Annotated in this window: 44 protein-coding genes, 2 tRNA genes and 1 riboswitch (2 of these 47 running past the window's edge); of the genes, 23 read left to right on the top strand and 23 right to left on the bottom strand. The window is 69.9% G+C overall.

The features are described 5' to 3' along the window. Window positions 1-1,166, top strand: the 3' portion of a protein-coding gene (locus ACFVKT_RS02325) for an NADP-dependent isocitrate dehydrogenase (RefSeq protein ID WP_385726664.1). The gene continues 1,054 nt to the left of window position 1, outside the view; the window shows 1,166 of its 2,220 coding nt (coding positions 1,055-2,220); its start codon lies off the left edge, out of view; it ends in the stop codon at window positions 1,164-1,166. Window positions 1,167-1,380: 214 nt separating this feature from the next. Here the strand turns inward: ACFVKT_RS02325 and ACFVKT_RS02320 are convergent. The 5 genes from ACFVKT_RS02320 to ACFVKT_RS02300 all read right to left on the bottom strand — a co-directional run bounded on the left by ACFVKT_RS02320 (window position 1,381) and on the right by ACFVKT_RS02300 (window position 6,486). Further along, window positions 1,381-1,454 (bottom strand) — tRNA-Pro (locus ACFVKT_RS02320). Window positions 1,455-1,628: 174 nt separating this feature from the next. Further along, window positions 1,629-2,396, bottom strand: coding sequence for an NPP1 family protein (locus ACFVKT_RS02315; RefSeq protein WP_385726662.1), 768 nt, complete (start codon window positions 2,394-2,396; stop codon window positions 1,629-1,631). 391 nt (window positions 2,397-2,787) lie between these two features. After that, complete coding sequence (locus ACFVKT_RS02310; protein WP_385726660.1) at window positions 2,788-3,870, bottom strand: maleylacetate reductase; 1,083 nt, start codon at window positions 3,868-3,870, stop codon at window positions 2,788-2,790. Then, window positions 3,867-4,730 (bottom strand): intradiol ring-cleavage dioxygenase, encoded by an 864-nt coding sequence (locus ACFVKT_RS02305; protein WP_385726658.1) that lies wholly within the window; start codon window positions 4,728-4,730, stop codon window positions 3,867-3,869. Before ACFVKT_RS02305 ends, ACFVKT_RS02310 begins: the two co-directional genes overlap by 4 nt. Window positions 4,731-4,749: 19 nt before the next feature. Continuing rightward, window positions 4,750-6,486, bottom strand: coding sequence for an FAD-dependent oxidoreductase (locus ACFVKT_RS02300; protein ID WP_385726656.1), 1,737 nt, complete (start codon window positions 6,484-6,486; stop codon window positions 4,750-4,752). A gap of 330 nt (window positions 6,487-6,816) precedes the next feature. On the opposite strand from ACFVKT_RS02300, the gene ACFVKT_RS02295 reads away from it, so the two are divergent. Next, window positions 6,817-8,058 (top strand): glycoside hydrolase family 71/99-like protein, encoded by a 1,242-nt coding sequence (locus tag ACFVKT_RS02295; RefSeq protein ID WP_385726654.1) that lies wholly within the window; start codon window positions 6,817-6,819, stop codon window positions 8,056-8,058. A 9-nt stretch (window positions 8,059-8,067) separates the two neighbouring features. On the opposite strand, the gene ACFVKT_RS02290 is transcribed toward ACFVKT_RS02295, so the two are convergent. From ACFVKT_RS02290 to ACFVKT_RS02265, 6 genes are all read right to left on the bottom strand, one after another. Then, window positions 8,068-10,269: an ROK family protein gene (locus tag ACFVKT_RS02290; protein WP_385726652.1), complete on the bottom strand. Its 2,202-nt coding sequence runs from the start codon at window positions 10,267-10,269 to the stop codon at window positions 8,068-8,070. Beyond that, window positions 10,262-13,282, bottom strand: coding sequence for an alpha-mannosidase (locus tag ACFVKT_RS02285; RefSeq protein ID WP_385726650.1), 3,021 nt, complete (start codon window positions 13,280-13,282; stop codon window positions 10,262-10,264). The genes ACFVKT_RS02290 and ACFVKT_RS02285 overlap by 8 nt, the downstream gene beginning before the upstream one ends. 220 nt (window positions 13,283-13,502) lie before the next feature. Further along, window positions 13,503-14,582 (bottom strand): Gfo/Idh/MocA family protein, encoded by a 1,080-nt coding sequence (locus ACFVKT_RS02280; RefSeq protein WP_385726648.1) that lies wholly within the window; start codon window positions 14,580-14,582, stop codon window positions 13,503-13,505. Next, window positions 14,567-15,253 (bottom strand): ThuA domain-containing protein, encoded by a 687-nt coding sequence (locus ACFVKT_RS02275; RefSeq protein ID WP_385726646.1) that lies wholly within the window; start codon window positions 15,251-15,253, stop codon window positions 14,567-14,569. Before ACFVKT_RS02275 ends, ACFVKT_RS02280 begins: the two co-directional genes overlap by 16 nt. Window positions 15,254-15,306: 53 nt before the next feature. Beyond that, window positions 15,307-16,602: an enolase C-terminal domain-like protein gene (locus ACFVKT_RS02270; protein ID WP_385726644.1), complete on the bottom strand. Its 1,296-nt coding sequence runs from the start codon at window positions 16,600-16,602 to the stop codon at window positions 15,307-15,309. 246 nt (window positions 16,603-16,848) lie between these two features. Beyond that, complete coding sequence (locus tag ACFVKT_RS02265) at window positions 16,849-17,634, bottom strand: IclR family transcriptional regulator (RefSeq protein ID WP_385726642.1); 786 nt, start codon at window positions 17,632-17,634, stop codon at window positions 16,849-16,851. A 163-nt stretch (window positions 17,635-17,797) separates the two neighbouring features. Between ACFVKT_RS02265 and ACFVKT_RS02260 the strand changes: the two genes are divergently transcribed. Genes ACFVKT_RS02260 through ACFVKT_RS02240 form a run of 5 tightly spaced genes read left to right on the top strand, consistent with a single transcriptional unit; the run spans window position 17,798 to window position 22,997 of the window. After that, window positions 17,798-19,186, top strand: coding sequence for an ABC transporter substrate-binding protein (locus tag ACFVKT_RS02260; protein ID WP_385726640.1), 1,389 nt, complete (start codon window positions 17,798-17,800; stop codon window positions 19,184-19,186). Beyond that, the gene (locus tag ACFVKT_RS02255; RefSeq protein WP_385726638.1) at window positions 19,183-20,175 is read left to right on the top strand and encodes a carbohydrate ABC transporter permease; all 993 of its coding nucleotides are present in this window, start codon (window positions 19,183-19,185) and stop codon (window positions 20,173-20,175) included. The genes ACFVKT_RS02260 and ACFVKT_RS02255 overlap by 4 nt, the downstream gene beginning before the upstream one ends. Continuing rightward, entirely contained in the window at window positions 20,172-21,041 is an 870-nt protein-coding gene (locus ACFVKT_RS02250; RefSeq protein WP_385726636.1) for a carbohydrate ABC transporter permease, read from the top strand. Before ACFVKT_RS02255 ends, ACFVKT_RS02250 begins: the two co-directional genes overlap by 4 nt. Further along, the gene (locus tag ACFVKT_RS02245; RefSeq protein WP_385726634.1) at window positions 21,041-21,889 is read left to right on the top strand and encodes an NAD-dependent epimerase/dehydratase family protein; all 849 of its coding nucleotides are present in this window, start codon (window positions 21,041-21,043) and stop codon (window positions 21,887-21,889) included. Before ACFVKT_RS02250 ends, ACFVKT_RS02245 begins: the two co-directional genes overlap by 1 nt. 1 nt (window position 21,890) lies before the next feature. After that, window positions 21,891-22,997, top strand: coding sequence for a glycoside hydrolase family 99 protein (locus tag ACFVKT_RS02240; RefSeq protein ID WP_385726632.1), 1,107 nt, complete (start codon window positions 21,891-21,893; stop codon window positions 22,995-22,997). Between the two features lie 33 nt (window positions 22,998-23,030). Here the strand turns inward: ACFVKT_RS02240 and ACFVKT_RS02235 are convergent, their stop codons facing one another. Then, window positions 23,031-24,083 carry a right-handed parallel beta-helix repeat-containing protein gene (locus tag ACFVKT_RS02235; protein ID WP_385726630.1) on the bottom strand — a complete coding sequence of 351 codons (1,053 nt, stop codon included), beginning with the start codon at window positions 24,081-24,083 and terminating at the stop codon, window positions 23,031-23,033. Window positions 24,084-24,352: 269 nt separating this feature from the next. Then, on the bottom strand, window positions 24,353-24,835 hold the full coding sequence (locus tag ACFVKT_RS02230; RefSeq protein WP_385726628.1) for a MarR family winged helix-turn-helix transcriptional regulator: 483 nt from the start codon (window positions 24,833-24,835) through the stop codon (window positions 24,353-24,355). A 284-nt stretch (window positions 24,836-25,119) separates the two neighbouring features. On the opposite strand from ACFVKT_RS02230, the gene ACFVKT_RS02225 reads away from it, so the two are divergent. Then, window positions 25,120-26,337 (top strand): cytochrome P450, encoded by a 1,218-nt coding sequence (locus ACFVKT_RS02225; RefSeq protein ID WP_385726626.1) that lies wholly within the window; start codon window positions 25,120-25,122, stop codon window positions 26,335-26,337. A 69-nt stretch (window positions 26,338-26,406) separates the two neighbouring features. Here the strand turns inward: ACFVKT_RS02225 and ACFVKT_RS02220 are convergent, their stop codons facing one another. The 3 genes from ACFVKT_RS02220 to ACFVKT_RS02210 form a co-directional block, all read right to left on the bottom strand. Beyond that, window positions 26,407-30,699, bottom strand: a complete 4,293-nt coding sequence (locus ACFVKT_RS02220; RefSeq protein ID WP_385726624.1) for a discoidin domain-containing protein — start codon at window positions 30,697-30,699, stop codon at window positions 26,407-26,409. A 239-nt stretch (window positions 30,700-30,938) separates the two neighbouring features. Next, a complete protein-coding gene (locus tag ACFVKT_RS02215) occupies window positions 30,939-33,152 on the bottom strand; it encodes an MMPL family transporter (RefSeq protein WP_385726622.1) in 2,214 nt (737 codons plus the stop codon). Window positions 33,153-33,311: 159 nt separating this feature from the next. Beyond that, a complete protein-coding gene (locus tag ACFVKT_RS02210) occupies window positions 33,312-34,919 on the bottom strand; it encodes an MFS transporter (RefSeq protein WP_385726620.1) in 1,608 nt (535 codons plus the stop codon). A gap of 379 nt (window positions 34,920-35,298) precedes the next feature. Here ACFVKT_RS02210 and ACFVKT_RS02205 point away from each other — a divergent pair, with 379 nt between their 5' ends. Next, a complete protein-coding gene (locus ACFVKT_RS02205; protein WP_385726619.1) occupies window positions 35,299-36,033 on the top strand; it encodes a DUF2993 domain-containing protein in 735 nt (244 codons plus the stop codon). Window positions 36,034-36,281: 248 nt separating this feature from the next. Beyond that, entirely contained in the window at window positions 36,282-36,956 is a 675-nt protein-coding gene (locus tag ACFVKT_RS02200) for a TetR/AcrR family transcriptional regulator (protein ID WP_385726617.1), read from the top strand. Between the two features lie 126 nt (window positions 36,957-37,082). On the opposite strand, the gene ACFVKT_RS02195 is transcribed toward ACFVKT_RS02200, so the two are convergent. Next, a complete protein-coding gene (locus ACFVKT_RS02195) occupies window positions 37,083-37,547 on the bottom strand; it encodes a hypothetical protein (RefSeq protein WP_385726615.1) in 465 nt (154 codons plus the stop codon). A 127-nt stretch (window positions 37,548-37,674) separates the two neighbouring features. On the opposite strand from ACFVKT_RS02195, the gene ACFVKT_RS02190 reads away from it, so the two are divergent. From ACFVKT_RS02190 to meaB, 4 genes are all read left to right on the top strand, one after another. Further along, a complete protein-coding gene (locus tag ACFVKT_RS02190; protein WP_385726613.1) occupies window positions 37,675-39,000 on the top strand; it encodes a lanthionine synthetase LanC family protein in 1,326 nt (441 codons plus the stop codon). 173 nt (window positions 39,001-39,173) lie between these two features. Further along, a complete protein-coding gene (locus ACFVKT_RS02185) occupies window positions 39,174-40,982 on the top strand; it encodes a methylmalonyl-CoA mutase family protein (RefSeq protein WP_385726611.1) in 1,809 nt (602 codons plus the stop codon). Continuing rightward, the gene (scpA, locus tag ACFVKT_RS02180) at window positions 40,982-43,144 is read left to right on the top strand and encodes a methylmalonyl-CoA mutase (protein WP_385726609.1); all 2,163 of its coding nucleotides are present in this window, start codon (window positions 40,982-40,984) and stop codon (window positions 43,142-43,144) included. Before ACFVKT_RS02185 ends, scpA begins: the two co-directional genes overlap by 1 nt. After that, entirely contained in the window at window positions 43,141-44,121 is a 981-nt protein-coding gene (meaB, locus tag ACFVKT_RS02175) for a methylmalonyl Co-A mutase-associated GTPase MeaB (RefSeq protein ID WP_385726607.1), read from the top strand. The genes scpA and meaB overlap by 4 nt, the downstream gene beginning before the upstream one ends. 303 nt (window positions 44,122-44,424) lie before the next feature. On the opposite strand, the gene ACFVKT_RS02170 is transcribed toward meaB, so the two are convergent. From ACFVKT_RS02170 to ACFVKT_RS02160, 3 genes are all read right to left on the bottom strand, one after another. Beyond that, window positions 44,425-45,183: a CbtA family protein gene (locus ACFVKT_RS02170; RefSeq protein ID WP_385726605.1), complete on the bottom strand. Its 759-nt coding sequence runs from the start codon at window positions 45,181-45,183 to the stop codon at window positions 44,425-44,427. A gap of 20 nt (window positions 45,184-45,203) precedes the next feature. Continuing rightward, window positions 45,204-45,425, bottom strand: coding sequence for a CbtB-domain containing protein (locus tag ACFVKT_RS02165; RefSeq protein WP_385726603.1), 222 nt, complete (start codon window positions 45,423-45,425; stop codon window positions 45,204-45,206). A 35-nt stretch (window positions 45,426-45,460) separates the two neighbouring features. Further along, window positions 45,461-45,602: riboswitch (cobalamin riboswitch) on the bottom strand. 315 nt (window positions 45,603-45,917) lie between these two features. Next, the gene (locus ACFVKT_RS02160) at window positions 45,918-46,163 is read right to left on the bottom strand and encodes a hypothetical protein (protein ID WP_385726601.1); all 246 of its coding nucleotides are present in this window, start codon (window positions 46,161-46,163) and stop codon (window positions 45,918-45,920) included. Window positions 46,164-46,337: 174 nt separating this feature from the next. On the opposite strand from ACFVKT_RS02160, the gene ACFVKT_RS02155 reads away from it, so the two are divergent. Continuing rightward, entirely contained in the window at window positions 46,338-47,336 is a 999-nt protein-coding gene (locus ACFVKT_RS02155; RefSeq protein WP_385726599.1) for an NAD(P)H-dependent glycerol-3-phosphate dehydrogenase, read from the top strand. A gap of 86 nt (window positions 47,337-47,422) precedes the next feature. Here ACFVKT_RS02155 and ACFVKT_RS02150 read toward each other — a convergent pair. Then, window positions 47,423-47,496, bottom strand: a tRNA-Pro gene (locus tag ACFVKT_RS02150). A 100-nt stretch (window positions 47,497-47,596) separates the two neighbouring features. On the opposite strand from ACFVKT_RS02150, the gene ACFVKT_RS02145 reads away from it, so the two are divergent. The 3 genes from ACFVKT_RS02145 (at window position 47,597) to ACFVKT_RS02135 (ending at window position 51,119) form a co-directional block, all read left to right on the top strand. Next, entirely contained in the window at window positions 47,597-48,121 is a 525-nt protein-coding gene (locus ACFVKT_RS02145; protein WP_385726597.1) for a DUF309 domain-containing protein, read from the top strand. Between the two features lie 57 nt (window positions 48,122-48,178). Continuing rightward, entirely contained in the window at window positions 48,179-48,949 is a 771-nt protein-coding gene (cobF, locus tag ACFVKT_RS02140; protein WP_385726596.1) for a precorrin-6A synthase (deacetylating), read from the top strand. 82 nt (window positions 48,950-49,031) lie between these two features. Further along, window positions 49,032-51,119: an MDR family MFS transporter gene (locus ACFVKT_RS02135; protein WP_385728099.1), complete on the top strand. Its 2,088-nt coding sequence runs from the start codon at window positions 49,032-49,034 to the stop codon at window positions 51,117-51,119. Between the two features lie 8 nt (window positions 51,120-51,127). Here the strand turns inward: ACFVKT_RS02135 and ACFVKT_RS02130 are convergent, their stop codons facing one another. Together ACFVKT_RS02130 and ACFVKT_RS02125 are read right to left on the bottom strand one after the other, a co-directional pair. Then, window positions 51,128-51,874, bottom strand: a complete 747-nt coding sequence (locus ACFVKT_RS02130; RefSeq protein WP_385726594.1) for a cobalt-precorrin-6A reductase — start codon at window positions 51,872-51,874, stop codon at window positions 51,128-51,130. Between the two features lie 74 nt (window positions 51,875-51,948). Further along, window positions 51,949-52,911, bottom strand: coding sequence for an amidohydrolase family protein (locus ACFVKT_RS02125; RefSeq protein WP_385726592.1), 963 nt, complete (start codon window positions 52,909-52,911; stop codon window positions 51,949-51,951). 158 nt (window positions 52,912-53,069) lie between these two features. Here ACFVKT_RS02125 and ACFVKT_RS02120 point away from each other — a divergent pair, with 158 nt between their 5' ends. The 5 genes in view from ACFVKT_RS02120 to ACFVKT_RS02100 are tightly spaced (at most 48 nt apart) and all read left to right on the top strand, a layout consistent with a single transcriptional unit that may run on beyond the window. Further along, a complete protein-coding gene (locus ACFVKT_RS02120; RefSeq protein ID WP_385726590.1) occupies window positions 53,070-53,849 on the top strand; it encodes an MBL fold metallo-hydrolase in 780 nt (259 codons plus the stop codon). A gap of 28 nt (window positions 53,850-53,877) precedes the next feature. Further along, window positions 53,878-55,005, top strand: coding sequence for an NAD(P)-dependent alcohol dehydrogenase (locus tag ACFVKT_RS02115; protein WP_385726588.1), 1,128 nt, complete (start codon window positions 53,878-53,880; stop codon window positions 55,003-55,005). Between the two features lie 48 nt (window positions 55,006-55,053). Then, a complete protein-coding gene (locus ACFVKT_RS02110; RefSeq protein ID WP_385726586.1) occupies window positions 55,054-55,605 on the top strand; it encodes a VOC family protein in 552 nt (183 codons plus the stop codon). Continuing rightward, window positions 55,602-57,281 carry an FAD-dependent monooxygenase gene (locus ACFVKT_RS02105; RefSeq protein WP_385726584.1) on the top strand — a complete coding sequence of 560 codons (1,680 nt, stop codon included), beginning with the start codon at window positions 55,602-55,604 and terminating at the stop codon, window positions 57,279-57,281. The genes ACFVKT_RS02110 and ACFVKT_RS02105 overlap by 4 nt, the downstream gene beginning before the upstream one ends. A 15-nt stretch (window positions 57,282-57,296) precedes the next feature. After that, window positions 57,297-57,671, top strand: partial view of a fumarylacetoacetate hydrolase family protein gene (locus ACFVKT_RS02100; protein ID WP_385726582.1) — the 5' portion only. 486 nt of this gene lie beyond the right edge of the window; 375 of the gene's 861 nt are visible here — the first part of the coding sequence; the start codon lies at window positions 57,297-57,299; its stop codon lies beyond the right edge, outside the window.

The following is a 57,671-nucleotide window of genomic DNA, read 5'->3' as shown; positions in this document are numbered from 1 at the left end:
CGGCCATGATCCGTACCTCCGGCCACATGTGGGGCCCGGACGGCCAGGAGCAGGACACGCTCGCGGTCCTGCCGGACAGCAGCTACTCCGGCGTCTACCAGGTCGTCCTCGACGACTGCCGCGCCAACGGCGCCTTCGACCCGGCGACGATGGGCACCGTGCCGAACGTCGGTCTGATGGCGCAGAAGGCTGAGGAGTACGGCAGCCACGACAAGACCTTCGAGATCGCGACCACCGGTACGGTCCGCCTCGTCGACGAGGCCGGGAACGTCGTCCTGGAGCAGGCCGTCTCCGCCGGCGACATCTTCCGCGCCTGCCAGACCAAGGACGCCCCGATCAAGGACTGGGTGAAGCTGGCCGTCACCCGCGCCCGCGCCACCGGTGACCCGACGGTGTTCTGGCTGGACGAGACCCGCGCGCACGACGCGGTGATCATCGAGAAGGTCAAGCGCTACCTTCCGGAGCACGACACCGAGGGCCTGGACATCCGCATCCTGTCCCCCCGGGAGGCGACCAAGCTCTCCGTGGAGCGCATCCGCCGCGGTGAGAACACGATCTCCGTCACCGGCAACGTACTCCGTGACTACCTGACCGACCTGTTCCCGATCCTGGAGCTGGGCACCAGCGCCAAGATGCTCTCGATCGTCCCGCTGATGGCGGGCGGCGGCCTCTTCGAGACGGGCGCCGGCGGCTCCGCGCCGAAGCACGTGCAGCAGCTCGTCAAGGAGAACTACCTGCGCTGGGACAGCCTGGGCGAGTTCCTCGCGCTGGCGTCCAGCTTCGAGCACCTCGCGACGACCACGGGCAACGCGCGCGCCCAGGTCCTCGCCGACACCCTCGACCGTGCGACGGCGACCTTCCTCAACGAGGACAAGTCGCCGACCCGCCGCGTCGGCGGTATCGACAACCGCGGCAGCCACTTCTTCCTGTCCCTGTACTGGGCGCAGGAACTGGCGCAGCAGACCGACGACGCCGACCTCGCCAAGGCCTTCGGCGCGCTCGCCGAGACGCTGAGCGTGCAGGAGCAGACGATCGTCGACGAGCTGAACGCGGTCCAGGGCTCCCCCGCCGACATCGGCGGCTACTACCAGCCCGACCCCGCCAAGGCGGCCAAGATCATGCGCCCGTCGGCCACCTGGAACGACGCGCTCGCGACCCTCGCCTGACGCACCGTCCGCGGACCCCGGTCCGCGACCTGAGCCGCCCCGGCCGGATCCTTCCGGCCGGGGCGGTCTCGTTCCGACCCGTATGGGCCACATTCCGAATCAAGGGGACTTCCTCCACGCGAGTGCGTGACCCGGTGGTCGGCCGTCGCCGCCTGAGCTCCGGCATACGAAAAGGGCCCCCACAGGCTCTCGCCCGTGAAGACCCTTCGCACCGTCGGGACGACAGGATTTGAACCTGCGACCCCTTGACCCCCAGTCAAGTGCGCTACCAAGCTGCGCCACGTCCCGGTGCGTTCCACCGGAGTCACCCCCGTGTTCACGCAGGTAAACCCTACCGCACGCGAGTGGCCGCACTCGCACGGGCGGTCACCGTCCCGTCGCGCAGCGGAGGGTGAGGGTGAGGGTTACGTGGCTGAGGCCGGGGAGCGATGACGCGCTGGGCGCTCCCCGGAGTTCAGTTCATCAGGCGTTGGGGTCGAACGCGATCCCGTCGGGCTTCGCCAGATCGAGGTGGTAGTTGAAGTTGCCGTCCTTGAGGCCGAAGACGGCGCTGCCGAAGTTGTACGCGTTCAGCTTGTCGCGCAGACCGGCGGGGTAGCCGTCCCAGCCGACCAGGCGGGGGAACTGCCAGGTGTGCTGGTGGTTCTCCGGCGGCTCGTCGGCGGAGTTCGCGGGGCGGAAGCAGTGCGTGCTGACTCCGTCCTTGTGGTAGACGATCTTGGGGTGCGTTCCGTCCCAGCGGATCGCGTCACTGCTGTAGGTGTTGAAGTCGCCGTGGGCGGAGGTGGAGACGTACTTGGCAACGTTGTCCTGGACCCACACCACGACGTGTTCCCAGTCGTTGCGATGCCCGCCGAGGCTGCTGCCGGCCACCGCCTGGTCCTTCTCGAAGTAGAGGGCGTACATGATCGCGCACCAGCCGTTGTTGCACTTCTCCCGCGAGTACCCGTTGGTGTTGTCCAGGTCCCATGAGTCCCGGCATGAGCCGTTGAGCGCCCCGGTCGGGTTGAGGCCGGGGTTGATGGTCCCGTCGGGACCGATGGCGGGCGTCGGGTAGCAGCCGTCCGTGTCGTAGTCATAGGCCGGCTGGAACGTCTGCTCCAGCCCGTTCGCGTTCGCCGGCAGGGCCGACGGCGGGTCGGCGAGGGCGATGCCCGGAAAGGCAACGACCAGCGCTACGGCGCTGCCGAAGATGAGGGAGACCTGGCCGATGCGCGACTTTGCTTTCACTGCGTCCTCCTGATCGACCGCGGTGTGGGGGCAGTTCGTGGCGGTCGTATTGGCATGCCCAGGTCATCCTTCCCGGGCACGGCCGAAACCGCCAGAGTCAGGAGGTGTCCGAGTGATGAAAGGTCAACCAATCCTCGCCGACCAATCAGGTCAACCAATCAAGTCGACCAATCAATTGGGAGAGGAACCGGGGTCGGCGGGACAGGCGGGTGGGGTGCCATTCCCCAACTCCCCGTGCCCTGGCATTAGTTGAAGACCCGTCGTCGCCCGTGCCGAGGACGGGCCGTGCCGAGGACGGGCCGTGTCGAGGGATGCTCACCGGCTCACGCCGCGCATCGCCAGCGAGCCCTCCGCGTGCCGCGCCGGGACAGGCGCTCCCCTGGCGCCGCCCCTAGACGGTGTCGCCCTGCGGCTCCCAGCCCTCGTAGGCCGCGGTCAGCAGGCCCAGTACACCGCTCGCGGTGACCTCGCGGGGGTTGGGATAAGCCGTCGTCGTGGCCTGCGCGGCGGCGACCGTCAAGTCGGCCTCCTTCAGGCCGAGTTCTGCGAGCGAGCGGGGCGCGCCGAGCCTTCCGGCCAGGTCGTGCAGGGCGCGGGGGACGTCGTCGGTGCCCAGGGCGCGGGACAAGGCCGCGATCGCGTCGGGGGCGGCGGGCGCGTTGTACGCGAGGACGTACGGCAGGACCACCGTGTGGGTCTCGGCGTGCGGCAGGCCGAAGGTGCCGCCGAGCACATGGCACAGCTTGTGGTGCAGGCCCATGGTGGTGGCGCCGAGGCAGGCCCCGCAGAGCCAGGCGCCGTAGAGGGCGCGGCCGCGCGCGTCGAGGTCGCCGGGGGCCGCGGCCACCTGGGGAAGGGCCCCGGCCATCGCCCGTACGCCCCCCTCCGCCATGAGGGAGACGAGGGGCGAGGCGTCCGGCGCGTACAGGGCTTCGGCGGCGTGCGCGAGGGCGTTTACGCCGCTGGTGACGGTGAGGGGGACGGGGAGCCCGAGGGTGAGTTCGGGGTCGTAGACGACGGTTCGGGGCTGGACCACCGGGTCGCGTCCGGTGCGCTTGGCGCCGTTCTCGGTGAGGCCCCAGACGGGGGTCATCTCGGAGCCGGAGTAGGTGGAGGGCACGGCGACCAGCGGCAGTCCGGTGCGCAGCGCGATCGCCTTGCCGAGGCCGATCGACGAGCCGCCGCCGACCGCGACACAGCCGTCGGCGCCCAGGGCCCGCGCCACCTCGACCGCCCGGTCGGCGACCTCCACGGGTACGTGCATACGGGCCTCCGCGTGCAGCCCCGCGCAGGAGTCGCCCAGCGCGTCGGCGACCACCCGCGCGACCTCCGAGCCCCGGCTCCCGCAGACCACGAGCACCCTGTGCAGTCCGAGCCGGGCCACCTCGCCCGGTGTCGCGGAGACCGCCGCGCCGGGCCGGAAGACGACCCGCCCGGGCCGGCTCTCGTAGGAGAAGTCGAGCGCGGTGGTCATACCGCCTCCAGTACGAGGTCGAAGTGTGCGTACCGGAAGGGGTTCGGGACGCCGAACTCCCGTGCCAGGGACGGGTCGTCGGTCTCGGCGAAGTCCTGGACCAGGCTCTTCTTGACGGCGAACACCGCGTCGGAGTCGAGGTACGCGCTGCCCGCCACGAACATGTGCGTGGTGACCGGGGCGTGGCCCGCGGCCGAGGCGATGAAGTGGATGTGGGCGGGGCGGTAGGGATGGCGGTCGGTCGCTTTCAGGAGCTCGCCGACCGGGCCGTCCGTCGGGATCGGGTACGGGCTCGGCACGCAGGTGCGGAACCAGAAACGGCCCTCGGTATCCGCCGTGAACAGCCCCCGCCCGTTGCCCGCGGGCTGGACGTCCGGCCGCTGCACGTCGTAGAAGCCCTCGGGATCGGCCTGCCAGACGTCCAGGACGGCGCCGGGCAGCGGGGTGCCGTCCGCCGAGAGCACCCGGCCGCTGACCACGCACTGCTCGCCGTTGCCCACCAGGTCGATGTTCGCGCCGAGATCGCGGACCGGCGACTCGGTCATGTGGAAGGGGCCGAGGACGGTCGACTCGGTGGCACCCGGATCGCGATGGCCGTTGATGGTCTCCACGAGCATCGAGACGCCGAGCACGTCCGACAGGAGGATGAACTCCTGCCGGGTGTCCGTGCACATCTGCCCGGTCGCGGTCAGGAAGGCGATGGCCCGCTCCCATTCCTCCATCGTCGGCTCCGTCTCACGGACGAAGTCGTGGAGGTGGCGGGTGAGCGCGGTCAGCAGCTCACACAGCCGGGGGTCGGCGGTCCGCTGAAAGCTGTCAACGACCTCGCTGGTGAGATCGGTCGTGCGGTCGGTGTTCATTCCACTCCCCTGAGTCCCGTCAGGCATGTCCGAGGATCCGTCGCAGCGCCGCCGACAGCAACTCCTCGGCGGCGTCGGAGGCCGCCGGGTACCGGAAGGCGACAAACCCGTCAGGCCGTACGAGCAGGGCGCCGGCGTCGGAGATCTCGCTCAGCCTCGCCCAGTCCCCGTACGGGTCCTCGTACTCCTGCCCGGGCCCGATGACGACGGTGGCGACCGCCACGTCGAGCGCTCCGGCCGCGCGCACCCAGCCCTCGCCGCCGATGCCCGTGACCAGCGTGAAGCAGCCCCGGCCGACCGTGTCGAGGGTGGACAGGGTGCGGGTCCCGGAGGTGATCCAGGCGTGCGGGAGCTTGGCGCCGGGGCGGGAGGAGGGCTGGTGGTACAGCTCCGGGTCGCGCGCGAAGCCGGGATCCGGCGAGCCGTCGGGGACGATCGCGTCGGAGGCGTACCGCTGGTTGAGGTCGACGCCGTGCGCGTTGAACTCGTACACCTTGAAGGCGATCGCCTCGCGCAGCGCCTGCCGCTGCTTGGCGGCCGCCTCCGTCGCGTCCTTGCGGGCGGCGATGTTGGCCCAGAGCTGTTCGGGGGTCTGCGGGGAGAGCCCGTCGAGGGCCTCGAAGATGGGGGCGGTCTCGCCGATGGACTTGTTGGCGCGGGTGACGATCTGTCTGCCGACGGGGGCGCGCTCGGTGGTGTACGTGTCGAGCAGCTTCGGGGCCGCTGTGCCGTCGAGGACCAGCTTGAGCTTCCAGGCCAGGTTGTAGGCGTCCTGGATGGAGGTGTTGGAGCCGAGTCCGTTGGACGGCGGGTGGCGGTGGGTGGCGTCTCCGGCGCAGAAGACGCGGCCGTTGGAGTACGTCTCGGCGTACATCTCGTTTACCGTCCACGCCGAGGACGACTTGATGGTCACCGGGATGTCGTCGTCGCCCACGAGCTGCCGGACGACCGACTCCGCGTACTCGGTGGTCAGGTCGGGAGCGCCCGCCGTGACGTCGTACCCCCAGACGATCATCCACTCGTTCCAGGGGCGGACGTTGCGCACCAGGCCCGCGCCGATGCCGCCGACGGTGGCACCGGGGGCCAGCACCCAGTAGAGGGTGGAGGGCCGGTGCGCGGTGTACTTGGCCAGATCGGCGTCGAAGACGATGTTGATGCTGCCCGCGACACCCATCTGGCCGCCCATCGGCAGGCCCGCGTCCTCGGCGACTTTGGAGCGGCCGCCGTCGGCGCCGATCAGGTACTTGGCGCGGATCTTGTACGTGTCTGCGCGCAGCCGGTCGCGGAGGGTGGCCGTCACGCCGTCGGCGTCCTGGGTGTGCGAGAGGTACTCGGTCTCGAAGCGCAGGGAGGTGCCGCGCGCGACCGCCGCGTCGACCAGCACCGGTTCCATGAGGTGCTGCGGCATGTCGCACATACGGGTGGGGCTGGCGAGTTCGTGGGCGGCCTGGACGAGCGGGTCGTTGCCCCAGGAGCGGACCCGGCCCAGTTCCTCGCCGGCCAGGCTCGTGCAGAAGGTCGTGTTGCCCATCAGGTGCTGCGGGGTGGCCTGCGCGATGACGTCCTGCTCGACGCCGAGGTCGCGGAGCACCTCCATCGTGCGCTGGTTGGTGATGTGCGCACGGGGGGTGTCGGAGAGGCGGGCGTAGCGGGTCGCGACGATGTTCGGTACGCCGTACGTGCTCAGGGCCAGCGCGGCCGAGGCGCCCGCGGGGCCGCTCCCGATGATGAGTACTTCGGTCTCGACGGTCTGCACGGGAAGGCTCCTGAGGGTGTGGACGGGCACCTGCCACTCTTGATCATGCGGTGTGGGGTGGCGGTTCGGGTGCCTCATTACGAGACATTCACGCTGCCTGGGGCAACGGCCCGGCGGTCCGGGTGACGGTCGGGCACCGGCGTACATCATGGTTCGTAGCCGATTAACCCGTTCTGAGGTCGCCTCACAATTCGGTGGAATCGGAAGTCGGAAAATAAGAGGCCTGACGAATCAATTGCCGGGCCCCCTCGATACATTCACTTCCCGCTGCTTGTGACGGAGCGCGGAATTCCCCTACTTTCGGAGAACCCCCACAAGGAGGAATTCTCCGTGAGCATCACAAGAAGAACCCTTCTCGGCACCGCGCTCGCCGCCACGGCGGGAGTCGGCACAGGCGCATTCCAGCAGGCGGTCGCCGCACCGGCCGCGAGCCCGCCGGGCGATGTCGTCGGCAAGATATCCGTCGGTTATCAGGGCTGGTTCGCCTGTAAAGGCGACGGTGCCCCGATCGACGGCTGGTGGCACTGGAGCCAGGACATGAGCCGTGCGCCGTCGTTGTCCAACACCACCATCAAGTCCTGGCCGGACATGCGCGAGTACAGCCGCGGATTCGCCACCGACTATCCGAACCTGACGAGCGGCGCGGCCGCGACCCTGTTCACCTCGTGGGACCAGCAGACGGTCGACACACACTTCCGGTGGATGCGCGAGAACGCGATCGACACCGCCGCACTGCAGCGGTTCAACCCCTTCGGCTCGGAGGGTCCGACGCGGGACGCGATGGCGCAGAAGGTGCGGCAGGCGGCGGAGGCCAACGGCCGCAAGTTCTACATCATGTACGACGTCACGAGCTGGACGTCCATGCAGTCCCAGATCAAGGAGGACTGGACGTCGAAAATGCAGGCGCATACGGCGTCGGGTTCCTACGCACGGCAGAACGGAAAGCCGGTCGTGTGTATTTGGGGCTTCGGCTTCAACGACTCGGGGCGCCCCTTCGAGCCCGCTCCCTGCCTGGACGTCGTCAACTGGTTCAAGGCGCAGGGCTGTTACGTCATCGGAGGCGTGCCAACGCACTGGCGTACCGGCACCGAGGACTCACGCGCCGGATTCTCGGACGTGTATCACGCGTTCAACATGATCTCGCCGTGGATGGTGGGCCGGATCTCCAGCGCCGCCCAGTCCGACCAGTTCTTCACCAGCGTCAACACACCCGATCAGGCGGACTGCGACGCCCATGGCATCGACTACCAGCCGTGCGTGATGCCGGGTGACCTCCAGGAACGCCATCGTGCCCATGGCGACTTCATGTGGCGGCAGTTCTACAACATGGTCCGCGTCGGCGCGCAGGGCATCTACATCTCGATGTACGACGAGTTCAACGAGGGCAACCAGATCGCCAAGACCGCCGAGACCGGAGACTCCGTACCCGCAGGTTCGGGCATCTGGGCCCTGGACGAGGACGGCACCCGCTGCTCCTCCGACTACTACCTGCGGCTGACGGGCGACGGCGGCCGCATGCTGAAGGAGGAGATCGCCCTGACGACCACACGGCCCACCCCACCGACCCTGTGAGGGGGAGCCTCAGACGCGGTTCCGGCCCCGCAGGCGGGGAGTGAACGCGGCATGGAACAGCGTGGAGGCCGCTCCCACCGCCGCGGCCTCCGCGCTGAGCACGGAGCGTTCCACCTCGACGCGGCGCAGTCGGCGCGCGGTGGGGAACTCGTTGACCGTACGGCTGATCTCGTCGAGGTAGAACTCCGCGACGTCGTCGGTGAAGAACGGGCCGCCGAGCACGATCAGGTCGATGTCGAGCAGGTCGACGAGCCCGAGGGCGCCGCCGCCGACCGCCCGTGCCACCTCCCGTACCGCGCTGACCGCGGCGGGGTCGCCGGCGGCCGCCGCCCGCCCCACGGCTCGGTAGGCTGCCGTACTCCCGCCGCCGCCCGGCACCCGCAGACCGAGCCGGGCGGCGAAGTCCGGTACGGAGACCGGGGGGTTGCACTCGGGCAGCAGCTCCGGACGGCCGTCGGCCGCGATCCGCCCGAGGGCGATCGCGCACAGTTGCCCGAACTCGCCCGCGTTGGCGCTCACTCCTCGGTAGAGGTCGCCGTTGAGGTACAGCCCGGAGCCGACGCCCGTGCCCAGATACAGGTAGGCGAAGTCCCGGGCCCTGCGGTCACGTCCGATCCAGCGCTCCCCCGCCGCCGCCGCGAGCGAGTCCTTCTCGATGAGCACCCGGCACGGGAAGTGGTCCTTGAGGAGGTACAGCAGCGGCAGGTCGTCCCAGGCCGTCATGAGCGGCGGGTTGAGTACGGTCCCGGAGGCAATGTCCACCGGTCCCGGCACGGCCACGCCCACACCGAGCAGGCCGTCCTCGCGTACGGCACCCTGTGCCTTCTCCAGGGCTTCGTGGCCCAGCGCGACGACCTGGGCGACGAACTCGCCGGGATCGATGTCGGCGCTGACCGGCCTCGTACAGGTACAGACGATCGCGCCGTCGAGGTCGATGACGACGGCGGTGAGCAGTTCGGGGTCGATGTGCAGGCCGAGGGCGTGCGCGGCGGTGCCGCAGAGCCGGACCGGGGTGCGCGGTTTTCCGGAGGTGGCGCGCCGCTGGGCGTCCTCGACCAGGACACCGCGGTCCAGGAGCGAGCGGGCGATCCGGGAGACCGACTGCTGGGTGAGACCGGTGCGGTGGGCTATCTCGCCGCGGGTGATGCTGCCGGAGAGGCGTACGGACTCGATGACCACGCACTCGTTGAAGGAGCCCAGGTCGATCTGGTTGACGCCGCTGAACGAGGCCGGGTGGGAGGGGAGTTCGCCCCGATGGGGTGCGCGCAGGTGCTCGGCGACGTTCTCGCGCAACCAGTGGACGGGTTCCGTGGACGGCCGGTGCGTGGTCCGTTGCAGGGCGGCGACGAGGTCGAGGTACACGCGCCGCGAGGACTCGGGGTGACTGGTGCTGTCGAGCGCGATCATGGCGCGCAGGAAGCCGCGCCAGGTGGTTCTGGCCGGGAGGTCGTGGAAGGTGACGGGCGAGTGGGTCCGGCGGTGCTCCTGGGCGGGCCGGGCGCCTCCGCTCTCCCACAGCACGATGGCGTGCAGCGCGATGTCCCGGTGGTGCTCGGCCGCGGCGGTCAAGTACGCGAGCAACGTGCTGTCACCGTCGGCGTCCGTCCCGGAACCGGTCGCGGCGCGGAGCGTGGACAAGGCCCGTTCCACGCCCTCCAGGACGTCCTCGCCGATCACCGTCGCGGCCGGGGCGGCCCGCGGTGCCTGGGACCGGGTGCCCGCGAGCAGGACGGCGCGCGCCTGATCGACGTACAGGCCCATGACCCAGATGTCGGCCCCGGGCAGGGGTGGCCGGGTCGGCACGTACGGGGCGGGTGACTCGTCGGGCGGGAGCTGCCAGCGGCGGCGGATGGAGGCCACCGTCGCGTGGGAGAGGCCGAGTTCGCGGGCGATGGCCCGGCTGGCGCCGCTGCCGCCGGGGGCCAGCAGCGCGCGGGTGATGACCTCGGCCTCGTCGACCGTCGCGGGCCTGCCGGTGCGCGGGCGCTGGCGCAGGCCGGGCAGTCCCGCGCTGTGCCAGCGGTGGCGCCAGCTCCCGACGGTCTGCCGTGACACGCCGAGGCGGCGCGCGATGTCGGCGTCGCGGAGCCCTTCGGAGGCGAGCAGGACGACATGGGCGCGGGTGGCTAGCGGGCCCTCGCTGCCGGCCCAACCGCGCAGCACGGCAAGGGTTTCGGGCGCGAGGCCCACGTCGGGATGTGGCTCAGGCACCGCTGCTGTCCTCCTGGCGTTGCCCGGCCCGCCGGAGCCGCAGCGTGCGGATCTGGAACGGTCGCAGGGTGAGCGGGACACGGCCGTGCCGATGGGGGTGGGGTGTGGGGTGTTCCTCCAGGAGGTCGGTGTCGTGGACCGCCTCGACGGGGAAGTCCGCGCAGAGCACGGCGTGGGTCCGTCCGCCGCGTGCTTCGTAGAGCCGTACGACGACGTCGCCGCTGCGGTCGTCGGCCAGTTTCACCGTCTCCACGACGACGTCGGGGTGGTCGACGTGGACGAGCGGCGGCTGCGGGCCGATGGCCGGGCCCGGGCGGAGCGGGAGGTTGACGGCGTATCCCTCGGTGATGGCGTCGCCGAGGGTGGCGCCGGGGCGCAGGGTGTGCCGGAAGCGGTGGAGGCCTCGGTCGGCGTGCGGGTCGGGGCCGTTCGGGGCGTGCAGCAGCGTGTGCCGTACGACAGTGGTGGTGCCGCCGTCTTCGCGGGTGTGCCGGGCGACGTCGTGGCCGTAGGTGGAGTCGGTGGCCAGGGCCACGCCCCAGCGGTGCTCGCCGACGTGGATCCAGCGGTGGGCGGCGAACTCCGCGGAACTCCCGTCGGCGTTCTCGTGCGTGGGTCGGGCGACGTGCCCGAACTGCACGTCGGCATGGCCGAGTTCGGCGTGCACGTCGAGCGGCCAGGCCAGTTTGAGGACGGTGTCACGCTCGCGCCAGTCGACCTCGGTGTCGATTGTCAGGGTGTGGCTTCCGGCGGTCAGGGTCAGGTCCTGGACGAACGTCGAGCGTCCCGTGCCGCGTCGGATGCGAACCCTCGCCAACAGGGGCCCGCACGCCAGCAGTTCGACCTGGCCGGCGCCGAGCAGGTCCCGACTTTCTTCGCCGCGCAGGAGTTGGAGGAGGTTGCCCGCGCCGTCGGAAGCGAGGGCGTCCCGTCCGGTGGCCAGGTCGACGGCTGAGCGGACCAGCCCCGCCGTGTCCACGCGCACCCTCAACAGGCCGTTGTCCAGGATGTGTTGGCCGTCGACCGTGGTGTGCGCGGTCACGCGTGCGGTGCCGTCGAGAGGAAGGCCGGTGGGTCCGGCGCCGAGTGCGGGCGCGTCGGCGAGTACGGCGAGGCGCCCGTCGGGCAGGACCTGAGCCGTGTCGGACGTCTGGACGGTCCCTGCCGCGAGGGTGACGACCTCGCGGCGGGGGTGCGGCGCGGCGTTCCAGACACCGGCGCCGTCGGGTTCACCGACCGCGCGCCGCACCAGGCGGGTGAGCCGGCGGTGCAGATCGCGGTGCTCGTGTTCGGCGTCCTCGTGGACCCAGGCGATGGAGCTGCCCGACAGGATGCTCCGGCTCTGCTGGAGCAGCAAGCGCCGCCACAGGGCGTCGAGTTCGTCGTACGGGTAGGGGACGCCGTGGCGCACGGCGGCGGTCGCCGACCACAGTTCCGCCTCGTGCAGCAGGACTTCGCTGCGGCGGTTGCCGTGCTTGGTGCGGGCCTGGCCGGTGTACGTGCCCTGTAGCGGGGCGAGGTCGAGTCCGCCCCGCCGGACCGGCGGATGCGGGTACTCCTCCCGCGCCTCACGGAAGAACTGCGCGGGGTGGCGCAGGGCGACGCGCGGTGACCCGTCCAGGTCGGCGAGCCTGCGGGCGCGCTCCAGGGTGTCGCGGCCGGGTCCCTCGGCGGCACGGCCGAGGGGCAGCAGGGAGCGGGTGTCGGGGCCGCTTTCGGTGACGTCGGTCACGGCGTCGGCGAGCGCCGCGATGTCGGGCGCGAGGTGGGTGAACAGCGTGGTGCCGTCGATGCCCTCCCAGCGGAAGGTCGCCGGGTGGTCGGCGGCAGGGCGCCTCGCGAGGAGCCAGCGCGCGCCCGCGAGGGTGGCGATCTGCGGCAAGGCGGCCGAGGCGCCCCTCGCTCCGGGCAGCCAGGCACCTTCGCTGTCCGCGCCGAGTTCGTCGCGGAAGAAGCGGCGGCCGAGGACGAACTGGCGCACCAGGGCCTCGCCGCCCGCCAGTTCGACGTCCGGCTCGACCCAGGTGCCGCCCACGGGGACCCAGTTGCCGTCGGCGACGGCCTTGCGCAGCCGCTCGAAGACGTGCGGCTGCTGGTCCCGCATCCAGGCGTAGTGCTGGGCCGAGGAGGCCCCGACGACGAGTTCCGGGTACTCCTCGGCGAGGGTGACCAGCGTGCTGAAGGTGCGGGCACAGCCGCGGACCGTCTCGCGCAGCGGCCAGGTGCCCCCGGAGTCGAGAAGGGCGTACCCGACGCCCGCTGACGTGTGCGCGGATGCGGGAGCGCGCTCTGCGAGTGCCGGCGCGAGAACTCGGCGTGCTGCCGCGGCGGTTCGGGCGACGGCGTCGGGGTCGACGGCGTCGACCGCCTGCTCCAGGGCGATCCGTATCTCGTGGCGGCGCGGGAGTTCGGCGGGCAGGGCGCGCATGAGGCCGTCGAGGGTCTCCATGTCGTGCAGCAGGTGCCATACGTCGTCGTCGCGTACGGCGAGATCGGCGCGCCGGAACCGGTACAGGGGCGCGTCGCCCGCGGTGACCGGGTCGCCATAGCGGACTCCGCTGCCGGTGGCCGCGTCGATGAGCGGGTTGGCGGCGGCTTCGAGGAGGAGGCGAACCGTTTCGCCGCCACGGGCGGAGGCCGTGACAGGGACGGCGCCGGTGTGCGTGTGCAGGCCGTGCAGCGGGATGCCGTGTTCGTCATGGACGAGGGCTTCGGCCTGACAGCCACCGGCGGGGCCGAGGTCGATGAGGGCTTCGACGCGGCGGCCCGCCCAGCGCGCCGGGATGTTCGCGCCGACGCGGAACCAGGTCGTCGACCACGGGCTGCCCCAGGGCTCCCCCACCGTGAACGGCGTGTAGTCGGCGCGCAGCGCGACGCCCACGGGCACCGGCTCTCCGGGGATGTGCCAGGCGCCGATGTCCATGGGCAGCCGCTGCGGATACAACGCGGGGCGGAGCCGTTCGCTGAGGAATGCGGCTATGCGCTCTTCGCCGGACTTTCTCCGGTCATGCATCGGAAGCCCTTCCTGTCCAGCCAGTAACCGCCATGTAAAACCATGTGTGTTATCAAGTCAACGCCTCTCACTCGTTCCTTCTTCTTGCAGATCGCAAGGTAACCAGGGGGAATTGTCAGGGGAATTCAGCTCCACGAAAGGACGTTCGCGTCAATTAATTGGGCTGACATTCCGAGCGCGTGTGAAGGCGGCAGGAGGGCCTGCCGCCTTCAGTCGGAAGCTACTGATCCACGCGCTCGGGCCGCTCGCACGTGGTGTTCACCGGCAGGGACCTGCCGCCCTGGGCGGCATCCAGCAGAGTGAGCATCACGTCCAGTACGTGGTGGGCGAGTTCGGCCGACGCGCGATGCGGACGCCCCGCGGCGATCGCCTCGGCCAGGTCGCCAAGTCCCGTACCACGCCCGGCTGTCGGGTATCCGGCCGAGACGGGCAGAGGTTCCCAGCCGCTGCCGCGGTGGAGTTCGACGAGCCCGTCGAAACCGTTGGGGTCGGGGACGGAGAGCGAGCCCTCGGTGCCGTGGACCTCTATCCGCGGCAGCCGGGCGGCGCGGACGTCGAAGCTCATGACGAGGGTGGACAGGGCGCCGCCGGCGTGTTCCAGGATGCCGGTGATGTGCGTGTCGACCTCCACCGGGAAACGTGTTCCGGCCCGGGGACCGCTGCCGATCTCGCGTTCGGCGCGTGGCCTGGACGCTGCGCCGGTGACGCGTACGACGGGGCCGAGCAGGTGCACGAGCGCCGAGAGGTAATAGGGGCCCATGTCGAGAAGGGGTCCGCCGCCCGGCCGGTAGTAGAACTCAGGGTCGGGGTGCCAGGGTTCGGGCCCCGCCGAGGCCATGAACGCCGTCGCGGAAACCGGCCTGCCGATGAGTCCGTCGTCGACGGCCTTGCGGGCGGTCTGGGTGCCGGTGCCGAGGACGGTGTCCGGCGCGCAGCCCACCCTCAGTCCGCCGGCCCGGGCGGCGGCGAGCACCGACTCGGCCTCCTCGCGGGTCGCCGCCAGGGGTTTCTCGCCGTAGACGTGCTTGCCCAGCGACAGCGCGACGAGGGCGACTCCCGCGTGGGCCGCGGGGATCGTGAGGTTGAGGACGGCGTCCACGTCGTCCCCGGTCACGAGGTCTACGACGGAAGCGGCGACCCGTACGTCGCCGGATGCCCGGGAGGCCGCCTCCTTCGCCCGGTCGAGGTCGAGGTCGGTGACGGCGGTGAGCCGTAGGGAGTCGAGGCGGGCCAGCGTCTCCAGGTAGGCCCCGCTGATCTTGCCCGCGCCGACCATGCCGATCCTCAGCGGCTCGCCCACAACAGTCCCCTCTCGGTGAGCGCCCGCACCTCGGGCACGTCGAAGTCGTCCGGCTTGTGTCCGACGGTGGACACGAACACCCGGCCCGCGCCCCAGTTCCTGGTCCACACGGCGGGCATGACAACGGCTCGGTCCCGCTCCTCGTCGGGCTCGAACGTCGTCGTCGCCAGTACGTGGATCAGCGGGTCGGTGGACACCCAGTACTGCTCGGTGTGGACGCGGAAGTCACTCAGACCCTGAATGACGGGGTGGTCGGCGCGCTCGGGCACCAGGTGCACGTTGTGGTCGTGGAAGCCGGGCGGATGCATCAGGAACTGCCCACCGGTCAGAAGCTGGTAGCCGACGTCCGCGCGGAAGGAGTCGACGATGCCACCGTGCCAGCCCGCGAGGCCGGTACCCGCGCGCACGGCGGCGACGAGTCCGTCGCTCTGCTCACGCGTGATCTCGCCCATGGTCCAGCACTGCACGATCAGGTCGGTGGCCGCGAGGAGGTCCGCGTCCTCGTAAACGTCGAGCGACTCGGAGGTCTCGACGGTGTAGCCCTGGTCCTTGAGGAACGGCAGGAACAGGTCGGTGATGGTGATCGGCTGATGGCCCTCCCAGCCGCCCCGGACGACGAGTGCTCGTCGCGGGGCCTTGCTCGCGGGTACCCGTCGCGGTACGTCGCTCACGGCCGTCCCTCGCGGTGCGTCGTCGGTCACGGGTATTCGTCGCAGTGCGTCTGTCACGGTCGTTGTACGCTCCCGTCGGTGTTGCGCAGCAGGGCCCAGCGGTCGTGTTCCAGCGGTTCCGGCACGGGATGGCGGCGGGCCGCCACCTCGTTGAAGTCGACGCCGTGGCCAGGGACTTCGGGCGGCACGAGGAAACCGTCGCGTGCGACGACCGTACCGGGGAAGACCTCGGCGACAGCGGGTCCGAAAGTCGCCGCCTCCTGCACTCCGAAGGCGTGGCTGGAGACGTCGAGGGCGAGGGTCGCCGCCTGGGCGACGGGACTGACGTCGGCAGGGCCGTGCGGGGCGAGCCGTACGCCGCGCAGCTCGCACAGCGCGGCGAGCTTGCGGGCGGGGGTGAGTCCGCCGAGCGTCGGGACGCGCAGCCTGGCGAAGTCGATGTCGGGGCCGCCGAGGAGCGCGGTGAACTGGGCGCTGTCGCTGAAGAGTTCACCGACCGCGAGCGGCACCGGGGACGCCGCGTGCAGGCGCGCGAAGTGCCCGGAGTCCTCGGGTGCGAGGAGGTCCTCGACGAAGTAGAGACCCGCGTCCTCGACGCGCCGGAGGAAGTCCCGCGCCTGGCGTGGATCGAGCCTCTCGTGCACGTCGTGCAGCAACTCGACGTCGTCACCGACGAGTTCACGCACCCGGGTGAGGATCTTCGGGACGGTCCGCACATACGCGGCCGAGTCCCAGGGGACGCGCCGGGCCCGTACGGCGGCCGGGTCGCCGGCCGCTCCTCCGGTGCCGTAGGTGTCCGCGCCAGGTACGGCGGCCTGGACACGGACGTGCCGGTACCCGCGCTCCCGGGCCGCGGCCACCCGGTCGGCGATCTCCCGTTCGTCGGCGCCGTCGACATGCGTGTAGGCCTCGGCACCGGTGCGCACCCGGCCGCCGAACAGCGAGTACAGGGGTGCCCCGAGCCGCTTGGCCTTGAGGTCCCACAGGGCTACGTCGACACCGCCGAGGGCGTTCCCGGTGACCGAACCGCCGCGCCAATAGGCGCTGTTGAGGAGCAGTCGGTGGATGTCCTCGATGTCGTCGGGGTCCCGTCCGAGGAGCAGCGGGGCGAGGTACTCGTCGAGGACCGTGCGGACGGCGAGGGTGCGCTGCGGGTCGCTGGCGCAGCCGAGGCCGTAGAGCCCCGGCTCGTTGGTCTCGACGCGCACCACGAGGTGGGGGCAGCCGTGCGGGGCGGTCAGGAACGTGCGGACGGCAGTGATGCGGATCTTCGCGCCGCGTTCCTCGACCCAGGGGGCCGGAGCGAGCACGGGAGCAAGGACGGGCGTGCGGGCATCAGGCTGAGCCATGCAAACTCCCGCGTACGGATAGCAGAATGACGTACTGCCATCCGAACGTACGAAGCGCCCCATGGGTTTGTCAACGGCCCTGCCAAATATGGCATCGGGGTGGCCTGAACGCCATCCCCCGGGGGCGTAAAGGACCTCTCAGCACTGCCCGAGAATCTCTCAGCACTGCCCGAGGATCTCTCGGCGCGCCGCCCAGGGACCTCTCGGCGCCGCCCGAGAAACCTGTCAGCGCCGCCCAAGAACCTGTCAGCGCTGCCCGATCCGCTTCAGCAGAGTCCGCAGGGAGTGCGCCGCCTCGGTCACGGCCTGCGCCACCTCCTCCATGCGTTCGTCGTCCATCCTGCTGCGGGGAGCCGAGCAGCTGATCGCGTCGCCGCCGTCCGGGGCGACCCCGAGCGCGACGGCCACGCAGCGGATGTCCACCGCGTTCTCGCCGTCGTCCACGGCCCAGCCGCGCAGCCGGGTCTGGGCGAGCTGTCCGAGCAGGGCGTCCGGGTCGACGACCGTGTCCGGGGTCAGCCGCTCCAGGGGCCAGTCGAGCCGGCGCTGCACCTCGGCCGGGTCGTACTGACAGAGCACCGCCTTGCCCAGCGCGGTGGCGTGCGCGGGGAGTCTGCGCCCCACCGCCGAGTACATCCGCAGGGCGTGCCGGGACTCGCGTTTGGCCAGGTACACGATGTTCGTGCCGTCGAGTCTGCCGAGGTGGACGGCCTCCCCCGTCTCCTCGGCGAGGGCGTCAAGGACGGGCCCCGCGAGGCTCGTGACGTCGTCGCCCTCCAGGTAGGCGGTGCCTGTCAGGAGGGCTTTGAGACCGAGGCTGTAGCGGGTGCCGGAGGCGTCGACGTCCACCCAGCGGCGCGCCTCCATCGTGCGCAGGATCGCGTGCAGGCTGCTCTTCGGCACCGACATGGCGCTCGCCATCTCGGCGAGCGAGAGCCTGGCGCCGTCCTGCCCCAGGAGTTCGAGCACTTCGAGTACCCGAGCGGCGGACTTGACCTCTTCGACCTTGCGCCCGCGCGCTGTCGCTGTCACCGATTCCACTGGCCCTCCGCCTCCCCGCCCCGGCGCCCCTCGGCTGACCGGTTCAACACCTCATCGCAGCATGCGTCTTGACGCTATATCACAACGACTCTAAGTTCAGTCACTCCAACGCCATTCGGCCTTCTGAACGGTAGACCACCCTAGGTAGGGGCCCATGCGGATACCTGTTGCACGAAAAGCCCGGCTTGTCGCGGCGGCCGTGGCCACGGCGCTCTCGCTCACCTCCCTCACGGCCTGCGGCGGCTCCTCCGGCTCGGGGGACTCGAACTCGCTGGAGATGTGGACGTTCAAGCAGTCCCATGTGAGCGCGCTGCGCACCGCCGCCAAGGAGTTCGAGAAGGAGACCGGCATCTCGGTCAGCGTCGAGGCCTACACCCCCGACGACGCGTACACGACCAAGGTCCAGAGCGCGGCGAAGACCGGTGACCTGCCGGATGTGCTCGAAGTGCACTCGGACGGGGAGGACCGGGTCCTGGGCGCCGCCGGGATCGTGTCGGACCTCAAGGACGACTTCAAGGGCGACTGGTCCGGGCGTATACAGCAGGCCGTCCAGGAGTCCGGGCTCGTCACCGAGCAGCGGTACCAGAACTCGGTGAACAAGGAGGCCAAGGACCACGGCATCGAGAAGGGCGCCCGCTACAGCGTGCCCCTCACCGTCGGCACCTTCGGCATCGTCTACGCCAACAAGAAGATGCTCGCCGAGGCCGGCATCACCAAGGTCCCGGCGAACTGGGAGGAGTTCCTCGCCGCGCTCGATGCGACCAAGGCCAAGGACTCGAAGAACGGCGGACTCTCGCTGGGCCTCAAGGTGCAGGCCACCGGCCTGACCTGGGTTCTCCAGCCGCTGGCGTACGCCCAGTTGGGGCGGGATGCCTACGAGAACCTGTGGGCGAAGGACACCGGCGGCGACTTCGCTTCACCGAACGGCGTCGAAGTCCTGTCGATGTACGACGAGTTGACCCCGTACTGGATGCCCGGCTCCCAGACCCTGACGATCGATCAGGCGGACCAGGCGTTCGCGCAGGGCAAGGCCGCCTTCGACGTGGGCGGTACGTTCACGCTCGCGTTCCTCAAGCAGAACGGCATGAACCCCGACGACGTGTTCGCCTTCGGTCTGCCCGCCCCCGCGGACGGCGCCGTGCCCGACCGCGCCCTCGGCCCGCTCGCCCTGACGAGCCTCAGCGTGACCTCGACGAGCAAGCAGCCCGAGAACGCGAAGAAGTGGATGGAGTTCCTCTCCCAGCAGGAGGTCGCGACGCAGTTCGCCAAGGACTCCCTGGACCTGCCCGCCACCGAACTCGGCGCGGAGTCCGCCAAGATCCTCGGCCCCACGCTCAGTGCGATGGTCGACAGCTTCAAGGGCACGCCCGAGACGACGTACGACCCCACGCGCAACGACGCGTACCTCCCCATCGGGTACGAGCAGGACGACGCCGGCGCGATCCTCGCCGACCTGACACCGCTCAAGCAGACCTCGGTCCAGGAGACCGGTCAGAAGCTCAGGAGCCTCAACCAGTCGTACTGGAAAGCGGCAGGCCAGTGACCACAGCTCCCCGGCAGACCGCGCCGAAGACGGTGGAGCGCGCGGGGAACCGCCCGGTGAAGACCGCGGCCACTCCCCCGGCGCCCCGCCGTTGGCGCGGGTACGAAGCCGTCTCCGGGTATCTGTTCGTCGCCCCGGCGGTAGTGCTCTTCGCGGTGATGGGCCTGTACACGGTGGGCTACGGCTTCGCGCTGTCCTTCGCCACCTGGAACGGCTTCGCACCGAACTGGACCTGGGTAGGCCTCGACAACTACGCCGACCTGCTGTGGCGTGACCCGGTCTACGCTCCCAGGGTGCGGCACGCCGCGCTCAACACCCTCTGGGTGATGCTCGCCGCGCCGGCCCTGACGGTCCTGGTGTCGTTTCCGCTGGCCGTGCTGCTCAACCAGGTCAGGCGGTTCCAGTCCGTGCTGCGGTCCGTGTACTTCCTGCCGTACGTCACCAGCGGCATCGCCGTCTTCTTCGCCTGGCAGTACATCCTGCAACCGGACGGCGCGGTCAACTCCCTGCTCGGCAGCGTCGGTCTGGGTTCGCTGGAGCAGCCGCAGGGCTGGCTGGGCAATCCGTCCACCGCGATGGCGACGATGGTCGTCGTGACGGTCTGGGGTGCGGTCCCGGTCGCGATGCTCCTGTATCTCACCGGACTTCAGGGCATCGACCGCAGCGTCCTGGAGGCGGCCCAGCTGGACGGCGCGGGTTGGTGGCGTACCAACCTGTCGGTGGTCTGGCCGCTGGTGCGTCCCATCACGGCGATCGTGGTGCTGCTGAACCTGCGCGAGTCCTTGCAGGGCTTCCAGACCTTTCTGGTCATGACCAACGGCGGACCGGGTGACCACACGAACGTCCTCGGCCTGGAGGCGTACCGCCTGGCGTTCCTCAAGAACCTCTCGCCCACGCTCGGCCTGGCCAGCGCGCTCGGCTGGATCCTGTTCGCCGCCGCCCTCGTCCTGGCCCTGATCAACCTTCGAGCACTGCGGAGCAAGACATGACGACGATCGCTCCGGCCCGTTCCGGTGCCCGTACACCGGGCGGCGCCCGCAAGGTCGTGGCCCGCACGGTCGTGGGCGTGCTGCTCGCCGCGTACGGCCTGGTCAGTGTCTATCCCTTCCTGTGGATGGTGTCGGCCGCCTTCAAGGACCAGATCGAGGTCGTACGCGGCGGTCATCTCATCCCCGACAACCCCACGTTCCAGACGCTCACCGACACCTGGAACGAGCTGCACTTCTTCGACTTCTTCCTGAACAGCCTGCTGGTGACCGGGTACACGGTGGTCCTCACGCTGGTGGTCTACGCGGCCGCGGGATACGCGTTCGCCGTCCTTCGCTTTCCCGGGCGCGGGCTCCTGCAGAAGCTCTTCATCTCCCTGCTGTTCGTGCCGGGGATCACGGTGATGCTGCCGATCGTGCTCCTGGAGAACAAGCTGGGCATCCTCGGCACGCACTGGGGACTCGTCCTGCCGTTCGTCAACGGCGGTGCCCCGCTGTCGATCCTGCTCATGACCGGCGCGTTCCTCGCGGTGCCCGGGGAACTGCGGGACTCGGCCCGGGTGGACGGCGCGAGCGAGCTGCGGATCTTCACCAGGGTGTATCTGCCGCTCTCCCAACCCGCCCTGATCACGGTGGCGTTGCTCACCGCCATCCCGACCTGGAACGAGTTCCTGCTCACCCGGGTGTCCCTGAACGATCCGTCGACGTACACGCTTCCGCTCGGTCTGCAGACGCTGTCCGCGGAGAACGTGCCGCACTACAACAACCTGATGGCGGGCGCCCTGATCGTCGTCATCCCGGTGATCCTGCTCTTCCTCAGCCTCCAGCGGTACTTCGTCAACGGCCTTGTCGGGGCGGTGAAAGGCTGATGCGCGTCCTGGTCACCGGCGCCGCGGGCCACATCGGACAGCACGTCCTGGCCAAGCTGTTCGCGGCCTCGTACGACGTCGTGGCCACCGACATCCTGCCGTTCGAGGCGCCCTCGGCCGAGCGTGTGCACATCGGTGACCTCCAGGATCCCGACCTGGTACGCAAGGCGGTCGACGGGGTGGAGGCGGTCGTCCACCTGGGGGCGATACCGCACCCCAACATGGACGATGCCAGTGCCCTGTTCGCCACCAACTGCCTGACCGCGCACCGCGTTCTGGACGAGGCGGGCCGCGCGGGCGTCCGCCGGATCGTGGCCGCCTCCAGCATGGCGGCCGTCGGGCTCGCCTGGTCGCCCGTCCCGGTCTCGCCCCTCTACGTGCCGCTGGACGAGGAACACCCCTCGCTCATCCGCGACCCCTACGGCCTGTCGAAAGCCGTACTGGAGGAGACCGCCCGCAGCACGCACCGCCGCTGGGGCACGGACATCGTCTGTCTGCGCTTCCCGTTCACCGGCAGTGGGGAGCGGCTGCGCGACCAGCTCGCCGGTGTCGCGGCGGACCCGGGAGCCCACCGTCACGACCTGTGGGGCTGGCTGCACACCAGGGACGCGGCGGCCGTGGTGCACCAGGCGCTACAGACGGACTTCACGGGATGCCACGTACTCAACGTCGCCGCCGCCGACACCTCCTCGCCCCTTCCCTCGGCGGAGTTGATGGACCGCTACCACCCGGGCGTGCCGACCTTCTCGTCACTGCCCGGCCGCACCTCCCTGTTCGACACGACGGCCTGCACCGAACTGCTCGGGTTCGTCCCGCGGTACGGCCGGCCCGGCAACCAAGGAGAGTGACATGAACGTTCCCCGGTACTCCGGATCCCTGTCCCGAAGAGGGTTACTCGCGGGCGGAGCGGCCGTCGGCGCCGCCGCGCTCACCGCCGGTACGGCATCCACCGCCTCGGCCTCCGCACGGCCCAAGGGCCTCTCCGCGAACGCGCACATCTTCTACTACCCGTGGTACGGGTCCCCGAAGGTGAACGGCGAGTGGCGGCACTGGCAGCAGGGCGAGCTGACCCCGCCCGACAACATCAGCGCCAACTACTACCCGGCGCTCGGCCCCTACGACTCCGGCGACCTGCGCGGGGTGGTCGCCCGGCACATGCGCTGGCTGCGGCGGGCCGGCATCGGCGTACTGGTCAGCAGCTGGTGGGGGCAGGGCAGTTACGAGGACCGGATGGCGCCCGTCGTCCTGGAGGCGGCCGCCGCCGAGGGGATCCAGGTGGCCTGGCACATCGAGCCGTACCAGGGCCGGGACGCCACCTCGGTCGTCGCGGACATCCGCTATCTGACCGGCCTCTACGGCGACCACCCCGCCTTCCACCGCGCCGAAGCGTACGGCGACCGGTGCGCGTACTACGTGTTCAACAGCCTGCTCACCGTCGACTGGTCGGCGCTGCACGAGGTCGACGACATCGCGATCGTCATGGCGCAGACCTGGGACCTCTCCCGCATCGGCGACTTCGGCGGCGTCTACACCTACGACGCCATCGCGACCGCCAACCGCCCCGACTGGACCGCGGTCGCCGCGTTCTGCGCCGAGCGCGGCATACCGTGGGCGCCGTCGCTCGGCCCCGGCTACCTGGACGACCGGGCGGTCCCCGGCAACACGAGCCCGACCCTGGACCGCGCCGACGGCCGCACCTACGACCTGGAATGGGAGTACGCGCTGGAGAGCGGCCACGGTGACGCCCCGCCGGACTGGGTGAGCATCACCTCGTTCAACGAGTGGCACGAGGGTACGCAGATCGAACCGGCGACGGCGCGTACGCCGGGCACCCTCGACTACCTCTCCTACGAGGGTGCGTACGGGCGGCGCGGTGCACGCGCCGAGACGGCGTACCTGGACCGCACCGCCCAGTGGGTGGCCCGCTTCGAGGCCGCGCTGGCCGCCGGGCGCTGACGCCGGGCCACCGGCACGGCGGCAGGGGCGGTGTCACCCGGTGACGGTGATGTTCGTCAGGCCCCTGCCGCCGCTGGAGGTGTTGGAGGACGCGACGGTGTTCTTGGTGGCGCAGCCGCTGTTGTCGGTGACGTTGATGCCGTAACCGGGCGCGGAGCCGAGGGTGAACTTGTTGCTGGTGAACTTGTTGCCGCAGCCGTAGGGGTCGTAGACGTTGTGGACCTGGAAACCGTCCGTGTACGGGGTGGAGACGGTGTTCGCGTCGATGACGTAGTTGTCGCCCTTGACGTCGATCGTGGAGTCGCCGGAGTTCTGGTTCTTCTCGCCGGTTCCGTCGAGGGTGTTGCCGCGGATCGTGCCGCCCTTGGTGCCTTCCTTGATGTCTATGCCTTCGGCGGCGACATTGGGGCCGATCTTGTTGTTGAGGACCTGGACGTAGTCGGAGGCGTCGACGCCGGTGGGGCCGGCGTACTGGTCCCAGTTGCTGTTCGCGGAGCCGATGTAGACGCCTTCGCCGTACGAGGGCTGGGTGGTGCCGATGTCGTGGATGTTGGAGTTCTGGATGATCCCGTGGTCGCTGCCCGAGCGGAAGTGGACGGCTTCGTAGCCGATGTCGTGGACGTGCACATCGGTGAGGGTGGCGTGCGGGGAGGCGTCCAGCACGATGCCCTTGACGGAGTCGTCGACGGTGATGCCGGTGACCTTCCAGTAGGGCGCGGAGCTGAGCCACAGGCCGTAGCCGTTGCCGCCGTTGGACTTCAGCACGGCCTTGCTGCTTCCGGTCAGCGTGATCGCGGAGGTCGAGGTGCCGTCGGCGGTGGCCTTGAACTGCCCTTCGTACACGCCGTCGGCGAGCTGAATGGTGTCGCCCGCCTTGGCGTCGGCGAGCGCCGCGGTGAGCTGCGAGGCGGTGGAGACACTGACCGTGCGGACGGCTGCGGCGGCCGAGGCGGACCCCGGCAGCGTCACGAAGGCGAGCCCGCCCACTGCCGCGGCCGCCACCGCGGAGACGGTCAGAACACGGCGGGTACGCCGCCTGTGGCTGCCGGTGGGGTGGGAAAAGGGTTCCGCACGGGACTCTCGCATGGGGACGACTCCGGGGACGTGGGGGGCAGGGCCATGGGGGACCAACTGGAGCCGGCGATTAGGAAACGTTCCTAACTTCGGCCGGGCAACAGGGTGTTTGCCATGGTGAACCCGTGTCAAGGTCCTGGGGAGAGATCTTTGCTACGACTTCAGCGTCATGTATACGGTCGCCGGCGCCACTTCCACGCCGTCCGTACGGTCAGCGGCGCCACGGAAGGCGCTCTCGGGCAACCGGCGTTCGAGTCCGGCGGCCTTTCAGCGGTCGCAGATCAAGGCTGGCGATAGGCATCGACGATCCGGTCGATGACAGCTGCCGTGGTGCGCACGTCGCTCGCCGAGAAGCCGTTCAGCGCCTCGGCGAGCCACTGTCTGCCCGTCGCCTCGGTGCGAGCCACCGCTTCTCGGCCATCCTTGGTGGGAGCGACCCGGCGTGCTCGCTGGTCGCCGGGTTCGCGGGTGGTCTCCACCAGTCCCAGCTCCTCCAGCCGGCGGACCTCCCTGGTGACGTGCGGGGCTTTCACCATCAGCGCCTCCGCGAGTTCCCTCAGCAGCAGAGGTGACGGTGCCGCCGAGAGCACCCGGAGCACCGCGAGCGAGGCGCGGTCGACGGTGACGCCCGCCTCGCGACGCAGCCGCGCGTGGGTCTGATTGCCGCTCATGGCGTAGGACAGCGCGGACAGGGCCTGCTGCAGACTGCCTACCGCCGTGCGGTCGGAGGGTTCGGAGAGATCAGAGGGTTCGGGGAGTTCCACCCACCGATGATGCAGCACGCACCGCCGCACCCATGGCCAGAAACGTGCCCTCAACATGGAGTTCGTGGTTGTCCGCCGTCCAACGGAGCACTAGCCTCCACATGTGTCCACTTACTTAAGGTAAGTAATGGCGAAGTCGTGGTGGCGCCCTCCTCCGAGGAGTTGAGACATGTGGATCGCCCTGGACACCGACACATGCTGCGCGGCCGGCCGGCGCGCACCCGCGATGACGCTCTCCTGACACCGATCCGACCGCGCATACCCCCCACTCCGGAAGGACAGCGATGACCGAGACCCCCACCGCACCGCCCGCCTACACCGCGACGCGCGCGCCCGGTTGCCCCTTCGACCCTCCCCCCGAGCGCGCCCGGCTGCTCAAGGAAGCGCCGGTGTCCCGCGTCACCCTGTGGAACGGACAGACCGCCTGGCTGGTGACCCGCCACGCGGACCAGGTCGCGTTGCTGCGCGACGAGCGGATCAGTGCGGACAGCACACGGTCCGGCTTCCCCAGCAGCAGCGCCGGCTTCCAGGCGCAGAACGCCCAGAGCCGGACGTTCATCTCCATGGACGATCCCGAGCACAGCGAGCAACGGCGCCGGTTCACGGCTGACTTCACCGTCAAGCGCACCGAGTCGCTGCGGCCGCGCATCGAGGAAATCATCACGGGCCTGCTGGACGCCATGGAGAAGGCCGGTCCGCCGGCCGATCTGGTCACCGCGTTCGCGCTGCCGATCCCGTCGCTGGTGATCTGCGAGCAGCTCGGTGTCCCATACGAGGACCACGAGTTCTTCCAGCGCACCAGTGCCGTCCTGGTCGACACCCGGAGCACCCCGGAGGCCGCTGTCGCCGCCTCGGGTGAACTGCTCGACTACCTGGGCCACCTGGTCGAGGCGAAGGCCGAGCACCCCACCGACGATCTGCTCAGCCGCATGGCCACTCGGTACCTGCGGACAGGTGTCAGCACGGTCGAGGAGTGCGCCAAGCAGGCCAGGCTGTTGCTGGTGGCGGGCCATGAGACGACGGCCAACATGATCGCGCTGGGCACCGCCACACTCCTCCAGCACCCCGATCAGCTGGCCGCGGTGCGTGACGGAAGTCCGGCCCGGGTGGCGGGGGCGGTGGAGGAACTGCTGCGGTACCTGACCGTCGTGCATCTGGGACGGCGCCGTGTCGCGCTGACGGACATCGGGCTCGACGGGCAGACCATCCGTGCCGGTGAGGGCGTGATCTGCGCCTCCGACGTCGGCAACCGGGATCCCGAGGTCTTCGAGGACCCCGACCGGCTGGATGTGGACAGGCCGGGGGCCCGTCGCCATCTCGCCTTCGGTTCCGGGACCCACCAGTGCCTCGGCCAGAACCTCGCCCGGCTGGAACTGCAACTCGCCTACCCCGCGCTGCTGCAGCGCTTCCCCGGACTGCGCGTCGACCGGCCGCTGGAGGAGATTCCCTTCCGTGCCGACATGGCCGTCTACGGCGTCCACGAACTGCCCGTCGCCTGGTGAACGGCCCGGGTGGCGGGGCTCGGAAGCCCCGCCACCCGGTCATGCCAGGCCCTCGGCGTACCGAGTGCGCTACGGCAACAGGTTGATCTTGAACGTGGACGTCGTGTTCTTCACGTCCAGCGCGTTGTCGCTCAACTTCAGGTTGTGGAAGGTGACTTCACCGACAGCGGGCCCTTGGCCGGCCTCCGGCAACTCGTTGGCCCACAGGCCGAACCCGGACTTCGCGTCGTAGGCGTCGCCGCTCTTGTGCGCGCCGGAGATCGTCACGTCCGTGAGGATGGTGTCCTTGATCGGGAACTGGGGCTGTCCTCCCACGTAGTTGGTCTGGAACATGATGCCGCTGTACGTCGGATCGACGATGTCGACGTTGTTGACGCGGATCCCCTGGAAGACCTTCGAGGCGGAGAACATCCAGATGCCGGGGAAGGTCTGCGCTCCCCAGAAATGCCCGCCCGCGCGGACGATCGAGATGTTCTCCAGGGTCGTCGGTTCCGTGCCGAAGCCGTTCATCGGATACCCGAAGTCCAGCGAACTGACGGTGATCCCGGAGTAGACCAGGGTGTCGGCGATGTGGATGTTGCGGAAGGTGTTGTTGAAGCCGCCGTAGACGGCGATGCCCGCCGCGCGCCACGTCAGGATGGTCGTGAGGTTCTCGTAGAGGTTGTTCTTCTCGTCGGCCCCGCCCGCGTCGATCGCGGAGAACAGCGCGAAGCTGTCGTCGCCGGTGGCCCTCGCCTCGTTGTTGACGACGTGGTTGTCCGTGCTGCCGTTGGTCATGTTGACACCGTCGGCGAACATGTCGCGGATCCGCGAGTTCTTGATGGTGATGTTGTCGGTGTTGGCGCCCCAGTAGAGGCACACCATGTGCTCGTTCCAGATGTTGTCGATGGTGATGTCGGAGACGTTGGAGAAGTCGAACACCTTGCCCGGACCGTCGATACGGGAGGTGTAATTGCCGAAGTACGCGAAGTTCGCGAACGACGACCCCTTCGCCGTCCCGTCGGCCCGGAAGCCGATGTCGGTGTTCTCCTGCGAGGACGGCGCCCGGAAGCGCGTGAACCAGGGCCCGGCGCCGACGACCTTGACCGCCTTGCCGTACACCTGGAACTTGCTCGACGTCTCGTAGTCACCGGCCGGCAGATAGACACCGACGAGCGTGCCCGTGGTGTCCATGCGCACCTTGTCGAGCGCGTTCTGCACGTCCTGGTGGGCGAATCCGGTCGGCACGACGTACGTCGCCGGGTCCGGGTTGGGGGTCGCCGACACCTGCTCCAGGCTCACGAAGTCGATCGCGTACGTGGAGGAGTTGGCGGCGTCCTTCTGGAGCCGGATCTTGCTGCCGGCCGGGACGGTCTGGCCGAGCAGGAGGTTCGCCTCGTCGTAGATGTGCCGGGGCGAGCCCGAGCTCGGCGAGTTGCCGGGGCCGGCCTCCGCGCCGTACAGCCAGGCGTACTTGGACGTCAGGTCGATGGCCTTGAGGAACGTGCCGTTGACGTAGACGTTCAGCGTGGAGTTGGTGCCGCCGCCACCCGCGGAGTCCGGGATGGAGAAGCGGGTCACCAGGGAGTTGGTGCTCGCCTTGGTGGTCCATTCCACGTAGTTGCCGGTGCTGTTGAGCGTGACGGCCTTGCGGCCCGAGGCCTCGCCGGCGATGTCGCCGACGGTGCGGTTGGGTCCGACGGTCTGGGCGCCGCCGCCCACGGTGCCGTCCTCGGCCTCGTAGTTGTCGAACGGCATGCTGGCGCCGCGGCCGACGAACAGCGACTGGCTGCTGGTGTTGTTGGCGCGCTTGACCTCCAATTCGTTGGCGTCGGGGTCGATCACCGTCTTCACGGTGAACTTGCCGTTGCCCGCGGTCCAGGTGCCCAGGTTCACCGGGGCGGCCGTGGCGCCCGCCGCGATCGCGCCGCTGTAGGCGCCGGTGAGGGTCTTGACCGTCGCGCCGGAGGCGTCGAGCACGGTGAGCGTGATGCCGTGACTGCCCGCTGCGGTGGCCACCGTGCCCTGGTTCTTCAGGGTGGCGGAGAAGGTGACCGTGTCGCCCTCGCCGGGTGAGCTCGGCGACCAGCTGACGGGTGAGGCCACCAGGTCGGAGCTGGACACCGGCTTGACGACCAGGGCGGTGGGGCTGGTGTAGGAGTTGTTGGCCTCGTTCTGTTCGATGACCTTGTTGTCCGGGTCGGCGGTCGCGCTGACCTGGTAGGTGCCGGCCTCGCGAGCGCCGATGTCGGCGGTGACCGTCGCCGAAGCGCCCACTGCGAGCGCGCCGACGGCTGCGGTGCCGACCTTGGTGCCGCCCAGCTGGAACTGGACGTCGGTGGCTGCCGACGCTTCCGTGCCCGCGTTGCGCACGGTCGCCGTCAGCTTCACGGCGTCGGACTCGACGGGACTGGCCGGGGCCGCGGTGATGCCGGTGACCTGGAGGTCCGGGTTCGGAGCGGGAGTACCGAGGACCTGGAACTCGGCGACCTGCCCGGCGGGCGCCCCCGAGTTGGCGGTGAACACCAGCTGGACGTCCGCGATGCGGCCCGTGACAGGGATCCGCACCGTGTTGGCGGTCGCCGGGTTGAACGTGTAGTCCTGCGCGGCGACCAGGCTCGTGAACGCGGTGGCGTTCTGCTCCCGGCCGAGCACCTGGATCCGCTGGGTCCGGGTGGCCCACGCGGCGTCCGGACTCAGCTTCAGGACAACGGTGTTGACGTCGGCGTTCGCACCGAGCTTCACGGTCAGGCTGTTCGGGTAGCCCGCACCGCCCTCCCAGTACGTGCTGGTCTTGTCGTCGTTGGCGTTCGTCGCGACGAACGTGTACACGGAGGACGACGCCGTGATCTCCTTGCCCACGGCGAGGTTCGCGTCATCGGTCGTGGAGCCGTTACGGGTGACGGTGTTGCTGTTGGCGGACTGGTTGCCCGCCGCGTCCTTCGCCCGCACGTAGTACGTCACCGTGGCCGACACGGGCTGGGTGTCCGTGTACGTCAGGACGGTGCCGGCGACGCTCTGGCGCAGCGTGCCGTTGGCGTAGACGTCGTAGCCGGTGACCGCCACGTTGTCGGTGGACGCCTGCCAGGTGAGCTTGACCTGACCGCTGGTGGCCTCGGTGAAGGCCAGACTCGCGGGTGCGGTCGGGGCCTGGGTGTCGCCCGAATCCCCGGTGCGGGTCACGGTGTTGCTGTTCGCGGACTGGTTGCCCGCCGCGTCCTTGGCCCGCACGTAATAGGCGACTGTCGCCGAGGCCGGCTGGGTGTCGGTGTAGGTGGTCGCGGCACCGTCCACCGAGGCGCGCAGCACGCCGTTGGCGTAGATGTCGTAGCCGGTGACGCCGACGTTGTCGGTGGCTGCCGTCCACGTCAGCCTGATCTGCCCGGTGGCGGGCTGGGTGTAGGCCAGCGCGGTGGGTGCGGTGGGCGCCTGGGTGTCACCGGTGGTCGGCCCGTACACCTCCAACTCCGCCAGCTGGCCCGCCGGTTGACCGGTGTTGGCGCTGACGAGAACCCGGACGTAGCGCGTGGTGGTGGCGTTGAAGCTCAGGGTCTGCGACTGGTCGTTCGCCGCGTTGAAGGCGAGCGCCTGCGAGGCGGTGAGGTCGCTGAAGTCCGAACCGGTGGTGCTGCCCTGGAGCTTGAGGGTCTGGGTGCGTGCACCCCAGTTGGTCGGCAGCCGCAGCGTCACACGGTCGACACGTACGGATGCGCCGAGGTCGACCTGGATCCACTGCGGGAGGGCGTTGTTGCTGCTCTCCCAGTAGCTGGCCCGGTTGCCGTCACCCGCGTTCGCCGCGATGTACGTCTGGGTGGAGCTGCTCGCGGTGAACTGCTTGCCGGCGGCCAGGTTCCCGGAGGAGTCGGTCGCGCCGTGGACCTCGAGTTCGGAGAGCTGGGCGGCGGCCCAGCCGGTGTTCGCGGTGATGTTGACGCGCACGAAGCGGGTCTGGGTGGCCGGGAAGGAGATGGTCACCGTGTTGGCCGCGCTCGGCGTGAAGGCGTACGACGCCGAGGTCTTGATGGTCTCGAAGCTGGTGCCGTCGGCGCTGCCCTGCACGGCGAGCGTCTGGTTGCGGCTCTCCCAGGAGCCGGGGAGCTTCAGGACCACCTCGTCCACGCGGACACTGGTGCCGAGGTCCGTCTGTGCCCACTGGGGGAAGCTCGATCCCGAACTCTCCCAGTACGTGGCGGCGTTGCCGTCCGTGAGGTTGGCGGCGCCGTAGCCGGAATTGGAGCTGCTCGCGGTGGCGGTCTTGCCTGCGGCGAGGTTGGGGCCGCCGGCCGCGGTCGCGGTCGTGGTCAGCGCCGGGAGCCCTATGAGGGCCAGCGCGGTGGTCAGCAGAGCGGCCAGCAGGCGGCCTCTCCAACGATGTCTGGTCATGGTTCCCCTGCCCTTGAGCGGTGTCGTCACGTGGGACGCGGAAGACTCACAAGAGAGCGAGAATCGAGTTTTTGCGTTCAGTTATTGCAGATTTGCATGGTGATGTTGTTGAGTCCACAGTCTGTGCAGAGATAGTTGCTCGCTGCTGTTGAGAAGGGCACAGCAGAGCCGCGACAGACACTGTCTGTCGCGGCTGGTGCTGCTCTCGGCGTCGTCGCCGAACCCGAGGGGAGGTGGCGCTAGAGCCGGGCCGTCCGCTCGTCCGAGGGCCGGCCGGGGCCCTGCTCCTCGAACTCGTGCTGGAGGCGGTCCCCTTCGATGTCGAGGTCGGGGATGTAGGTGGCGAACCACTTCGGGTGGTACCAGATCTTCGCGCCGATGATCGCCATGACGGCGGGCACCAGGATGAGCCGGACCACGAACGCGTCGAGGAGCACGCCGACGGCGAAGCTGAAGCCGATGGCCTTGACGGTCGGGTCGTCGGTGAACATGAAGGCCACGAAGATGCTGAACATGATCAGCGCGGCGGCGGTCACCACGCGTGCGGACAGACCGGTGCCGCGCTCCACCGCCCTGACGGCCTCCCCGTTCTTGGTGAAGTCCTCCTTGATCCGGGAGACGACGAACACCTCGTAGTCGCTGGAAAGTCCGAAGATGATCGCGAGCATCAGGAGGGGCAGGAAGCTGATGGTCTGGCTCGGTGAGATGCCGAACAGGTGCTCTCCCCAGCCCCATTGGAACATGGCGACCTGGGCCCCGAAGGCGGCGGCCACCGACAGCAGGAATCCGATGATCGACTTGATCGGCACGAGGATGGTGCGGAACGCGAACGTCAGGAGAATGAACGCCAGGCCGACCACGACGACCAGGAACACCGGCAGCGCCGAGGAGAGTTTGCTCGACACGTCGATGTTGGAGGCGGTGGTGCCGCCGACGAGGATCTGGGCGCCGGAGTCGCCGGCGATCTCGGCACGGTCGTCGCGGATTCCGTTCACAAGGTCGGTGGTGGCGTCGTCGTTGGGACCGGTGCTCGGGGTCACCCGGATGACGGCGACTCCGTTGTTCACCGCCATCGGCGCGGCGGCCACGACGCCGGGGATCTTGGCCAGCCGGTCGGTGATCGGGGTGGCCGCCGATTCGTTCGGGACACCGTCGGCGACCACCAGGAGCGGGCCGTTGAAGCCCGCGCCGAAGTTGGCCGTGGTCAGGTCGTAGGCCTTGCGCGAGGTGTCGCTCTTCGGTTTCGAGGACGCGCCGGGCAGCCCCAGGTCCATCCTGGTTGCGGGCAGCGCGAGCACCACGAGGAAGGCGATCCCGCCGATCAGCAGCGGCACACGCCAACGCACCACGAACCGTGCCCAGCCGGCCCCGAAGGTGCGCGCCGGTTCGTTGGCCGCGATCTGGGCGACGTTCTCGTGGTGGTCCGGGCGCAGTGGCGTACGGATGAAGCTCGCCACCTTGTTCCCGGCGAAGCCCAGCATCGCGGGCATCAGCGTCAGGGCGATGAGCAGGGCGATCAGTACGGCTCCCGCGGCGGCGAACCCCATCACGGTCAGGAACGGGATGCCGACGACCGCGAGCCCGCACAGCGCGATCATCACGGTGAGCGCGGCGAAGACGACCGAGCTGCCCGAGGTGCCGGCGGCCAGGGCGACCGAGTCCTCGATGCTCATGCCGGTGAGCAGGTTGTTGCGGTGCCGGGCCAGGATGAACAGGCCGTAGTCGATGCCGCAGGAGAGTCCGAGCATCGTCGCCACGGTCGTCGAGGTCGAGGCGATCGTCATGACCGACGCGAGGGCGGACACGCTCATCAGCGTGACGACGATGCCGATGATGGCGGTGAGGATCGGCAGTCCGGCGGCGACGAAGGCTCCGAACGTGATCGTCAGGATCACGAACGCGACCAGCAGGCCGATGAGTTCGGGCAGTTCCGAGATCTCCTGGTTCCAGCCCGGGTAGACACTTCCGGAGTACTCGACGTCCACGCCCGCGTTCTGCGCCGGGACCACGGCGGCCTTGACCGCGTCCAGGGTCGATTCCTTCACGTCGGTCGGCTGGGCGTCGTACTGCGCCGAGCCGAGGGCGACGTTGCCGTTCTTGGAGATGGCCTTGGACGCGAAGGGGTCGGTGACCAGGCCTACTTGCGGCACCTTCTTCAGCCCCGCGATCGAGGCCTCGATGCCTGCCTTGTAGGAGGGGTCGGTGACCTTGGTGTCGCCGTGGGTCGCGAACACGATCTGCGTCTGCCCGCCGCTCAGCGCGGGCAGCTTCTCCTTGAGCAGGTTGGTGGCACGCTGCGACTCGGTCCCGGGGACCGTGAAGGTGTTGTCGGTCTTGCCTCCGCCGACGACCGAGAGGGTGATCGCGGTCCCGGCCGCCAGGATCCACAGCACGAGGACGAGTCGGCGGCGCCGGAAGGCCCATCGGGCCAGGCGGTACAGATAGACGGACACGCTTGCTCCCGGACGTGAAGGACCAGCCTGCGCCGAGGGCCGAAGGGCTCGACCGTTGCGCGCAGTGACCGATGGGCGGAGAGCCCGGATCCGCGCTCTCCGCCCACTGTCGACTCGCCCGCGGCCCGCCGCGAGGAGAGGAGGCCATCCGGGGGAACGTCAGCCCAGCGCCACGGGAGTCTTGTCGCTCTCGCTCTCCGGGGCGGATTCGAGCCGGGCCCTGTCCTTACGGCCGGGCAGCAGCGCGAAGACGATCAGCGTGCCGGCGCCCATGATGATGCCGGCGACGATGCTCGTGGTGGCGAGGGCGTCGGAGAAGGCGCTGTTGGCCGCCGAGACGAGGGCCTGGGCCTGCGCGGGACCCGCCGCCGGGCTCTGGGCGATCTGTTCGGCGACGGCGAGCGCCCCGCCGATGGAGTCACGTGCGACGTCGAGCGCCTCGGGCGGCAGCGCCTTGCCCACGGAGTCCGTCAGGTTGTCGCGGTACGAGGTGGCCAGCAGGGAGCCGAGGATCGCGATGCCGAGCGAGCCGCCGAGTTCGAGCGCGGTGTCGTTGACGCCGCCGCCCACTCCCAGTTCGTTCTCCGGGAAGGCGCCCATGATCGTGTCGGTGCAGGGCGAGACGCTGAGCCCGACGGCGAACCCGAGCAGGATGAACGGGGCGAGGAAGCTGCTGTACGTGGAGCCCGAGTCGACCTGCGTCAGCAGGAGGACCGCGATCGTGCCGATGGTCATGCCCGTGACGACCATCGTCCGCAGCCCGAGCCGCGGTGTGAGGCGCCCGGTCACCACGGCACCGAGGCAGACGCCGCCGGCCAGCGGCAGCATCCGGAAACCGGTTTCGAGGGGGCTGTAGCCCAGGACGAACTGCAGGTGCTGGGTGATGTAGTAGATGGCGCCGAAGGTGCCGAGGAAGAACAGCAGGACCGCGATCGTCGAACCACTGAACGTCCGGTCGCGGAACTTGCGCACATCGAGCACGGGGTGCGGGTGGCGGAGCTCCCAGATCACGAAGGCGACAAGGCCGAGGACCGCGACGACAGCGGCGGCGATCGGACCGGCGGTCCATCCGAAGTGCGGCCCCTCGATGATCGAGTAGACCAGCGCACCGATCGCGACGATCGACAGCAGACCACCGACCAGGTCGATCCTGCCCATGCCCTGTGCCTTGGACGGCGGAATCAGCAGGAAGGTCCCGACGATTCCCGCGAGCGCGATCGGCACGTTGATGAGGAAGGTCGAGCCCCAGGCGTGGTCCTCGAGCAGCCAGCCCGCGATGAGCGGGCCGAAGGCGACACCGAGTCCCGAGGTGGCGGTCCAGGCGGTGATCGCCCGGGCGCGTTCGCTGCGGGGGAAGGTCGCCACCAGCAGGGAGAGCGTCGCCGGCATGATCATCGCGGCGCCGACGCCCATCACGGCCCGGGCCGCGATGACCGCGCCCGAGGAGTCCACCAGGCTGCCCGCCACGGAGCCGCCCGCGAAGACGGCGAGGCCGAGAACGAGCGCGCCGCGACGGCTGTACTTGTCTCCCACCGCGCCGAGCAGCAGCATCAGCGCCGCATAGGGAACGGTGTACGCGTCGATGACCCACTGCAGCTCACTGCTGTCCAGGCCGAGGTCACGGGTCATGTCCGGTGCGGCCACGATCAGCGCGGTGTTAGCCATCACGATGATCAACAGGCTCAGGCACAGGACCAGCAGTGCCCACCACCGCTTCGAGTAGGGACCGTTCATGCGGTCGACAGGGGTCGACACAAAGAGACGCATGCCAGCTTCCTTCATGGATCAAAAGCACTTACTTGCTCAGTGATGTGCAGACTAGCTTCTTGCTCACTACCGTGCAAATATGGCGACAGGTTCCGGCCGCACGCCACGTACAGGGCATGACGGTGCAGCCGGACCGCGCACCTGTGGGGACGGGTGCGCACCGGGGCCCGACGCCTGGCGAGGCCGTCGGACCCTGACGTCGTACCGACCTCACAGGCCGGTCGACGCGAAAGCCGCGGCCCGGCGGGACCCACTCCTCCGCCGGGCCGCGGCCGACCGACCAACAGCACGCACTGCCTATTTGCACATATACGAGCAGCAAGCTAACTTGCTCAGTCACTGGCAAGTACATGCGCTACAACGCGAGGGGACGCCACCCATGCCCAGCCCAGACACAGCCCGCCGTCCCCGGCAGTTCTGGCGCCGGCGCCGCGTCGTCCTCCCGGTGCTCGCGGCCATTCCGCTGCTGACCATCGGCGCCGATTTCACGGCACTCAAGTTCACCGAGTGGCAGACCTCCCAGGCCTTCGACGACGCGACCGGCGCCACGTCGCAGGTCCAGATACGCGGTCGCCCCGTCATCCCCCAGCTCGCCCGCGGCACACTCGACCGCGTCGACATCTCCGCGCAGCACATCCCGGCGGACTCGGCGAACCCGATCGCCGTGGCAGAGCTGGACGTCCATATGACGAACCTCAAGCGGAACTCGGACGCGGACACCGCTCAGGCCGGCTCCACGACAGCGACGGCGCTCGTCACCTACCGCGACATCTCCGACGCGCTGGGCATCGAGGTGAAAGCGGGTACCACCCCCGGGCGGATCGTCGCTACCGTGGACGCGCCGCTGGTGGGGCAGTTCGGGGTCGGCGCGAAGGTCATCAAGGGCGGGCCGACCAGTATCGCCTTCGAGGATGTCGGCATCGATTCGGATCAACTGCCAGACCCCGCACGGCAGTTGATCAACGACATCTTCGCCAAGCCGATCCCTCTGCGGAACATCCCGAACGGACTGACCCTGGACAGCATCTCCACGAACTCGTCGGGTCTCACCGCGAGGCTGTCGGGGCGGGACGTCACCTTCAGGATGGACGGATCGTCGGAGGGTGACGCCTGAGGGCCGGGCCGGTCGGGGCCGGTCCGGGCCGGTCAGGCAAGCGATCCCCGAGGGCCGGGAACGGCGAGGCGAGCGACCTTTGACGGCCCGGGACGGCCGGGCAAGTGAAGCTCTGAAGGCCCGGGACGCCGGGGACGTCCGGGCAGCGGATTGCTCCATTGCCCGGTGATGCGCAGAATTGCGAGTGATTGATCATGTGCCTGCGGAATCCGTCCGCCCGGGCACACACCGACCATCGAGGTTCCGCCATGGCCACGACCGCCGCTCCCGAACCCAGGAGGCGCAACGCCCGCGCCAACCGCGAGCGCATCCTGAGCGTCGCGCAGCAGGAGCTGGGCAAGAACCCGGACGCCACGATCGAGGAGATCGCGCAGGCAACCGGTGTGGTGCGGCGGACGGTGTTCGGGCACTTTCCGGGACGCCCCGCACTCCTGGAGGCGGTGGCGGAAGAGGCGTCACAGTCGCTGCGCGAGGCGGTCGAGCGTGCGGGTACGCCGAGCGACCCGCCCGAGCGCGCCCTGGCCAGATTCGTCCTGTCGATCTGGCCGGTCGGCGACCGCTACCGAATGCTCATCGGGCTGGCACGACGCGACCTGGGAGCGGAACGTGTGTCCGAGGTACTGGCCCCCGCCCGTGCGGCGGTCACGGCCATCCTGGAGCGCGGCCAGTCGTACGGCGCCTTCCACACCAACGTCCCTCCGCCCGTGCTGAGTTCGGCCTTGGAGGCGCTGTGCCTCTCCCTGCTGGAGAGCGTCAACTCCGGTGCCTGGCAGGACGACGGCACGGCGACGGCGATCGCGGCACTGACCGCGGCGGGCGTACCGGCCGGGCGCGCGGAGGCCGAACTGCACGAGCTCTCAGCCCTGTTGGCGTCCCGCGAGGCCGAGGCGGCGGACGCGTCGTCCGCCACGGAGGCGGACTGACGGCCCCTCCCCCCGTTCGCCTACGGCACCACGGGCCGAGGGGACCCCGGCACAGCCGGCGCGCCCCGTGCCGACTGAGCCGGCACAGGTCCGGCGATCACCGGTGCGGCACCGGGAGGCGACTGTTTACGCTGGTGGAATGGATGCATCGGAAGGAAGCCAGGACTCGGGAGGCCAGGACCCCGGTCCGCTGGGCGAGTACCTCCGCGCGCGGCGGGCGCAGCTGCATCCTGAGGAGTTCGGGCTGCCCGACGTGTCCCGCAGGCGGGTTCCCGGCCTGCGCCGTCCGGAGGTGGCGCTGCTGAAATGCAGCACGTTGAAGACCAGCCCCACCGCGCCCGTCGTCTGGACCAGCCGGTTGTTCCGCACGGAACACGGGGCGATGACCGTCAGGGCGGCCATTGCCAGGAACATGGCCCCGGCGTCCTTGGCGAGGTGCTCGTTGTAGGGGCCCAACTGAGGCAGCCGGCTCAGCCCGAAGCCCGGGAAGTTCTCGTACCACTCCTTCGGTGAGAAGTAGGCCCAGACACGTGTGTACGGGGCGACCACGGCCAACAGGCCGAGGGTTGCGTACCGGATTCTCGTGTTCATGCCTCTACGACGGGACAGCGTCCGCGAATGTGAGGTGGACCGCCGCGCACACCGGCAGACGCCCTTGACCAGCCGCGGTCACCTGCCCGCCGGCTTCCCGGCGGCGGCCCACCGGTAATGTGGCGGGGTGACGGTGAGCGGCGGGTATCGGGAGCTGGGCGAGTCCGCCTGGTCGTGGGTGCTGGACCAGGTGCGGGACGACGAGGGGCCCTGGCTGCCGGAGACGGTGCCGGACGATGCCAAGGACGAGGGACCGACGGAGGACCGCGACACCCTGTACTCGGGCATCGCGGGCCTGGCCCCCGTACTGGCGGAGATCGCGCGGTACCGGGAGCTGAGCGAGCGGGAGCGGAGCCTGGCGGCGGGAATCGTGGCCAGGCTGTCGGCCCGGGCGCCGGACAAGGTGGAACCTTCGCTGTACGACGGGCTGGCGGGCGACGTCCTGGCGCTGAAACTGCTGGACCCGGGCCGGGAATCGCTCGCGCTGCGCCGGCTCTCCGCCCTGACGACCCCCGAGGGCTGGAAGACCACAGTCGAGTTCGAGCCGGATTCGGACGCGCCTCTGAACGACATCATCATGGGCACCGCCGGTGTGGTGCTGACCGCGGTCTGGGCGGGCGGCGAGTACGCGGAGGGGATCGCGACGACGGGCTGCGAGGCCCTGCTGCGGGTGGCGCACCGTACGGACGCGGGACTGGACTGGGGCATCGGGGCGAACACGGAGTCGCGGGCGCCGAACTACTCACACGGCACCGCCGGGGTGGCCTCGGCGCTCGCGATGGCCGGCGCGGCGCTCGGCCGGGAGGACTTCGTCGAGGCCGCCGTACTGGGAGCCCGACACGTCCTGTCCGTGGGCTCGTTGGAGGACGGCGGTTTCATCGTTCCGCACACCATCCCGCCGTCCAAGCGGGAGGTGGAGCCGGTGACGTACACCTGGTGCCACGGTCCCGCGGGCACCTCGCACCTGTTCTCGGCCCTGTCGCACGCGGGCGTGCGCGAGGTGGCGGGACACGGGGTCGGCGAGCTGCGGGAGCGCTGCCTGACCTCGATCCTCGGCTCGGGAGTCCCGCAGCGCCTGCGCCCCGGGTTCTGGGACAACGACGGCCGCTGCTGCGGTACCGCGGGCGTGGGAGATGTCTTTCTCGACGCGGCGCAGGACTGTGCCGGAACAGCTCGGGCGGAGACCTACGCGCAGGCGGCGCGCACGATGGGCGACGCGCTGGTGGAACGAGCCGTCAGGGACACGGAGGGCGCCCGCTGGCGCTTCCTGGAACACCGCCAGGACCCGCCCCTGCTGCCGCCCGGCACGACGTGGATGCAGGGCGCGGCGGGCATCGCCGCGTACCTCCTGCGCCTCGACCGGTTCCTGGAGACGGGCCCGAACGCCGTGGTGGTGGACCGCCCGGACCAGTGGTGGGCCGTGCCGGCACATGTGCGGTGCACGGCCGCGTGAGGTGAGGTGGGAGGACACGCCCGTGCTGTCCGGCCGACGCCGCACCACACCGGTCCTCACCGGCCGCTCCGGACCGGTCATGATCGATGAGACCGGGGTCACAGATCGGGCGAGGGCAAGGTCACAGCCTTGTCCTCTGCTCCCTCTCACGCGATCTGACCTAGCATCCGAGCATGACAGTCCTGCCCAACGACGGGCTATCGCTCGCCGCCGAGTTCCCTTCCGCATCCCATGAGCAGTGGCAGAGTCTCGTGGAAGGGGTGCTGCGCAAGTCGGGCAAGGACGTCTCGGGAGCGGCGGCCGAAGCCGCGCTGTCCACCCCACTGGAGGACGGACTCACCACCCGGCCCCTGTACACGGCGCACGACGAAGCCCCGGACCCCGGCTTTCCGGGGTTCGCACCCTTCGTACGAGGCGGCCGGCCCGGGGGAAGCACCGTCAGCGGCTGGGACGTACGGCAACAGCACTCGTCGCCCGACAGCGCTGCGGTGCTCGGAGACCTGGAGAACGGCGTCTCCTCGCTCTGGCTGCTCGTCGGCGAGAACGGGATCCCCGTGTCGTCCCTCGCCCGCACACTCGACGGCGTCTACCTCGACCTGGCACCCGTCGCCCTCGACGCGGGACGTGAAGTGGAGCCCGCGGCACGGGAGTTGCTGCGGCTGTACGAGGAGCGGGGCGTCGCCAAGGAAGCGGCGCACGGCAGTCTCGGCGCGGACCCGCTGGGTCACGAGGCCCGTACGGGCGAGGCGTTGGACTTCGCGCCGGCCGCCACTCTCGCGCGACTGTGTGCCGAGGAGTATCCGGGGCTGCGGGCGCTGACCGTGGATGCCCTGCCGTTTCACGAGGCCGGCGGCTCGGCCGCGCAGGAGCTGGGCGCCTCGCTGGCGACGGGTGTCGCGTATCTGCGGGCATTGACGGAGGCGGGACTGACCGCCGAACAGGCCGGTGGCCAGCTGGTGTTCCGGTACGCGGCCACCGCCGACCAGTTCCTGACCATCGCCAAGCTCCGCGCGGCCCGCCTGCTGTGGGCCCGGGTCGCCGAGGTGTGCGGAGCGCCCGGCGCGGGTGCTCAGGTACAGCACGCGGTGACCTCGCCGGTGATGATGTCGCGCCGCGACCCGTGGGTGAACATGCTGCGCACGACGGTCGCCACGCTCGCCGCCGGGGTCGGCGGCGCCGACGCCGTCACCGTGCTGCCCTTCGATCACGCGCTGGGCCTGCCGGACGCGTTCGCGCGCCGTATCGCCCGCAACACCTCGACGATCCTGGTCGAGGAGTCGCACCTTGCGCGGGTGATCGACCCGGCGGGCGGCTCCTGGTACGTGGAACGGCTGACGGACGAACTCGCCCACGCGGGCTGGGAGTTCTTCCAGTGGATCGAGCGCATCGGCGGCCAGGCGTCCGCGCTGCGTTCGGGCCGTCTCGGTCAGGACCTCGCGAACACCTGGGCGGCGCGCAGCGCGAAGCTGGCCAAGCGGCGCGAACCCATCACCGGCGTCAGTGAGTTCCCGAATCTCGCCGAGCGTCTCGTGGAGCGCGAGCCCGCCCCCGAGCCGCCGACCGGGGGGCTCCCCCGCGTACGGCGCGACGAGGCGTACGAAGTCCTGCGCGCCCGCTCCGACGCCCACCTCGCCGCCACCGGAACCCGGCCGCGGGTGTACCTGGCGGCCATCGGGCCCGCCGCGGCCCACACCGCCCGGACGACTTTCGCCGCCAACCTGTTCCAGGCCGGCGGCATCGAGGCCGTCTCGGAGGGCGCCTTCGAGGACAGCGGCGCCACCGAGGTCTGCCTGTGCTCCAGCGACGCGCTCTACGAGGAGCAGGCCGGGAGCACGGCCCGGACCCTCAAGGCCGCGGGCGCCCGGCATGTGTTCCTGGCCGGCCGTCCTGGGCAGTACACCGATGTCGACGGTTACGTCTTCGCGGGCTGCGACGCCGTCGCCGTGCTCTCCGCCACCCTCGACCGCATGGGAGTGTCCTGATGGGAATCCCCGACTTCTCCGGAATCGAACTGGGGACGCCCACCGTTGACGGCAGCGCTGACGAGTGGCGCAAGTCGCTCGGTGGCGACGAGGCGTTCTGGGAGACACCGGAAGGCATCGCGGTCAAGCCGCTGTACACCGGCCGTGATCTGGAGGGCCTGGACTTCCTGGACACGTATCCGGGCGTGGCCCCGTTCCTGCGCGGGCCGTACCCGACGATGTACGTCAACCAGCCCTGGACGATCCGCCAGTACGCGGGATTCTCGACGGCCGAGGAGTCCAACGCCTTCTACCGGCGCAACCTGGCGGCGGGCCAGAAGGGTCTGTCGGTCGCCTTCGACCTGCCCACCCACCGCGGTTACGACAGCGACCACCCGCGCGTGACGGGCGACGTCGGCATGGCGGGCGTGGCCATCGACTCCATCTACGACATGCGGCAGCTCTTCGACGGCATCCCGCTGGACAAGATGACCGTCTCGATGACGATGAACGGCGCCGTGCTCCCCGTACTCGCCCTCTACATCGTGGCGGCCGAGGAACAGGGAGTACCGCCCGAGAAGCTGGCCGGGACCATCCAGAACGACATCCTCAAAGAGTTCATGGTCCGCAACACGTACATCTATCCGCCGAAGCCGTCGATGCGGATCATCTCCGACATCTTCGCCTTCACCTCGCAGCGGATGCCGCGCTACAACTCCATCTCGATCTCCGGCTATCACATCCAGGAGGCGGGCGCGACGGCCGATCTGGAGCTGGCGTACACGCTCGCGGACGGTGTGGAGTACATCCGGGCGGGGCGCGAAGTCGGCCTGGATGTCGACGCGTTCGCGCCCCGGCTGTCCTTCTTCTGGGCGATCGGCATGAACTTCTTCATGGAGATCGCCAAGATGCGGGCGGCGCGCCTGCTCTGGGCGAAGCTGGTCAGGCAGTTCGACCCGCAGAACGCCAAGTCCCTTTCCCTGCGCACCCATTCACAGACCTCCGGCTGGTCGCTGACGGCGCAGGACGTGTTCAACAACGTCACGCGTACGTGTGTGGAGGCGATGGCGGCCACCCAGGGCCACACCCAGTCGCTGCACACCAACGCCCTGGACGAGGCACTCGCCCTGCCCACCGACTTCTCGGCGCGTATCGCCCGCAACACGCAGCTCCTCATCCAGCAGGAGTCGGGCACGAACCGGGTGATCGACCCGTGGGGCGGCAGCGCGTACGTGGAGAAGCTGACGTACGACCTCGCGAGCCGCGCCTGGCAGCACATCGAGGAGGTCGAGGCGGCGGGCGGCATGGCAAAGGCCATCGACGCGGGCATCCCCAAGTTGCGCATCGAGGAGGCGGCGGCCCGCACCCAGGCCCGGATCGACTCGGGCCGCCAGCCGGTCATCGGCGTCAACAAGTACCGGGTGGAGACGGACGAGAAGATCGATGTCCTCAAGGTCGACAACTCCTCCGTACGGACCCAGCAGATCGAGAAGTTGCGGCGGCTGCGGGCGGAGCGCGACGAGCGGGCCTGCCAGGACTCGCTGGACGCGTTGACGCGGGCGGCCGGCGGCGAGGGCAACCTGCTGGAGCTCGCGGTGAACGCGGCCCGCGCCAAGGCCACCGTCGGGGAGATCTCCGACGCCCTGGAGAAGGTGTACGGGCGGCACGCGGGCCAGATCCGTACGATCTCCGGTGTGTACCGCAACGAAGCCGGCGAGTCCCCGTCCGTGGACCGCACCCGCACACTCGTGGACGCCTTCGGGGAGGCCGAGGGACGCCGCCCGCGCATCCTGGTCGCCAAGATGGGCCAGGACGGTCACGACCGCGGCCAGAAGGTGATCGCCACCGCCTTCGCCGACCTCGGCTTCGACGTGGACGTCGGCCCGCTGTTCCAGACCCCGGGCGAGGTGGCGCGCCAGGCCGTCGAGGCGGACGTGCACATCGTCGGGGTGTCCTCGCTGGCCGCGGGCCATCTCACCCTCGTACCGGCACTGCGGGAGGAGCTGGCGGCGGAGGGCCGCGAGGACATCATGATCGTCGTGGGCGGGGTGATCCCTCCGCAGGACGTACCGACTCTGCTGGAGATGGGTGCGGCCGCCGTCTTCCCGCCAGGGACGGTGATCCCGGACGCGGCGTACGACCTCGTCCAGCGGCTCTCGGACGATCTCGGGCATGACCTGTGATCGAGCTCGACACCTACGTCAAAGGGGTACTCGACGGGAAGCGCGCGCTCGTCGCCCGCGCCGTCACCCTCGTCGAGTCCACCCGGCCCCAGCACCGGGCGCTCGCCCAGGAGTTGCTGACCGAGCTGCTCCCGCACAGCGGCCGGGCACGGCGGATCGGCGTCAGTGGCGTACCGGGCGTGGGCAAGTCGACGTTCATCGACGCCTTCGGCACGATGCTGACCGCGCTCGGACACCGGGTGGCGGTGCTGGCGGTGGACCCTTCCTCCAGCCGTACGGGCGGTTCGATCCTGGGCGACAAGACGAGGATGGAACGCCTGGCCGTCGACCCCGCGGCCTTCATCCGGCCCTCCCCCACCGCCGGCACCCTGGGCGGGGTCGCCAAGGCGACCCGCGAGTCGATCGTGGTGATGGAAGCCGCGGGCTACGACGTGGTGCTGGTGGAGACGGTCGGCGTCGGCCAGTCCGAGACGGCCGTCGCCAACATGGTCGACTCCTTCCTCCTGCTGACCCTCGCCCGCACCGGCGACCAGCTCCAGGGCATCAAGAAGGGCGTCCTCGAACTGGCCGACGTGATCGCCGTCAACAAGGCGGACGGCCCGCACGAACGCGACGCGCAGGCAGCCGCACGGGAGTTGGCAGGCGCGCTCCGGCTCATGCACGGCAGGGACGCTGCCTGGACGCCGCCCGTACTGAGCTGCAGCGCCCGCGAGTCGGCCGGCCTGGACACCGTCTGGGACCGCCTCGAACAGCACCGCACGCTCCTCGACTCGACCGGCAGGCTCGCCGCCAAACGCCGTGACCAGCAGGTCGACTGGACCTGGACGATGGTCCGCGACGAGCTCCTGGGCCGCCTGCACGCCGATCCGGCCGTACGAGCCCTCACACCGGCCCTCGAACAGCAGGTCAGGGACGGCGAGTTGACGGCCACACTCGCCGCCGAACGCATTCTCCGGACCTTCGGCGGCAAGGACTAGCGACGGGCTGGATGAGTTGCTCGCACTCCTGCACGGTCAGGGCGACCGCCTCGCTGCCTCCCAGCGCGGCTGGGGTCGTCCGGCCGCTCGGTTCCTCCGCTCCCCGCCCAGGTGGTCCCCGTCTGATCGGTCCGTTCCGTGGCTCATGGTCCGTGGTCCGATGACGTCCGCGTCCTTGTCGGTATCGGTATCGGTATTGGTATTGGCGGCGGCGATATCGGTGGCGGTTTCCGTGTCAGTGCCCGGGAAACGCGAGAGGGCCCCCGGATGGTTCCGTGGGCCCTGACTCGTTTGACGGGTCTGTCAATTGGGGGCGGCGACCGGTCGTCCCGCTGTCGCCGTCGCAGGCTTGGGATGGAGCAAGCGCTCGGCCAATTCACCGAAGACCAACCCGAAGCCACCCCACAGGGTGATCTGTATGGCCAGCGCCGAGACGCGGAAGCGCCACAGCACGGTGGCCGGGAAGTCGGCCGGCACCTCTTGGATGACGGGCAGGAACGCGTACGCCAGTCCGATCACGACAGCGAAGGCGGCCACCGCCGAGACGGTCGCGTACCAGGTGCCCACCTTCGGGGCGAGCCGCTTCCCCAGGATGGTGGCGGCGACGGCGAGGAGCACGCTGAGCACCATCATCAGCAGGTACAGGGTGGTCCGCTTGCCGATGGTGTCGCCGTTGCCGACCGCGGGCGGGTTGGCCGGGTACTTGAGGAACGGCACGACGTACACGGCGAGCAGCGCGATTCCCGACAGGAGCAGCGCGGTCGCCCGCGGACTGAAACGGCCCACGCGGCCGAGCGCGAAGCAGAAGGCGAGGGCGGCGATGCCGCCGAAGGCCACCCCGTAGATCAGCACACCGGCGGCGAGGCCGGCGGTGGACTGGAGGCTGCGGGAGACGAGTTCGACCTCGTGCTCGTGGCCCGAGGCATGGGCTTCCTCGAAGCTGATCGCGCTGTCGACGCTCGGCTCACCGAGGAAGTAGGCGACGATCAGGGCGAGCACACCGGCGCCGAGGCCGGCGAGCATGCCCCGCACGAGAAGGTTTCTCACTGTTGCGGAGTTCATGAGGTGCGCGGCGTCCTTCGTCAGTGGCAGGGGAAGCCGAGGAGATGGCGGGCGTCGTGGACCCACTCGTGGACTTCCGCGCCGGAGACGACGGAGGTGGCGCCCTGCTCAGCGCCGACGAAGTACAGCAGAACCAGCATCAGGACGCCGAAGAAGACCGCCCAGGGGGCGATGTCCTTGAGCGGCAACTTGGCCGGAATGACAGGGGTGTTGGTTGTCGGCTGGGCGACATGCTGCGCCATGGCAGGGCCTCCTCTGGGAGTTCGCGTCCCATCTCGGTGGTGCACATGACGACGGCCACGGGTCTGACTCAGGGAGCATCTCAGGGGCGTCCCATTTACAGTGGCGCGACCGTGCCGGATTCTCACCGGCTTCCGTCTCGCCGTCGTCGATATCGGACCGACGGTACCGTGTGTCGCGTGCATGGCCAAGACCGCGTCACCTGGCGTGATCTTCCTCTCCTGCCTGGTGACGCGGCCGGTGCGACCCCTGGGTCACCGGTGACGGAACTCGGGCGGTCGCTGTCAACGAAGCGCGCCCATGCCCACGTTCGCGACCGCCGCCTCGAAGGTCAGGCCGTGTTGGTCTCCTCGTGGCGCTGCCGTATGCGCGCGATGACGCGTTCCCGTCCCAGCCTCTTGGCGTCGCGGAGCTTGGAGCGGAGTGGTGGACTTCATCCTGTGGGGCTGGCTGTTGTGGATTCCATTGCTCGCCGCGGAGGGCAAGTCTTCTCCTTAACCCTCGCCGAACCCTCCGCGGACGGATCGCCGCAGCGCCTCCGTGACCAGCACGAAGGCGTCGGCGCCGAGCGACGGGCGGGTTCGCCCGCTACGACGAGCCCGGGGTGGGCCCATGCCGCGCAGTTGCTGGATGGTTCCGCCGAGCTTCGCGCGGAACGGCTCGAGCGTCTCCTCGGGCGCGGTGACGACCCGGCGCGAGCCGACGAGGCACTCGCCCCCGTACACGCCGGCGGTGTCCAATCACGGCAGCCTGTACTTCTCCTCGGGGAAGGTAGCGGGCGTGAGCAGAGACGAACACCAGTGGCCGTTCACCACGTAGCCCGGGCGCCAACCCGTCGAGGTCACGCTCGTCGGTGCCTGCCCCACCGTCGCCGGATAGGGTGCCGGGGACCGGCGCAGAGGGAGAACAAGCAGATGTCTCGGGTCGCGATGTTCTCGGCAGGTTCATGGGGCACGACCATGGCGGCGGTGTTCGCCGACGCCGGCAGCCGAGTCCTCGTGCACGCCCGGCGCTCCGAAGTCGCCGACGCGATCAACACGCGTCACGAGAACCCCGCCTACCTGCCGGGCGTCGTTCTGCCGGACACACTGCGCGCCACCACCGACCCCGCGGAGGCCCTGACCGACGCCGAGCTGGTGATCCTTTCGATCCCCGCCCAGACCCTCCGCGACAACCTCGCCGCCTGGGCCCCCCTCATCGGACCGCACGCCGTGGTGGTCAGCCTCATGAAAGGCGTCGAGACGCACTCGGAGCTGCGTATGAGCCAGGTGATCACCGAGGTCACCGGTATTTCCGACGAGCGCGTCGCGGTCATCTCCGGCCCGAACCTCGCCGGGGAGATCGCCGCCCGCCGGCCCGCCGCCTCCGTCATCGCCTGCCGCGACGAGACCGCCGCCAAGAGCATCCAGGCCGCCTGCCACACCCCCTACTTCAGGCCCTACACGGCCACCGACGTCGTCGGCTGTGAACTCGGCGGTGCCGTCAAGAACGTGATCGCCCTGGCAGTGGGCCTCGCGACCGGCATGGGCCTCGGCGGCAACGCGACAGCGCTGCTCATCACCCGCGGCCTCGCGGAGACCGCCCGCCTCGGAACCGCCCTCGGCGCCGACCCGCTGACGTTCTCCGGGCTAGCCGGCGCGGGCGATCTCATGGCCACGTGCTCGTCGCCGCTGTCCCGCAACAGAACCTTCGGCGAGCACCTGGGCCGGGGCCTCACGGTCGCGGAGGCGACCGTCGCCACCAGCCAGACCGCCGAGGGAGTCAAGTCCTGCCGGGCGATCCTCGACCTGGCCCGCGGCCACGGCGTCGAGATGCCCATCACCGAGGTCGTGGCATCCGTCATCGACGGACACTCCACTGTCGGGGAAGCGGTCGGCGTGCTGATGGCGCGTACGCCCAAAGCCGAGCGGTAGGGCAGTGCGCTCAGCCCGGAAGACCCCAAACGCCCCATACGAAAAGGGCCCCCACAGGCTCTCGCCTGCGAAGACCCTCCGCACCGTCGGGACGACAGGATTTGAACCTGCGACCCCTTGACCCCCAGTCAAGTGCGCTACCAAGCTGCGCCACGTCCCGGTGCGTCCGACCCGCGGTGGACCGCGTGATCGTGCGAACAGAACTTTACCCCACCCGGGGGGCTGCTCCGTTAATGGCGCAGGCGCGCGACAATCGGGGTATGAGCGGGGCATCTGAGGTTCGGCAGGGCGGCGGGCGGGACCGGGACCCGGACGGACGGGCGCGCAATGCCCGGCCGCGTGACGGACTGGGGCGGCCGCTGCCGTACGGCGCGGACGGTGTGGAGCGGCAGCCAGAGGGCCTCGTACGCAGCCCCGAGGAGACCGTCGCCGAGGCGCAGGTGCTGCTGGACGGCGGAAAACCGTTCCACGCGCATGAGGTCTTCGAGGACGCCTGGAAGGCGGGCCCCGAGGAGGAGCGTGCGCTGTGGCGGGGCCTCGCCCAGCTCGCGGTGGGGCTCACGCACGCGGCCAGGGGCAATACGACGGGCGGTGCCCGGCTGCTGCGGCGCGGTGCCGAGGCGGTGGAGGAGTGGGCTTCGGGGACCGGCCGGGCACGCCCCTACGGGCTTGACGTCGCTGAACTGGGCTCCTGGGCAAGGGAGTTGGCGGGAACCGTGGAACGGGACGGTACGGCGATCAGCGCGACGGCCTGGGCACCGCGGCTGCGCGGACGCCGAGCGTGACAGTGCGGCCCTGACCGCGGTGGCCCCACTGTCAGTGGTGTGCGGCAGACTCTGGGTGTGCGAAAGATTCATGTCATCGGGATCGGGGCGGGTGACCCCGACCAGCTCACGCTTCAGGCGGTCAAGGCGCTGAGGGACACCGACGTGTTCTTCATCCTGGACAAGGGCGAGGTGAAGGCCGACCTCGTCCAGCTCCGCCGTGACATCCTCGACGCGCACATACCGGAGGGGACGTACCGGCTGGTCGAGGCGCGCGACCCGGACCGCGACCGGACCGCAGGGGGCGCGGCGTACTCGCCCGCGGTCGGGGACTGGCGCAGCGCCCGCGCCGAGATCTACCAGCGCCTGATCTCCGACGAGCTGGGCGAGGAGGAGTGCGGCGCGTTCCTGGTGTGGGGCGATCCCTCGCTGTACGACAGCACGCTCGGCATCCTGGAGGAGATCCTGGAGGGGGGCGAGGTGTCGTTCACGTACGACGTCGTGCCCGGGATCAGCAGTGTCTCCGCGCTGGTCGCCCGGCACCGCACCGGCCTCAACCGGGTCGCCCGGCCCGTCCAGATCACCACCGGCCGCCGCCTCGCGGAGGGCTTCCCGGACGGCGTCGACGACGTGGTCGTCATGCTCGACGCCCATCAGACCTTCCGGCAGTACGCCGACGAGGACATCGACATCTTCTGGGGCGCCTACATAGGCACGCCCGACGAGATCCTCGTCTCAGGTCCCGTAGCCGAGGCGGGCCCGCGCATCGAGCGTCTGCGTGCCGAGGCCCGCGAGCGCAAGGGCTGGATCATGGACACGTATCTGCTGCGCAGGCATCCGAAGGGGTAGCGCGCCCGGCCGGTGAGGGGCCGGTACGCCGGGCGGGTCGTCCCGCATGCACATGGCGCACTCCGATGTGAAAGTGACGAATGTGACGACCACCGAGGAAACCGTGCCGCCCGCCGCGGAGGCGCCCGCACCGCCGGTGCTGGACAAGCGGCGCCGCAATGTCGTCTTCGCGACGATCATGCTGGGCATGCTCCTCGCCGCCCTGGACCAGACGATCGTCGGCACCGCCCTGCCGACGATCGTGTCGGATCTCGGCGGCGCGGCACACATGTCGTGGGTGGTGACGGCCTACCTGCTGGCGGAGACCGTCGCCACCGTACTGGTCGGCAAGTTCGGTGACCTGTTCGGCCGCAAGGTGGTCTTCCAGGCCTCGGCGATCATCTTCATCACTGGTTCCTTCCTGTGCGGCCTCTCGCCGAACATGACGATGCTGATCCTCTGGCGCGCGGTCCAGGGTGTCGGCGCGGGCGGCCTGATGGTCACCGCCATGGCCCTGATCGCGGATGTCATCCCGCTACGGGAGCGCGGCAAGTACCAGGGCGCGATCGGTGCCGTCTTCGGCGTGGCCACCGTCATCGGACCACTGCTCGGCGGTCTGTTCACGGACCATCTGACCTGGCGCTGGGCCTTCTACGTCAACGTGCCGATCGCGATCGTCGTCGTCATCGCCGCGGCCCGCACCATTCCCGTGGTGAAGTCGGTGGTCCGGCCCGTCATCGACTATCTGGGCATCGCGTTCGTCGCGATCGGCGCCAGCGCGCTGATCCTGGCGACCAGTTGGGGCGGTAACGAGTACGCCTGGGGTTCGGGCATGATCATCGGCCTGTTCGTGGGCGGTGTGATCGCGCTCGGCCTGTTCTGCTGGGCCGAGACCCGCGCGGCCCAACCGACCCTGCCGATGCGCCTGTTCGCCAACCCAGTCTTCACGGTCTGCTCGATCCTCAGCTTCATCGTGGGCTTCGCGATGCTGGGCGCGATGACGTTCCTGCCGACGTATCTGCAGTACGTCGACGGCGACTCGGCCACGGTCTCCGGCGTCCGCACGCTGCCGATGGTCATCGGCCTGCTCATCGCCTCCGTCTTCAGCGGCAACGTGGTCAGCAAGACCGGCCAGTACCGGATCTTCCCCATCGTCGGCTCGCTGGTGATGGCGGTGGGTCTCTATCTGCTCTCGCTGATGGGACCGGACTCCAACGCCTGGCTGGAATCGCTGTACATGTTCGTGCTGGGCACCGGGATCGGCCTGTCCATGCAGGTGCTGACGATCGCCGTGCAGAACACCGTGCTCTACACCGACCTCGGCACCGCGACCTCCGGCGTCACGTTCTTCCGTACGCTGGGCAGCTCTTTCGGGACGGCCGTCTTCGGCACGATCTACACCAACTCACTGAAGCCGAACCTGGCCGACGGCGTCGCGGAGGCCACCCGCACCGGCGCGGCGGATCCGGCCGCGATCGCCCAGGCCTCGCAGAGCCCGGAAGCGCTGAACAGACTGCCGTCGGCGGCGGCCGAGCCCCTCATCAGGGCGTACGCCGACACGCTCCAGACCGTCTTCCTCTGGACGGTCCCGGTGGCGGTCCTGGGCTTCTTCGTGGCCCTGTTCCTCAAGCAGGTGCAGCTGCGCGACAGCGCACGGATGGGCTCGACCGACATGGGTGAGGGCTTCGCGTCCCCGGCCGGCGCCGACTCGCAGCGCGTCCTGGAAGCCGCCGTCGGAAAGATCATCGGCGGTACGGAGCTGGACACCGCGCGCCGGATCGTCACCGAGTCCGACACCCGCCTCGACGTGGCCGGGGCGTGGGCCGTGATGCAGGTGGAGCTGTTCACCCGGATGGTCGGCCATGCGAGTCTCGGGCTGATCGCCGCCCGGCGCCGGCTGCCCCCGGAGGTCCTGGTACCGGTCTTCGACCGTATGGTCCAGGAGGGCTATCTCACCCGCGACGGCTCACTCTTCTCGCACACCGCGGCGGGAGAGCGGGAGGCACGGATCATCGGCAGGGCGTGGGGCACCTGGCTCGCCCAGCGCGTGGAACAGGACATCGGCCGCCCCTCGGGCGATGACCTGCGCGCCGCCGTCGACTCCATCGCCAAGCGCCTGCTGGTCGAGGACCTCACCCATGGCCTGCCGCCCGGGCGGCAGCTCGAACCCGCGTCCGGCGGAACCGGCTGACGCGCCTGTCAGCCTGCGCCGAGGTCCAGCCGCGCCAGGGCCGACGCGACGTCCGGGACCGCGCTCACCCCGCCCGGAAGGCGCGGTCGGCGTACGACGACCACCGGGAGCCGGAGGTCACGTGCGGCCACGAGCTTCGCCGCCGTCGCCTCTCCCCCGCTGTCCTTGGTCACCAGGACGTCGATGCGATGCTCGCGCAGCAGGGTTTTCTCACCGTCCACCGTGAACGGACCGCGCGCCGCCAACACCTCGGCGTCCGGGGGCAGTGGCGGCTCGGGCGGCTCCACCGTACGTACGAGAAAGTGCAGTTCGGGCAGCTCCGCGAAGGCGGCCAGGCCCAGGCGGCCCGTGGTGAGGAAGACCCGGCGGCCCAACTCCGGGAGCAGCGCGGCGGCTTCGGCCAGGGACGCCGCCGAGTGCCAGCGGTCGCCGGGCCCTGGGCGCCAGCCCGGGCGGCGCAGCACCACGGCCGGGACACCGGTCGCCGCCACGGCCCGGGCCGCGTTCGCCGTGATGCCCGTCGCGAACGGGTGCGTGGCGTCCGCCACCGCGTCCACCCGATGCTCGCGCAGCCATCGGGCCAGGCCGTCCGCTCCGCCGAATCCCCCGATCCGTACCTCCCCGTCGAGCGCCCCGGGCCGGGACACACGCCCGGCCAGCGACGTGGTCACCCGCACACCGGGCCTCGCCGCCAGCCGGGCGGCGAGTTCTCGCGCCTCGGTGGTACCGCCGAGGACCAGGACGTGGGGGGACATGGGGTCGAGCGTACGGGGCGCATCGCTCCCCGACACGGTCGGCCGGTCAGGCACAGTGCGGGACGCGAGGGCTGTCAGGCGAAGCGGGGGAACAGCCTCAGCGCGTTGTCGCGCTCCACACCGCGCAGTTCCCCCTCCGTGAACCCGTCGAAGCCGGTGAGGTTGTCGATGTTGCGGACGACCGTGGGTTCGGGGGCGGCGGGCCAGTCGGTGCCGAACAGGATGTGGTCGGCGGAGGTCACTTCGAGCGTCGGCAGCAGGGAGTTGCGGCTCCCGGCGAGCGCGGTGTCGTAGTAGAGCCCACGCAGGACCTCCGCCACATGGGCCGGGTCGATGTCCGCGTCGTCCGGCCCCCGGCCCATCTCGGTGTGCTCGCCGATCCGCCAGCCGAGCGTGGGCAGCGCCCCTCCGCAGTGGGCCAGGATCAGCTTCAGCCCGGGATGCCGCAGGAAGACACCGGTGTAGAGCGCGTTGGTGATCGTGCGCGCAGTGTCAAAGGGGAACTCCACGATGGAGCTCGGCCGGCCGAAGCCGAGGACTTCGATGTACGGGCAGTCCTCCGGGTGGACGAAGACCGGTACTTCGCGCCGTGCCAGCTCAGCCAGTACGGGTTCGAGGGACGGATCGCCGAAGTAGTGGCCCAGCACGTTCGAGGTCAGCACCACTCCGTCGAGCCCCAACTCATCCAGCGCGTAAGCGACTTCGGCCAGCGCCTCGTCGGGGCCGTCCGCCGGAAGTGTCGCGAAGGCTCCGAAGCGGCCGGGGTGCTTCGCGATCAGCTCGGCGTGCCCTTCGTTGATCAGCCGGGCGAGGCGCGTCCCGAAGTCCGGGTCGTCGTCCGCCCCCGCGAACGACATCGGCAGGGACATGAGCTGGGCGGCGATCTCCTGCCGGTCCATGTAGGCGAGTGCGGCCTCGGGCGTCCAGCGCACGGAGATGCGGTATCCGCCGGTCGGGCGGAAGCCCCGGCCCGCGATCGCCATCATCGCTTCGTCCGACACGCCATGAGTGTGGACATCGATCCGTTGACCAGGCATGACGTGGCTCCTCTGCGTCGGGGTGTGTCTCCGAGCCTAGGTAGCAAACTGTCGACCGTCAATTTAAACGACGCGTACCGAGGACATTGACCTCGGTGCCCCTCAATCACGCCCTCCATTAAATTGACGCTCAACACTTTAATGGTTATGGTCGAGGCATGCAGATAGGTGATGTGACAGTCGAACCCCTCACCGACGGCGTCGTACCGATGCCGCCGAACCTGCTCTACCCGGACGTTCCGTTGTCCGTGTGGCAGGCCCTGCCCGGCGCGCTCGACCGGCACGGGATGCTTCAGGTCCCGTTCGGCGGATTCCTGGCCACCGACCGGCGCGGGCACCGCGTCGTCTTCGACCTGGGCGGCGGGCTCGCCCCGCAGCTGTTGCCCGACGGCGAGCTGCCCCCGGTCTGCGAACTCCTGCCTGAGCGGCTGGACAAGCTGGACTGCCCGCTCGACTCCGTGACCGATGTGGTCCTCAGCCATCTCCACATCGACCACGTGGGCTGGGCCTCCACCGCGGGCATCACCACGTTTCCCCAGGCCAGGCACCACATCCACGCCGCGGACTGGAAGCACTTCGTGGACGGGAAGGCCGATGACGCCGTACGCGACAAGGTCGCTCCGCTGCGCGACATCGCCGTGCTGTGGGAGGGCGACACCGTCTCGCCGTACGACTGGCTGCGTCTCGTCCACGCACCGGGACACACGCCGGGCGCCTCGGTCGCGCTGATCGAGTCACAGGGGCAGAGCCTCGCCCTCGTCGGTGACCTCTTCCACCACCCGGCGGCGCTGGACCACCCGCACTGGCGCTGCGGTTTCGACTGGGACGCACCGGCCGCGGCGTCCACCCGGGCGGTCTGGCTGGAGACGCTGCGCGCGACGGGAACGCCGCTGGTCGGACCGCACTTCCCCGAACTCCGGCCGGTCACGCTCCGATGAACCGGCCGCATTCTCCGAAAGGTTCGCCATGAGCAGCGTGAAACTCGCCATGAGCAGCGTGAAAGCGGCGGTCTGCCGGCCAGGTAGCGACGAACCCTTCGAGCTGGAAGAGCTGAGCATCGGCGATCCCCGCCCGGACGAGGTGCTGGTGCGCTTCACCGCGGCAGGGCTGTGCCATACAGATCTGGAGGTGGCGGCCGGACGTATGCCCACGCCTCTTCCGGTCGTCGCCGGGCACGAGGGTGCCGGTGTGGTCGAGGCGGTCGGCTCCGGCGTCACCGGGTTCGGTCCCGGCGACCGGGTGGTGGCCAGCTTCAGCTTCTGCGGCAGCTGCCGGAACTGTCTGAGCGGACGGCCCGCTTACTGTCCGCTCCACTTCCCGCTGAACTTCGGTGCCCGGCGCGCCGACGGCACCGTCGGGCTGCACGACTCGGCGGGCGAGCCGGTGCACGACCACTTCTTCGGGCAGTCGTCCTTCGCCGGGTACGGGCTGTGCCGCCCGAGCAGCCTGATCAAGGTCGGCGAGACGGACGTACCCGATCATGTGCTCGCTCCCCTCGGGTGCGGCATCATCACCGGCGCCGGGGCGGTCTGGAACCAGCTGAAGGTCCCGCCTGGCAGCACGGTGGCCGTCTTCGGGGCCGGAGCCGTCGGGCTGAGCGCGGTCATGGCAGCCTCGGCGGCCGGCGCCGCGCGGATCATCGTGACCGACCCGCACGCCTCGCGGCTCGACCTCGCCGCCCATCTCGGCGCGACCGACGTCATCGACGCCACGGACGGTCTCGCGGTCGAACGGGTACGGGAGCTCACCGGAGGCGCGGGCGTCGAGTTCAGTGTGGAGTCCACCGGCATACCCGAGGTGATGTCGCAGGCCGTGGCCGCGCTCGCCCCGCTGGGAAGCGCGGCGATCCTCGGCGTCGCACCGGACGCGGATCTGCGGACCAGTGCGTTCGCGCTCCTCGAAGGACGGACCGTGAGCGGTTCGATCGTCGGGCACCAGGCCCCGGCGGTACTCGTTCCGCGCATCCTCGACCTCCATGGCAAGGGCCGCTTTCCCCTGGAGGCCATGATCCGCACCTACGCGCTGGACGACATCAACAAGGCCGTCGACGAGGTGCGTTCGGGGACCGCGGTCAAGGCCGTCCTCATCCACTGAACCGACCGGCGCCACCGAGCCGCTCCCCCTCAAGCAAGGACGAAAGACATGTCAGGGATTCGTCTGTCCGAGGTCGTTCTGCGGACGACCGAATACGACCGCCTCTGTGATTTCTACTCGCTACTCCTGAATCAGCCGCGCACCGTGGAGATGACGCCGCCTCCCTCGGACGACCCGGACGAGCCGTCCCGCATCTGCTTCCTCGACTTCTACTTCGATCCGCCGTACACCCAGCGCATCGCCGTCTTCGAGTGCGCTGACATCGGCTCCGGCCTCTCCTCCCGTGGCCTGCACCACTTCCAGCTGCGTACGCCGTCCATCGAGGCACTGGTGGACCTGTACGGCACGCTCAAGGACGGCGGCCATCTGCCCGTCGAGGCGTCCAACCACGGGCCCGGCACGAGCTTCTACTACCGGGACCCGGACGGGAACAAGGTCGAACTGTCCGCGCTGAACTTCTCCTCGCGGGACGAGATGCGGGCGTTCATGGCGACCGACGCGTTCAAGTCCAACCCCAACGGCTTCCCGCTCGACCCGGAACTGCTGGCCAAGGCCGCGAAGGCCGGCCGGGACCTGAGCGAATTGATCTGGGAACGATGAGACTCATCTCCGCGCCGGGCACCACCGGCGACCTCTCGGACAACACCGCGTACGACGTGGTGATCGTGGGCGGCGGTCCCGTGGGGCTCGCGACCGCCATCGAACTGGGCTCCCGCCGCCTGTCGGTGCTCCTCGTCGAGCGCGAGGACGGTGTCGTCCGCTACCCGACGGCGGAGTCCATCGACACCGCCTCCATGGAGCTGCTCCGCCGGTGGGACATCTCCGACGAGGTGCAGCACAGCGGATTCCCCGCCGGCGCGCCGCGTGACATCTCCTTCGTCTCACGGATGACGACGTACGAACTGGCGCGCTTCCCGCGTCCCTGCAACGCGGACCGGCGCGCTACCACGCACGGGCTGAGCCCCGAAGGGGGCGTGTGGTGGCCGAAGTTCTGGTTCGACCTCGCCCTGCGCCGGCGAGCCGCCGCCGAACCCACGGTGGACTTGCGCTACCGGTGGATGTGCGACGCGTTCGACGACGGAACGCACGGCGTGACCGTGCGGCTCTCCTCGCAGGCTTACGGCCGCAGGACCGTGCGGGCGCGCTATCTGGTGGCGTGCGACGGTGCGGCCTCGCCGGTCCGCAAGGCCCTCGGCATCGAGTCGCTGCGGGACTCTGCCGATGTCCGGGCGCGTTGGCAGGGTGCCTTCGTGAACCTTCCCGGGCTGCGCGAGCGTGTGCCGCACGCCCCGGCCGTGCAGTACTACCTGCTCAACCCCCGCCGGATGATTCTCGGTTCGCTCGACGGCGGCGATCTGTGGCGTGTCACCTATCCCCTGGCGAGCGGGGAGTCGCCCGTCGCGGCCGAGGTGCGTGCCACCGTCGCCGAGGCGCTCGACTGCCCGGCCGGGGAGGTCGAGGTGCTCGACGCCCGGGAGTGGAGCGGCGACGCGGTGGTCGCCGAGTCCTTCCGGTCCGGTCATGTGCTGCTGGCGGGCGACTCCGCGCACCGCATGTGGCCCTCGGGCGGGCACGGGATGAACACCGGTCTCGGCGATGTGGCCAACCTCGGCTGGAAGCTGGAGGGCGTGCTGCGGGGCTGGGCTCCGGACGCGCTGCTCGACACGTACACCGCCGAGCGCCGGCCGCACGCCGAGCGCATGGTCCGCCGCGCCTGGCACAACTACTGCGCGGACAACGCGATCCTGCCCGACCCGGCGCTGGACGACCCGGCGCAGAAGGAGGCGCGGGACCGGGCCGGTGAGCGCATCGTGGCCACCCGGCAGACCGAGTGGCGCTCGCTCGGCGTCCAACTCGGCGTGCGCTACCCGCAGTCGACGCTCATCGTCCCGGACGGGAGCCCGGAGCCGGTCGCCGACCCGGAGGAGTACGTACCGACGGCGCGCCCCGGGCATCGCGCCCCGCATGTCGCGCTGGCCGACGGAAGTTCCGTACTCGACCTCTTCCGCGGGCGCTTCACCCTGCTGAACATCGCCCCCGCCGTGGACAGCGGGGATCTCGCCCAGGCTTTCCGGACCCGGGGGATCCCGCTGGACGAGGAGTGGGTCGGCGCGGACGGAGCGCGCGAGGTGTACGGGTGCGCCATCGCGCTCGTACGCCCCGACGGCATCGTCGCCTGGCGCGGTGACGCCTGCCCCGCGGACCCCGACGCGTTGGTGGACCAGGTCATCGGCCGGTCGGCGAGTCACCGGAGCGCTCGGGAACTCACGAGCTGAGGAACGGAGAACATCATGCTGCTCGCACAGACCGGCGACGGCCTCGCGCGGGTCGGTCCTGAAGGACTGCGACTCCTCGACGCCCACGGCCGGTCACTGGAGGACTTCATCGTCGAGGGCCGGCTCGCCGAGGTGGCGGGCCTGCGGGTCCGCGAGGAGATCAGCCGGGAGCACGCCACGTTTGCACCCCCGGTGTGGCGGCCCGGCAAGATCGTGGTCATCGGCCTCAACTACCGTGACCACGCTGCCGAGACGGGCAGCCCGCTGCCCGCCCTCCCCCGCTTCCACCTGATCCCCGGCTCCGCCGTCACCTCCCCGGACACCGTCGTCCACCTGCCGGAATCCGCGCCGAAGCGAGTCGACTACGAGGGCGAACTGGCCGTCGTGATC

Origin of the sequence: Streptomyces sp. NPDC127595, from assembly GCF_042671685.1 — a bacterium.
Classification (GTDB): domain Bacteria; phylum Actinomycetota; class Actinomycetes; order Streptomycetales; family Streptomycetaceae; genus Streptomyces.
Note: the sequence above shows the minus strand (reverse complement) of the source record. Positions and strands in the feature narration are given on the sequence as shown.

Coding starts and splice junctions, on each gene's coding strand:
- ACFVKT_RS02305 (WP_385726658.1), bottom strand. CDS start 4,730: ATGAACACCGACCGCACGACCGATCTCACCAGCGAGGTCGTTGACAGC.
- scpA (WP_385726609.1), top strand. CDS start 40,982: ATGGGAATCCCCGACTTCTCCGGAATCGAACTGGGGACGCCCACCGTT.
- ACFVKT_RS02165 (WP_385726603.1), bottom strand. CDS start 45,425: ATGGCGCAGCATGTCGCCCAGCCGACAACCAACACCCCTGTCATTCCG.
- ACFVKT_RS02145 (WP_385726597.1), top strand. CDS start 47,597: ATGAGCGGGGCATCTGAGGTTCGGCAGGGCGGCGGGCGGGACCGGGAC.
- ACFVKT_RS02285 (WP_385726650.1), bottom strand. CDS start 13,282: ATGCATGACCGGAGAAAGTCCGGCGAAGAGCGCATAGCCGCATTCCTC.
- ACFVKT_RS02120 (WP_385726590.1), top strand. CDS start 53,070: ATGCAGATAGGTGATGTGACAGTCGAACCCCTCACCGACGGCGTCGTA.
- ACFVKT_RS02130 (WP_385726594.1), bottom strand. CDS start 51,874: ATGTCCCCCCACGTCCTGGTCCTCGGCGGTACCACCGAGGCGCGAGAA.
- ACFVKT_RS02225 (WP_385726626.1), top strand. CDS start 25,120: ATGACCGAGACCCCCACCGCACCGCCCGCCTACACCGCGACGCGCGCG.
- ACFVKT_RS02110 (WP_385726586.1), top strand. CDS start 55,054: ATGTCAGGGATTCGTCTGTCCGAGGTCGTTCTGCGGACGACCGAATAC.
- ACFVKT_RS02115 (WP_385726588.1), top strand. CDS start 53,878: ATGAGCAGCGTGAAACTCGCCATGAGCAGCGTGAAAGCGGCGGTCTGC.
- ACFVKT_RS02205 (WP_385726619.1), top strand. CDS start 35,299: ATGCCCAGCCCAGACACAGCCCGCCGTCCCCGGCAGTTCTGGCGCCGG.
- ACFVKT_RS02240 (WP_385726632.1), top strand. CDS start 21,891: ATGAACGTTCCCCGGTACTCCGGATCCCTGTCCCGAAGAGGGTTACTC.
- ACFVKT_RS02200 (WP_385726617.1), top strand. CDS start 36,282: ATGGCCACGACCGCCGCTCCCGAACCCAGGAGGCGCAACGCCCGCGCC.
- ACFVKT_RS02185 (WP_385726611.1), top strand. CDS start 39,174: ATGACAGTCCTGCCCAACGACGGGCTATCGCTCGCCGCCGAGTTCCCT.
- ACFVKT_RS02245 (WP_385726634.1), top strand. CDS start 21,041: ATGCGCGTCCTGGTCACCGGCGCCGCGGGCCACATCGGACAGCACGTC.
- ACFVKT_RS02270 (WP_385726644.1), bottom strand. CDS start 16,602: ATGGCTCAGCCTGATGCCCGCACGCCCGTCCTTGCTCCCGTGCTCGCT.
- ACFVKT_RS02260 (WP_385726640.1), top strand. CDS start 17,798: ATGCGGATACCTGTTGCACGAAAAGCCCGGCTTGTCGCGGCGGCCGTG.
- ACFVKT_RS02220 (WP_385726624.1), bottom strand. CDS start 30,699: ATGACCAGACATCGTTGGAGAGGCCGCCTGCTGGCCGCTCTGCTGACC.
- ACFVKT_RS02235 (WP_385726630.1), bottom strand. CDS start 24,083: ATGCGAGAGTCCCGTGCGGAACCCTTTTCCCACCCCACCGGCAGCCAC.
- ACFVKT_RS02170 (WP_385726605.1), bottom strand. CDS start 45,183: ATGAACTCCGCAACAGTGAGAAACCTTCTCGTGCGGGGCATGCTCGCC.
- ACFVKT_RS02250 (WP_385726636.1), top strand. CDS start 20,172: ATGACGACGATCGCTCCGGCCCGTTCCGGTGCCCGTACACCGGGCGGC.
- ACFVKT_RS02125 (WP_385726592.1), bottom strand. CDS start 52,911: ATGCCTGGTCAACGGATCGATGTCCACACTCATGGCGTGTCGGACGAA.
- ACFVKT_RS02310 (WP_385726660.1), bottom strand. CDS start 3,870: ATGACCACCGCGCTCGACTTCTCCTACGAGAGCCGGCCCGGGCGGGTC.
- ACFVKT_RS02155 (WP_385726599.1), top strand. CDS start 46,338: ATGTCTCGGGTCGCGATGTTCTCGGCAGGTTCATGGGGCACGACCATG.
- ACFVKT_RS02195 (WP_385726615.1), bottom strand. CDS start 37,547: ATGAACACGAGAATCCGGTACGCAACCCTCGGCCTGTTGGCCGTGGTC.
- ACFVKT_RS02105 (WP_385726584.1), top strand. CDS start 55,602: ATGAGACTCATCTCCGCGCCGGGCACCACCGGCGACCTCTCGGACAAC.
- ACFVKT_RS02210 (WP_385726620.1), bottom strand. CDS start 34,919: ATGCGTCTCTTTGTGTCGACCCCTGTCGACCGCATGAACGGTCCCTAC.